We start from the raw sequence: 57671 nt of genomic DNA, 5'->3' as shown, positions 1-57671 counted from the left end.
CAGGGAATGGCTGCCGATCCGGTCATACAGCAGATAGACCGCCACGCCTTCGGCGGCTTTCTTCAAAAGCAACGTCTGCAGGCGTTGGCCAAGTCGGTCGTCATGAATGATGAAAAACTGGATCAGCACGGCTTCCCGGGCGTTTTCGATGGCTTGGAAAATGGCCTTGAACGTGGCGTGACCATTGACGAGCAAACGCACCTCATTGTTCGCCAGGCAGGGCGTTCGGCCCAGTTTGGGCATGGCGCGTAGCGAGGCGTAGGCTTGGGAGGCGCGGGCGGCCAGGGCCTCTTCGACCCATGGGCGCCAGTTCAACTCGGACACGGCCTTGCGCATTTCTTCGTTGGCTTGCCGGCGTGCCTTGATGTAGCCGTCGAAGGTGCTGCGACCGAACACCAGATAGGGAATCAACGTCAGGTAGGGGATAAACAGCAGTGACAGGGCCCAGGCGATCGATCCTTGGGCGGTGCGCACCGTAAGCACCGCATGCACCGCGGCGATGGAACCCAGGGTATGGAGCAACGCAATCAAGTAACCGAAAACATGCGGTCCGAAATAATCCATGAGGCAGCCATGCTCCTGAAATTCCAATGCTTAACAGACCATGTTCTTCGGCGAATGTCGCTATTTAATTCACTGCTGCCCAGCCTGAACCGAAGCCCGTGGGCGGCGTCTAACGGCCACTTGTCCTCTGGAGTTCTTGCAATGAATGTTCGTCTGCTGGGTTTGGCCTTGGCGGTTGGCTTGTCGGTTCCTGTGGCGGCTCAGGCACAGATGCTTCAGCCAGGTCTGTGGGAATTGACTACAAGCAATATGAAAGTCGATAACCAGAACCTGCCAGACCTGCAACTTATTCTCGGCCAGCTGCAGAACCAGATCACCCCGGAGCAAAGGGCGATGTTGGAGAAGCAGGGCATTACCATGGGCGGGAAGGGGATTCGGGTATGCCTGACGCCGGAGCAGGTCCAGACCAATGATATTCCGCTGCAAGATCCGCAATCAGGATGCAAACAACAGATCACCGAGCGCACCGGCAATCAGTGGAAGTTTCGCTTCAGCTGCCCGAAAGCCCAGGGCAACGGTATCGCGACATTCCAGAGCGATCGGGAATTCACCACCAAGGTCAACGGCACCTTCAATGCCACTGGCATCCAGCAGAATGGCAGCCTCGATACCCGTGCCGTGTGGTTGGGGCAGGATTGCGGGACGGTCAAGCCGAGGGCTTGACCGCTGCGCAGATCACACCTGACGGTTACGGTTTGGACAACGCGTCATACAGCGTGTTGAGGTTATATTCGAACAGGCCGGTGAAGGTACTGGCCGGTCCGCTGGCGGCGAGGGCATCGGAGTACAGCGTGCCGCCGATGCGTGCGCCGCTTTCGTCGGCGATCTGCTTGAGCAGGCGTGCATCCTTGATGTTTTCCATGAACACTGCTTTGACGTGCGCCTGACGGATCTGGGTAATCAGCGCTGCGACTTCGGCGGCTGACGGTTCCCGTTCGGTGGACAGTCCCTGAGGCGCCATGAAGTCGATGCCGTAGGCCTGACCCAGATAACCGAATGCATCATGCGATGTCACGATCTTGCGGTTGCCCGGCGGCAGTGAACCGAGCTTGGCCTTGGCTTCGGCAAGCAGCCCGTAGATCTTTTTCAGGTACGCCTGGCTGTTGCGCTCGTAATCGGCTTTGTTGGCCGGATCGGCGGCTTCCAGCGCCTTGGTGATGTTGTGTACATACAGCTCGGCATTTGCCAGGTTGTGCCAGGCGTGTGGGTCGGGGATTGTCTCACCGTCTTCATCCAGGGAACGCGGAATCACGCCACGACTGGCACTGATGACCGGGGCACCGGTTTCCGTGCTGGTGACCAGGCGATCCAGCCACGGCTCGAAACCCAATCCATTCTTGATGATCAATTTTGCACCGAGCAACGCCTTGGCATCGTCCGGCGTTGGTTCGTAGGTGTGCGCGTCGGCATCCGGTCCGACCATGTTGGTGATCTGGATATGCTCGCCCCCGACCTGTCGGGTCATGTCGGCGAGAATGCTGAAGCTGGTGACTACCTGGAGTTTTTCGGCGGCGGACAAGGACATCGACAGCATCAGACTGAACAGCACGAGCAGAGCGCGCATCGGGGAACACCTCATGGGGATGTGAGCAAGGGCGGGCGGCGCAGCAAACCGTGCACCGGACCGAATATCACGGACAACAGATACAACGCCCCGGCGACCAGTACGATGGCCGGGCCGCTGGGCAGCGAGAAGTAGAAGGACAGCAACAGGCCGAACCAGACCGAGAGGCAACCGAGCAGCGCAGCGATGGCCATCAGGGCCGGCAAGCGACGACTCCAGAACCTGGAGGAGGCGGCCGGCAGCATCATCAAGCCGACCACCATGAGGGCGCCAATGGCCTGGAAGCCGATCACCAGGTTCAGCACCACCAGGGTCAGGAACACACCATGGGCCAACGGGCCGAGGCGGCTGACGGTTTGCAGGAACAGCGGATCCAGGGTGTCGAGTAACAGGGGGCGGTAGATCAGCGCCATGGCAATCAGGCTGACCGCTGACACCCAGAGCATGCCGGTGAGTGTCGGGCCGTCCACTGCCAATGCCGAACCGAACAACAGGTGCAGCAGATCCAACCGCTTACCCGCCACGCCGAGGATCAAAACACCGGCCGCCAGGGAGATGGGATAGATCGCCGCGAGGCTCGCATCTTCCCGCAGGCCGGTGCGACGGGTCACCCAGGCCGCGAGCCCGGCCATGCCCAGGCCCGCGCCGAGGCCGCCCAGCGTCAGGGCCGGCAGGCTCAATCCGGCGAACCAGAAGCCCAGTGCGGCGCCGGGTAGGATGCCGTGGGCCACGGCGTCGCCGATCAGGCTCATGCGCCGCAGGATCAGGAATACCCCCAAAGGTGCCGTGCTGCAGGCCAGTACCAGGCCGCCGAGCAAAGCCCGGCGCATGAAGACGAACTCCTGAAAAGGCTGCCAGAGGTGGGTGGCCGCGAGCATCAAGCCACCTTCATATGAGGTTGCTGGGCGATCACTTCAACGCTGCGACCCAACGTGCAGCCTGTGGGGCTGACCAATAAGGTGTGGGGAATATGCTGGCGTACAGCGGCGAGGTCATGACACACCACCACCAGGGTGCGGCCTAGGGTGTGCCAGTCGTGAATGTGCTTCCACAGCAACGCCTGACCTTCTTCATCGAGCGCCGCGTGAGGTTCATCGAGCAATAGCAACGGCGCCTCGGCCAGACTCAGGCGAGCGAGCAGGGCACGCTGCAATTCGCCTCCAGACAACGCCATGAGTGGTCGATTTTCCAGGCCCGTCAAAGCCCAGTTCTCCAGTACCGTGCTGAGTCGCTGGCTTCGCTGGGCCGGTGTTTGTCGGCTACCCCAGGCCCCTGCGGCCACCAGCTCTTGCAAGCTGATGGGAAACTGGCGATCCAGGTGTTGCTGTTGCGGCAGGAACGAAACACCGCCTCGCCGTGGAACCGTCAGCGTGAGCTTTCCGGAAAGCGGTTTTTGCAACCCAGCGAGGACTTTCAGCAGACTGCTTTTGCCCGAACCATTGGCGCCAATGATCGCCGTCAGGCTGCCAGCGGGACGTTCCAGATGCAGCTCGGGAGTAAGAGGGCGCCCCGGCGGCCCCCAGCGCAAAGCCTGACAATTGATCATGCAGCCTCCCGAGCCCAGCGGCTTTGCGCCACGGCGTCATGGGCATGCAGGCTTTCCGCGTGAACGACGCGCACATTGAGTGCGATGACCTCGGGTGATTGCCTCAAGGCCAGGCTCAAGCGTCGAGCGGCGTCCTCGCAGAACATCAGGTTCTGGCCATTGGCGAGGGCGAATGCTTGTTCATCCGCGCGCTTGACGGCGGTTTGTACCGCGGTACCCAAGGCTGCTTCGGCCTGGTTGATGAGCAGTGAAAGTGGCAAGTGGTTGATCTCCGGGTTCAACCGGACGTTCAGGGACGCGGTGCTGCGTTGACTATGAGGCGTGGCAACAATGCCTTTTGATGAGCCCAACCAGGTCAGAACTTCGCCATGTTCCAAAGGTTTATTCGCGAAGTCATCCACGAACTGCTGTTGGATCAGCTATCTGGCGAGTGCCGCCGAGCACGGGCAAGTGGAGGAATAGGGAATCTGGACATTCAGTTCCACGTGGAACACTGCGTGTTTCAGATGAGCTTCGATACTTACCGGATAACTTTTCCAACCGGATAACGGGCTGACCAGCGCGGGGCGTTTGAGCAGCAGTTCGGTGTGGATGGTCAGCGAGGCGGATTGGGACAGTCCGTCATGGCTGTCCAGGAATTGCAGCAGGACGTGTTGCAACAGCGAAGGAGAAAGTGGCGTGTGTTCGAGCATCTCCAGCGCCAGGTACAAGCGGGACATATGAATGCCGCGAGCTTCCCCGTCGTCGAGGCTGACGCCAAGATCTGCGGTGGCGCTCAGTTGTTGACCATCGATCGACACCGGCAAGGCGACGCCACACATGCCCACCCAATCGAGAGGTAAGGCTTGGCGTGAAGCCTGGGCAGCAATGTCCGGAAGCGTAAACGCGTTCATGAGCAAGGTCCGTCGGGAAGTCGAATTTAATGTTATATTATAACTATAAATTCAACCAAACCTTTTTCATGAACAGAGTTTCATGAGCGCGCTTGTTATCGTTCCACGTGAAACATCAGCGTGAATCCTGGCAGCCGTTCACGCGCCCGCAGATAAATTTACCGGCGCTACCGCCCGAACTTGAAAAGCGATTCAGCGTCGTCCAACCGACACGCCGGCTATAGCCGACCCAGGCCTCGCCATCGGAAGCCAAGCCGGTGAAGAACGTCAATTGGCCGTAGCGGCTATTGGTCTGGGCCCAGTGGCGATTGCCCATCACTTCAAAACCGCGCAAATACACCGTGCTACCGGCCGTCATAACGCTATAGGCATTCCCTTGTTCATCAGTACATGCCAATAAATTCGCGCTGCGCGTGCAATTTGCCAGTAACGGCGTCTGGGCCGACGCCATCGTGGCGCACAACGGCAGCAGGCAGGCGAAGACGAATCCCAGGACTTTTCGCATGAATGATTCTCAAAAGAGTGGATCTCAGGCTGGCAGAGATTTGTCGTTATACTATAACATTAAAATAAGCCGCCTAATCGAGCGGCAACCTGACAACGAGCCGCAAAACAGCCTTCAACTGCGGTCGCCCGATGAGGATAGACCTGATGCCCAATCGTCTCCCCGTAACTGTGCTCTCCGGGTTCCTCGGTGCCGGTAAGAGCACGCTGCTCAACCACGTCCTGCGCAATCGGGACAATCTACGTGTCGCAGTCATCGTCAACGATATGAGCGAAATCAACATCGATGGCAGCGAAGTCCAGCGCGATGTCAGCCTGAACCGCGCCGAAGAAAAGCTGGTGGAGATGAGCAACGGTTGCATCTGCTGCACGCTGCGTGAGGATCTGCTCGAAGAAGTCGGGCAACTCGCCAGGGAAGGGCGCTTCGATTACCTGTTGATCGAGTCCACCGGTATTTCCGAACCTTTGCCGGTGGCTGAGACCTTCACGTTCCGCGATGAAGAGGGCCGAAGCCTGGCCGATGTCGCACGGCTCGACACCATGGTCACCGTGGTCGACGGCGTGAACTTCCTGCCGGATTACCAAGCCGCCGAGAACCTGGCATCGCGGGGCGAAACCCTGGGAGAGGAGGATGAACGTTCGATCACGGATCTGCTGATCGAGCAGATCGAGTTCGCCGACGTGATTCTGATCAGCAAGATCGATCTGATCAGCCGTCACGAACGGGAAGAACTGGTGGCTATCCTCAAGCGTCTCAATGCTCACGCTAAGATTATGCCCATGGTCATGGGGCAGGTGCCGCTGGGAGAAATCCTCGACACCGGTCGTTTTGATTTCGAACGTGCGGCTCAAGCGCCCGGCTGGCTGCAGGAATTACGTGGCGAACACTCGCCTGAAACCGAGGAATACGGCATCGCTTCGACAGTCTACCGGGCGCGCGGGCCTTTCCATCCCCAGCGCTTCTTCGACCTGATCGAACGACCCTGGATCAACGGCAAGCTGCTGCGCTCCAAAGGCTTCTTCTGGCTGGCGAGCAAACCCGAGGAGGCGGGCAGTTGGTCCCAGGCAGGTGGGTTGATGCGACATGGTTTTGCCGGGCGTTGGTGGCGGTTCGTGCCCAAGGATCAATGGCCCCAGGATGCGGAAAGCACCGCCGCCATCATGAAAAACTGGCTGCCCGGTACGGGGGATTGCCGCCAGGAGTTGGTATTCATCGGCCAGAACATCGACTTCGAGCAGCTCACCGAGGAACTGGACGGGTGCTTGCTTACGGATACGGAAATGGCCCTGGGTATCGAGGGGTGGCGTTTGTTGCCGGATCCGTTTGGCTCCTGGCATGACGAGGTCGCGGCGTGATGCTGGCGCCCAGTCTGAAACAAGCACCCCAGGTTCGGCAGGTCCAGGGTGATACGCCGCGGACCCTGGCGCAGATTCTGGAGGACGGCACCAGCCTGGCGGTCTGGCAGCGTCAGCTTCCGGCGCACATCAGTGATTTTGCGGCATTGGTGCTTTCGATGGATCAAGCGATGGCCGAGTCGCTGGTGCTCGATATGCCGGAGGACGACACCCAACCTGAACTGAAGGGCCTTGCCGCCGGTTTCAGCGACCTGCACGGCTACGAAGGTTTCGTTGCCGATGTCGCCTGGCTGGTCAGCGCATTCGCCTGCCTGCTGGGCGCCAAGCGGATCGGCCTGCGCCTGCGAACGTTGGACAAGGCCATGTGCCCGCGCTTTCACGTCGACCATGTGCCGGTACGGCTGATCACCACGTATGCCGGCGCTGGCAGCGAATGGTTGGAGGAGGGCGTCATGGATCGTCGACGGCTGGCTCAACCTGACGCCGAGCCCCGCGATCCGCAGTTGATCCAGCAGCTTGGCAGCGGTGATGTGGCGTTGCTCAAGGGCGAGAAATGGCTGGGCAATGAAGGTTTCGGCCTGATTCATCGCTCGCCGGAGCCGGCCCCGGGGGAACGCCGGTTGATCCTCACGCTGGACTGGCTGGCCTGAAACCTAAGGCTTGAGCCAGGTGCCCTGGCTTTTCCCTTCACAAAACGGCCTGAGATAAGCGGCATCGGTGGCTACGCCGTAATAGTGAATATCCTGGCGGTAAGGCATATTGGCGACCTGGGCGTTACTGCAGATACCAAAAGCCCCGCCAGGGCACTGATCGACGTATTGCACCTCGACTTTCTGTCCGGCAAGGTTCGGTTGGCAGAAGCCGTCGGCGAACAGTTTGGACGGGATGTTGCGGTTCTGCTGGCAGACTTGCACATCGAGCCGTTCCGCCTGACTGTGGACCACGCAAGCCTGGGCCAGTGCCTGGTCCGAAATCAGCGCCAACAAGCACCAACCGATCATCCGCATCGTTCACCTCCACCGAAAGTCGCCGACTATGTTGCAGAACATCCCCACCCATGTCATCGCCGGCTCCCTGGGTGCCGGCAAGACCAGCCTGATCAGGCAACTGCTGGCCCAGCGGCCGGCTGACGAGCACTGGGCGGTGCTGATCAACGAGTTCGGCCAGATCGGCCTGGATGCCGCCTTGCTGACCCAGGCGGCCGATGGTATCGCACTGGGGGAGGTGGCTGGGGGCTGTTTGTGTTGCGTCAACGGTGCGCCGTTTCAGATTGGTCTCGGTCGGTTGCTGCGCAAGGCGCGCCCGGACCGTCTGTTTATCGAGCCCTCCGGCCTGGGCCATCCCGCGCAACTGCTGCGGCAGCTAGGACAGGCTCCATGGCTCGGCGTGCTGGCGGTCCAGCCCTGCGTGATGGTCCTGGACGCCGGGGCGCTGGCCCGGGGCAGGCCTTTGCCCGAGGCACAGCAGCAGGCGCTGGTCGATGCCGGGCTGTTGGTGCTGAACAAATCCGAAGGCCTCAGCGAAACCGACCGTGCCCGCATCAGTGCCCAACTACCGCCTCTTGCACAGCACTGGACACAACAGGCGGCATTGCCCCTCGACAGGCTGCCGGGCTTCGGTACGGAGGGGAGTGGGGTTGTGGATAACTTGAACCTGCCCAGGGATGTGGGACAGATGCCGGCGCTCTGGACCGATCCGACGTTGCCGATTTGCCTGTATCAACAGCAGGAAGACGGTTGGAGCATCGGCTGGCGTTGGCATCCGAGCCAGCGTTTCGAGGCGGAGGCCCTGAAGCGATGGCTGCAAGGCGGCAACTGGAGACGGGCGAAACTGGTTATCCATAGCGTCGACGGCTGGGTTTCAGCCAATGCATTGGACGGTACGCCGTTGTCCTGGCAGGCCAGCGAGTGGCGCCAGGATTCGCGGCTCGAACTGATTTTTGGCGAGCCGCAAGACGTTGAAGCGTTGCAAGCCGGCCTGGCGAACTGCCGGCGTCCCTGAGTCAGCTCTGTTTCAAGGCTTCCACTTGTTGTGTTCCTGGCGCCACTGGCTCAACTCGATGACCTCGGCCCGAGGCCGGGTCTGGATCGGTTCAATCGGCGCTTCGGGTGTCTCTTCGAAAGGCATCGGATACGGCGCAAGCTCGATCTGCGCGCTATGGGCGCCGAACTGGGTAATGGTGCCCGCATGACGGGATTCACCAGTGACGGTGAACTCGAAATTGTAGACACGGGCCAGCCGTCGCCGCCCACTGCCATCCTTCACGAACCCGATCTTCTTCAGCGCTACGTTGCCGTCCAGCAGCTCGATCTTGAGGTTGGCGCAATGCTGCACGACCCTCGCCAAGGCCCGTTCGCGCAAGCCATGGTTGTGCCACAACCAGGCGCCGCCGGTGGCCAGCAGCATCAGCACGAAGATGTTTCCAAGAGTCAGCATGAACGAGGTGCTCCAACAAGTTGCTGTCAGCTTAACTGTGTCGCCGGTCTGTCGTACAGGCTGCGTTTAGTCGCATACTGCGCGGCTTGAATTTCAATCGTTTTACGGAAACCGCTCCCCATGAAACGGACGCCTCATCTGCTTGCTATCCAGTCCCACGTGGTATTCGGCCATGCAGGCAACAGCGCTGCGGTATTTCCCATGCAGCGTGTCGGCGTGAATGTCTGGCCGCTCAATACCGTGCAATTCTCCAATCACACCCAGTACGGTCAGTGGGCTGGCGAAGTGCTTGCGCCGCAGCAGATACCGGCATTGGTCGAGGGCATCGCCGCGATTGGTGAGCTGGGCAATTGCGACGGGGTGCTGTCCGGTTATCTGGGCAGTGCCGCTCAGGGGCGGGCGATTCTGACGGGCGTGGCTCGGATCAAGGCCTCTAATCCCAAGGCGTTGTATCTGTGCGATCCGGTCATGGGGCACCCGGAGAAGGGCTGTATCGTGGCGCCCGAGGTCAGTGAGTTCCTGTTGGATGAAGCGGCGGCCGTGGCTGACCTCATGTGCCCGAATCAACTGGAGCTGGACAGTTTCTCGGGGCGCAAGGCGCAGTCGCTGTTCGACTGCCTCGCCATGGCTCGCGCGCTTATGGCGCGCGGACCGAAGGCTGTCCTGGTCAAGCACCTGGCCTACCCCGGCAAGCCCGAAGACCGCTTCGAAATGCTGCTGGTGACCGCCGATGGCAGTTGGCACCTGAGCCGTCCTCTACTGGCTTTCCCTCGCCAGCCCGTGGGCGTGGGTGACCTGACGTCGGGGCTGTTCCTGGCGCGGGTCCTGTTGGGAGACAATCTGGTGGCGGCCTTCGAATTCACCGCGGCTGCGGTGCATGAGGTGCTATTGGAAACCCAGGCGTGCGCCAGCTATGAGTTGGAGCTGGTCCGGGCCCAGGACCGGATCGCTCATCCACGGGTACGGTTCGAGGCGGTGCCGATCAGTCTTTGATCCATGCCAAAACCCTGTGGGAGCGAGCTTGCTCGCGATGGCGGTGTATCAGCCGACATCTATGCCAACTGATCCGACGCTATCGCGAGCAAGCTCGCTCCCACATGTTGTCTGCCTGTTAAGGCCCGTCCGCCTTGATCTCCTGGTAACGCTTCTCCAGTTCCTGACGGATCTGCCGACGCTGCTGCGCTTGCTCGTAGCGGCGTTTTTCTTCGCTGTTCTGCGGTTGCAAGGGCGGGACGGCAGCGGGTTTACGCTGGTCATCCACCGCGACCATGGTGAAGAAGCAACTGTTGGTGTGGCGTACCGAGCGTTCGCGAATGTTCTCGGTCACGACCTTGATCCCCACCTCCATCGAGGTGTTGCCGGTGTAGTTCACCGACGCCAGGAAGGTCACCAATTCGCCGACGTGAATGGGCTCGCGAAAGATCACCTGATCCACCGACAAGGTCACCACGTAGCGTCCCGCATAACGGCTGGCACAGGCATAGGCGACTTCGTCGAGGTATTTGAGCAGGGTGCCGCCATGGACATTGCCAGAGAAGTTGGCCATATCGGGGGTCATCAACACCGTCATCGACAGCTGGGCGTTTCCGGGTTCCATAACGTACTCACGGTTCAAGGCAGCAATTAGGGAGTGCACCTCTGCGGGCGCTGGTCGCTGGCCCATAGGCCATCAGGTTTTTCAAACCACCGATATCGGGACGCTGCGCCTGTGCCCGCCGTCACGCGTCGATGGATCTGTTTCCATATATTGCACCGTCTTTTTGTCGGAAGTCGCGGTGTTAACCTGCAAAAGCCCATCGCGAGGGCATTTCCTACAAAGGAAGCGGACTTATCCAACTCAGCGATGAGTCATTTTGATCAGGGAGCCCGACAGATGCATGCCATCAATTTCATCCAGGACCTGGCAATCATCATGATGGCGGCGGGGTTGGTGACCGTGCTCTTCCATCGTTTCAAGCAACCGGTGGTGCTGGGCTACATCGTTGCCGGCTTCCTCATCGGCCCGCATACACCGCCGTTCGGCTTCATCCATGACGAAGACACCATCAAGACCCTGGCCGAGCTTGGGGTGATCTTCCTCATGTTCTGCCTGGGCCTGGAGTTCAGCCTGCGCAAGTTGTTCAAGGTCGGCGCCACGGCGTTTATCGCGGCGTTCCTCGAAATTGTGCTGATGATCTGGATCGGCTACGAGATCGGTCGCTGGTTCGACTGGAACACCATGGACTCGCTGTTCCTGGGCGCCATCCTGGCGATTTCCTCGACCACCATCATCGTCAAGGCGCTCAACGACCTGAAGATGAAGAACGAGCGCTTCGCGCAACTGATTTTCGGCGTGCTGATCGTCGAAGACATCCTGGGCATCGGTATCATCGCTTTGCTATCGAGCATCGCCGTCAGCGGAACGGTGAGCTCCGGCGAGGTATTCTCCACAGTCGGCAAGCTGTCCTTGTTCATGATCGTCGCGCTGGTCGTCGGCATCCTGCTGGTGCCGCGGCTGCTGGCCTACGTGGCGAAGTTCGACAGCAACGAGATGTTGCTGATCACCGTGCTGGGCCTGTGTTTCGGCTTCTGCCTGCTGGTGGTGAAGCTGGAATACAGTATGGTGCTCGGGGCGTTCCTGATCGGGGCGATCATGGCCGAGTCCCGGCAGTTGCTGAAGATCGAGCGACTGGTAGAGCCGGTACGTGACTTGTTCAGTGCGATTTTTTTCGTGGCCATAGGCCTGATGCTCGACCCGGTCATATTGCTGCAATACGCCTGGCCGATAGCGGTGATCACGGCGGCCGTGGTGCTGGGCAAGATGTTGTCCTGCGGTCTCGGCGCCTTTATCGCCGGCAATGATGGACGCACCTCACTGCGGGTAGGGATGGGTCTTTCGCAGATTGGCGAGTTCTCCTTCATCATCGCTTCATTGGGAATGACCCTGCAGGTCACCAGCGACTTCCTCTACCCGGTAGCGGTTGCCGTCTCGGTATTGACCACACTGCTGACGCCGTATCTGATCCGCGCCGCCGACCCGCTGTCCCTCAAGTTGGCGACGGTGATGCCGCAACGGCTGACGCGGGTGTTGGGCATGTACGGTGAGTGGTTGCGCAGCATCCAGCCTCAGGGCGAAGGGGCAATGGTTGCATCGATGATCAGGCGAATCTTGCTGCAGGTGGGCATCAACCTGGCGCTGGTGATCGCGATTTTTGTCTCGGGCGGGTATTTCGCCGAGCGGATGTCGGCCTACATGCAAGACTGGATCAGCGACCCGAGCTGGCAGAAAGCGTTGATCTGGGGCGGGGCGCTGCTGTTGTCGCTGCCCTTCCTGATCGCTGCCTATCGCAAGCTCAAGGCGTTGTCGATGCTGCTGGCGGAGATGGGCGTGAAGGCCGAGATGGCCGGCCGTCACACCCAGCGGGTGCGTCGGGTAATCGCAGAAGTGATCCCCATCCTCTCGCTGCTGGTGATTTTCCTGCTATTGGCAGCCTTGTCGGCCAGCATCTTGCCGACCAACAAGTTGCTGGTGTTGATTGCCGTGGTGGCGACTGCCGTGGCGGCATTGCTCTGGCGCTGGTTTGTCCGCCTGCACACAAGGATGCAGGTGGCCTTGATGGAAACCCTGGACAACCACAAGGAGTCGTCCGGGCATTGATCACTTGTACTGATCAGCTTTCCAGCCAGACGTCCCGCGCCCAGTGCCAGACGGACTCCCAGGTTTCTTCGGCAACCAGTTCTTCTTCGGCTTGCCAGAGCACCACGGTGCCGTCTTCTTCGACGCAGTAGTAATCGTCGCCGTCCTGGCAGATCGGGATCAGGCTGCGGTCGACACCGGCATCCCAGGCAGTGGCGGCCACTTCCGGCAGGTAGGTATGGGAATTGGGGTCTGTCACGGTGACCGGTTCCAGGCTGCCATAGATGACATCGCTGACGGTCAGCAAAAACTCCCTGAAGACGAACGGGATGTCGATGAACAACTGCTCTTCGATCTCTACCAGCAGGTCTTCGTCGGGCAACTCCAGTGGAACCGGTACCGGTTCGTTGGCTTCACGCAATTGTTCGATGATTTCTTCCACGTCCGGGTGTCCTCTTTCTCGATGGCGCGGTTTTACATGGGGCGGTTTATACAGTAGCGCGCCATAGATGCAACCGCGAAATAGAAAACCCCGGCTTGAGCCGGGGTTCTCTTATTTCAACAGGTGAAACGCGCAAAGGTTCAACCGTTCTGGCGAATACCTGCCACCAGCCAAGGCTGGTTTTCGCCTTGGGCGCGCTCCATGTTCCAGCTTTCGCTGAACGCTTCGCCCTGGTCGAAGCGAGAGTCCTTCGAGACACCGCTGAACGTCAGGGTGGCGATGGTCTTGTCGGCACGGTCATCGACACCGTCCAACTGCACCTGAAGGTTGTCGATGTAGGTGGACTGGTAGCCATCACCCAGGTCGGCACGTTCGCGCTTGAGGAACTCCAGCAGTTGCGGGGTCACGAACTCGGCGATCTTGTCCATCTCGTTCGCGTCCCAATGTTGCTGCAGGGAGTTGAAGTGGGTGCGCGCGGCCTCGACGAAGTTCTTTTCGTTGAACCAGGCAGGCGCATTGATCACCGGACGGGCGGCCACCGGAGCTGCCGAACCGCCGAAAATCGAGCCGCCGGCAGGTTGCTGGTTGAAGGTTTCACGCTGCATCGGCGCATGACCGGCCGGAGCGTACTGCTCCTGCTGCTTGCGACGACGGGCGGCAATGAAGCGGAAAACCAGGAAGGCAATGACCCCCAGGATCAGGATGTCGAAGATCTGCATGCCCTGGAAGCCGTCGCCCATGAACATGGAGGCCAGCAGGCCACCGGCGGCGATGCCGGCCAGGGGGCCGAGCCAGCGCGAAGCACCGCCGGCCTTGGTGGCTGCACCAGCGGCACCGGCTGCGCCTGCGGTGGCGGCGGTCGGGCCGGCGGCAGAGGACGGCGCCATCTGGCTGGTCTGGTGAGTCGGGGCCGCGCCGGCACTTTTACCACCGCCAAAGCGCTTGGCGGCATTGGCGTCGATGGCCATCGTCAGGCCGATGCACAACGCCATGGCGATGCTCAGAAAACGTTTCATATAAAGGCATTCCCATTTGTGAGTAGCACGCGCGCCATGTTGCACAGGTGAACTGTTGCTGGCTAGCGGCAGAGTGTTTCGGGCTTTTGCGTGACAGCTTAGGTTCAGCTTCAGAGGCGCAAGAGGGCCTGTTCGCTTTGGGCTGTAGGAAAGGTGAACAAGTTCTATCGGAAAGCGCTTTGATGTCGAAGATATCTCTGTGGGAGCGAGCCTGCTCGCGATAGCGGAGTGTCAGTCAGCATCAGTATTGTCTGATGTACCGCTATCGCGAGCAGGCTCGCTCCCATATAAAGTGTCGAGAAACCTTCTAGATCGCCTCGAGCTTGGCATACCCCAGCATCAGCCATTTGCTGCCTTCGCTGAAATTCACCTGCACCCGGGCCTGGGCGCCGGCGCCTTCGAAATTGAGGATCACGCCATCGCCGAACACCGAGTGGCGCACGGTCTGGCCGAGGCTGAAGCCGGTGTCCGGGATGTCGCTGCCACCGAACAGGCTGCTGGTGCCGAGCGGTTGGCTGCCTCCGAACGGACGGCTGACACTGTTGGACAGGCGCACTTCCTGAATCAGACCCTTCGGCACTTCACGTACGAAACGTGACACCTTGTTGTAGGTCTCGCTGCCATACAGGCGTCGGGTCTCGGCGTAGGTCAGCACCAGGTTCTGCATCGCGCGGGTAATGCCGACATAGGCCAGGCGGCGCTCCTCCTCCAGGCGTCCCGGCTCTTCCAGGCTCATCTTGTGGGGGAACAGACCTTCTTCCATGCCCACCAGGAACACGTAAGGGAATTCCAGTCCCTTGGCGCTGTGCAAGGTCATCAACTGGATGCTGTCTTCATGTTCCTCGGCCTGGGTGTCGCCGGCCTCCAGGGAGGCATGGCCGAGGAAGGCCGCCAGGGGCGACAGGTCGGCGTCTTCTTCGGTGTTCTCGAAGTTGCGGGCGGCGCTGACCAGTTCCTCGAGGTTTTCTACCCGGGCCTGGCCTTTCTCGCCTTTTTCCGCTTCGTGATAGGCAATCAGCCCGGACTGTTCGATGACGGTCTGGGTCATCAAGTGCAGCGGCATCTCCGCGCACTTGGCGGCCAGGTCTTCGATGAGGTCCATAAAGGCCTTCAGCGCGCCGGCGGCACGCCCGGTCACACCCTTGTTGGTTACCAGCAGGCGCATGGCTTCCCACATGGACACATGGCTGTGACGGGCATGATCGCGGATCGCTTCGACGGTTTTCTCGCCGATACCCCGGGTCGGTACGTTGATCACCCGCTCCAGGGCGGCGTCGTTGCCGCGACCTTCGAGCAGGCGCAGGTAGGCCATGGCGTTCTTGATTTCGGCGCGCTCGAAGAAGCGCTGGCCGCCGTAGATGCGGTAAGGGATCCGCTCGCGCAACAACGCTTCTTCCAATACCCGCGACTGGGCGTTGGAGCGATACAGGATGGCAATGTCGCTGCGGGCCAGGCCGGTTTTCAGCGCGCTCTCGATGGTTTCCACCACATAGCGGGCCTCATCGTGTTCGTTGAAAGCGGCATAGAGGTTGATGGCTTCGCCTTCGCCGCCGTCGGTCCACAACTCCTTGCCCAGGCGCCCGGTGTTGTTGGCGATCAAGGCGTTGGCGGCCTTGAGGATGCCGGCGGTGGAGCGGTAGTTCTGCTCCAGGCGGATCACTTCAGCGTCAGGAAAATCCGCCGAGTACTGGTGGATGTTCTCGATTTTGGCGCCGCGCCAGCCATAGATCGACTGATCGTCGTCACCCACCACCATCAGGCTGTCGCCGCCTTTGGCCAGCAGGCGCAGCCAGGCGTATTGCACGGCGTTGGTGTCCTGGAACTCGTCCACCAGCACATGCCGGAAGCGCTTCTGATAGTGCTCCAGCAGGCCCGGATGATCACGCCAGAGGTCCAGGGCCCGCAACAGCAATTCGGAGAAGTCGATGACCCCGGCACGCTGGCACGCGGCCTCGTAGGCTTCGTAGATGCCGCGCATGGTCGCCAGGAACAGGTCGCCGCTGGCCTGGATGTGCTGCGGACGCAGGCCTTCGTCCTTCTGACCGTTGATGAACCATTGGGCCTGGCGGGCCGGCCAGCGCTGCTCGTCCAGCCCCAGCTCGCGGATCACCCGCTTGACCAGCCGCTGCTGGTCGTCGCTGTCCAGGATCTGGAAGGTCTGGCTCAGGCCGGCCTCCTGCCAATGCGCCCGCAACAGGCGGTGCGCCAGGCCGTGGAACGTACCGACCCACATGCCGGCCGGGTTGATGCCCATCAACTGTTCGATGCGATGGCGCATCTCGGCAGCGGCCTTGTTGGTGAAGGTCACTGACAGGATCGAATGGGGCGAGGCGTTCTCGACCTGGATCAACCAGGCGATACGGTGCACCAGCACCCGGGTTTTACCGGAACCGGCGCCGGCCAGGACCAACTGACGACCCACGGAGGCGGCTACGGCCTGGCGTTGGGCATCGTTGAGGGAGTTCAGCAGAAGAGAGAGATCATCGCGCATCGGCGCATTCTAGGGTGCGGCGCCACCCTGGGCAAACCTGACGTTGCGCCAACTGATAAAAGACCGGTTGGGGACGACCGGCAGGTCATGGGGCGTGAGCGCTGATACGACTCGCTCGAAGAGCCCGTCGTCCAATGAAATAGCGACATTTTTAGATGTTTTTGTGATCGGGAACAGTGTGGTATGGCCTCTGGCTTGTGTATGCTCGGTGCTCGTTTCGGGTTCTCCGTGCCCCTAAGAACAAGAACAGTGCCTATGACCCTTAATACCGATCTGGCGGGCCCGTGTGTGGAACCGCGGGTCATCTGCAAGCAATACGCCACGGAGATGGCTGTAGAGCGTACACGGCTGCTGTACCAGGGTTCGCTGCTGCCCACGTTGTTCATGCTGGTCAACGGCCTGGTCTGCGCGGCCCTGTTGTGGGGGCCGTCGCGCTATTTCCTGGTCAGTGTATGGCTGGTCTGGTTGTTGTCGCTGGTGGCGCTGCGGGTGATACAGGTCGCTGCCTTCGATTCGGCGATACCCAGCCGCCAGGCGCACCCGATCTGGTTGCGCATGTTCCTGCTCGGCTCGGCGATGACGGGCCTGACGCTGGCCGGTGCCGGCATCGCCCTGGTTCCGGCCGACAGCTTCCAGCAACAGGCCTGGGTGTTCGGCCTGATCGGCGCGGCCACCCTGTCGGCCAGTGTGGCCTATGCCGTGAGCCTTCCGGCATTTCTGTCCTTTACCTTGCCGTGCCTGCTGCCGGCCATCGGCTTCCTCTTCTGGGGCGGTGACGAACAGCAGCGCGGATGGGGCTGGCTCGGCCTGGTAGTGCTGGTTTCCCTGAGCGTGGTGGCCTGGCAGGTCAATCGGTTGATGCAAAGCGGCATGCTGCGACGGTTCCAGAATCAGGCGCTGATCGAGCATCTGCAACAGACGCAAATCCGCAGCGCCCAGCTTAACCAGGCCCTGGCCCGGGAGGTCGAACAACGTCGTCTCGCCGAGGAACAACTGCGTGGGGCCCAGGTGAGTCTCGAAGCGCGGGTCGCACAGCGCAGCCTCGAACTGCAGGTGGCCAGCCAGGCCCTGAGCAAGAGCGAGGCGCGCCTGGCCCTGGCCCTCAAGGCCAGTGAGCTGGGACTGTGGGACTGGAACCTGCAGACCGACGAAGTCCATCACACCCAGCTCAAGGAACTGCTGGGCCTGGAGCCGGAATACATCACGGCGATGCTCAGCCACCTCACGCCACGCTTACACCCCCAAGACCTGCCGGCGCTCAAGCGCGCCCTGGTCGAGCACCTCAAGGGCCGTAGCGAGGATTATCAGATCGAATACCGCATCCGGCATGGCGATGGCCACTGGGTCTGGATCGAAGACCGTGGCCGGGCCGTGGAGCGCAGCGCCAGTGGCCGGGTGCTGCGCATGGTCGGCACCCGAAGAAACATCAGTGTCAGTAAGGAGCTGGAACAGCAACGGCAACTGGCGGCCACGGTGTTCGAGGCCGCCAGCGAAGGCATCGTGATCTTCGACCCCCACTATGCGCTGCTCGCCGCCAACCAGGCGTTCACCCGGATTACCGGCTTCAATATCGAGGACATGTTGGGGCGTAACGTCGTCGACTTGCCGTGCAGCCGCGATGCGCGCCGGCACTATCCGGTTATTCGCCAGGCGCTCAAGCTGAACGGCACCTGGCAGGGTGAACTGGTGGAAGCGCGGGCCAATGGCGAGTTGTATCCGCAGTGGCTGCAATTGAGCGTTGTGCGCGACTCCCGGGGGAACGTCAGTCATATCGTGGGCTTCTTCGCCGATCTATCGGCCAGGCGCGAATCCGAAGAGCGGATGCGCTATCTCACCCATTACGATGAGTTGACCGGACTGGCGAACCGCTCGCTGTTCCGCGAGCGCCTCCAGGAAGCGCAGCAGCGGGTACGGCAGGGCGGGCGCCGCAGCCTGGCCTTGCTGCATATCGACCTGGACCGTTTCAAACTGCTCAACGACAGCCTCGGCCATGACATCGCCGACCAACTGTTGCAGAAGATGGCCCGGCGCCTGATCAATGCGCTGCCCGAGGCCAACACCATCGCCCGGTTGTCCGGGGATGAGTTCGCGGTGCTGTTCGATGCCTATGGCAATCTCTCGAGCCTGGCGCGCATGGCAACCCGCTTGTCCGCCAAGTTGCGGTTGCCACAGACCATCGAAGGTCACGAGCTGGTGGTCAGCGCCTCCATCGGTATCAGTCTGTTGCCCGACAACGCCCGGGATATTTCCACCCTGGTGAGCCAGGCGAACATGGCCATGCAACACGCCAAGCACCTGGGTGGCAACAACTTCCAGTTCTACACCGACAGCCTCCAGGCCAGTACGCTGGAGCGCCTGCAATTGGAGAATCAGTTGCGCAAGGCCCTGGAAGAGCAGCAGTTGAAGGTCTTCTATCAGCCCAAGTTGTGTCTGGCGAGCGGTCGTTTGAACGCTGCTGAAGCGCTGGTGCGCTGGGATCATCCGGCCATGGGTAGGGTGCCTCCGGTGCATTTCATCGGCCTCGCCGAGGAAACCGGGTTGATCGGGCCCATTGGCGAATTCGTACTGCGCCAGGCCTGTTGGCAGGCGTGCGAATGGCAGCGCCAGGGGCTGGCTCCGATCCGGGTGTCGGTGAATCTGTCGGTGCATCAACTGCGCCAGGGCAAGCTCGTCAGCCTCGTGCGCCAGGTGCTGGAGGAAACCGGCCTGGCTCCCGAATACCTGGAGTTGGAATTGACCGAGAGCCAACTGCTCGACAGCGTTGAACACATCATCGCCACCTTCCAACAGTTGCGCGACCTTGGGGTCAAGCTGGCGATCGACGATTTCGGCACCGGCTATTCGTCCCTGAGTTACCTCAAGCGTATCCCGGTGGATTACGTGAAGATCGACCAGGCGTTCATCCGTGGACTGGAGGAGGGTGGCGAGGATGCGGCGATCACCCGGGCGATCATCGCCATGGCCCATGGGCTATCGCTCAAGGTGGTAGCCGAAGGTGTCGAACGGGAGGGGCAACTCGAATTCCTCAAAGGCGAGCGTTGCGATGAAGTCCAGGGCTACCTCATCAGCCGTCCCGTTGAGGCCGAGGGCCTGGCCGCCTTGCTGCGGGCCAACGAAGACGGTTTATAGCGCCTGACTGCTACATGGCGTGCATGCGGCATGAAAGCGGGATATCGAGTTACGTATTGGGCGGGCAAAAAGGCAATTCCTGTAGTATAACTACAAACTTGCTACATCCCGGCCACCGCCAATAACAAGAGTCCAGCCCCTTGAACCTGTTGCAACACATCGCCCAGTCACGCCACCTGCTGCGCAAGTCGGAACTGAAAGTCGCCGATCACGTACTGCTTGATCCTGCGGCCGTGATGCACAGTTCCATGGCCGATCTTGCCCACAGCGTCGGCATCAGCGAGCCAACCATTGTGCGTTTCTGCCGCGCCATCGGTTGCTCCGGTTTCCAGGACCTGAAACTCAAGCTGGCGCAAAGCCTGGCGGCCGGTGCGAGCTTCGGCCAGTTTGCGATCCATGAAGACGATTCGGTCGCCGACTACAGCCTGAAGATCTTCGACACCACCCTGCATACCCTCATGGAGGTGCGCGAGAAGCTCGACCCGGTGGCGTTGCAGAAAGCGGTCACGGCCATGTCCCAGGCCCAGCGTGTCGAGTTCTACGGCTTTGGTGCGTCGGGCGCGGTGGCGGCGGATGCGCAGCACAAGTTCTTCCGGCTGCTGCTCACGGCGGCCGCCTATTCCGATCCGCACATGCAGGCCATGTCGGCGGTCACCCTGAAGCCCACCGATGTGGCGATCTGCATTTCCCAATCGGGGCGCTCCAAGGATCTGTTGATCACCGCCAACCTGGTTCGCGAAAGCGGCGCCTCGCTGATTACCCTGTGCCCGAGCCAGACACCATTGGCCGAGCTCTCGACGGTGAACCTGGCCATCGACGTGCACGAAGACACCGAGATCTATACGCCGCTGACCTCGCGCATCGCTCACCTGGTGGTGATCGATGTGCTCGCGATGGGCGTTGCCATGGCTCGTGGGCCGAGCCTGGTCAACCACCTCAAGAGCGTCAAGCGCAGCCTTCGCAGCCTGCGGCTGTCGCCCAAGTCGGTGAAGGCGCTGGATGACTGAAGCTGCAAGCTACGAGCCTCAAGCTGCAAGGGCTTGTAGCTAATAGCAACATTCATCGTTCTGTAACCCTCGCGTTGCCAAACCGTCATCCCGTGCCTGCATCGTAAAGCTCCCGTATACGTCTTGGGAGTCTCGACATGACCCAGTCCTACGAAGAACGCAGCGCCGTCAAAACCCGCCGTCAACAGGAAGACCAGCGCCGCATGGCGTTCCGTCGTGCGATCGAAGACCGTTATGAGCAGCGCCAGCTCCTGGCGGAAATCAGCGAGTATCCCGACATCACAGAATTCAATTACTGGCAGGCAGCGCCGGCGGCTTCCCGTCGAAGCGCTCAACCAGGCCAATGATCTGAGCGCGCTCGCCGCGCACGAACGCCAGGAAGGCGTGGGCCACCGGTGACAATCGTTTCGCCCTGGCCTGTACCAGGCACCAACTGCGGTACAGCGGCAGTTCCTCCACCGGCAACTCGATGAGGGCGCCGGACGACAGCTCCCGGCTCACGGCGTGGCGCGTCAACAACGCCACGCCCAGGCCCGCCACCACGCACTCGCGTTGGGCCTCCGCCGACGCTACCTCCAGTGTCTGGGTGAAATGCACCCGTTTCTCCTTGAAATATTCCTCGCAGGCCAGTCGCGTGCCTGATCCCGGCTCGCGCAGCAGCAAGGTATACGGCTCCAGATCCTGCAGGCGCAGCGAGCCCATGTGGCACAAGGGATGATCCGGTGGCGCTACGGCCACGATTGGATTGTTGAGAAACGGCAGGAACTCCAGCCCCATGTCCTGGGGCACCATGGACATGATCACCAGGTCGTCCCGGTTGTCCGAGAGGCGACGAATCACCTGCCCGCGATTGACCACCGTGAGGCTCAGGTTGACCTCCGGGTGCTGACGCTTGAACGCCGCGAACAGATGCGGAACGAAATATTTGGCGCTGGATTCCACTGCCAGCTTCAGTTGGCCTTGCAGCGAGCCCTGCATGTCCGAAAGCTGCATGTCGAGGTTTTCCAGGCGTCCGAAGATGTCCCGGCTGGCTCGTTGCAGGGCTTCGGCGGCTTCGGTCATGTAGAGCTTTTTGCCAACGTACTCAAACAGCGGTTGGCCAATCAGCTCCTCAAGGGATCGAATCTGTAGGCTGACGGCCGGCTGCGTGAGAGACATTTCATCGGCTGCGCGGCTGTAGGACCTCAGGTCGCACACCTCGTTGAAAATCTGCAGTTGACGCAATGTCATACGCATCAATGACTTACGCATTTTCTAGACACCTTGGCCCGAGACGGATGGGTCAACTATAAGTCTTCGCTTATGCCTGACCCAATAAATATTCATTTTTGTTAATCAACGGCCGGGACTAGTGTGGTGCTGCGACCGATTGTTACATCTGGTCACGCGTCGGCCTGAACCTCAGGCCGTGGTATCACCGGCTCAAGGGAACCTCCAATTGATAACAAAGATCCTGATCGCCAACCGTGGTGAGATTGCCGTCCGCATCGTGCGCGCCTGCGCCGAGATGGGCATTCGCTCGGTCGCGGTCTATTCCGACGCTGATCGACATGCCCTGCATGTCAAACGCGCGGACGAGGCCCACAGCATCGGCGCTGACCCGCTGGCCGGCTACCTCAACCCGCGCAAACTGGTGAACCTGGCGGTGGAAACCGGCTGTGATGCCTTGCATCCCGGCTACGGCTTTCTTTCGGAAAACGCTGAATTGGCGGACATCTGCGCCGAACGCGGGATCAAGTTCATTGGTCCTTCGGCGGAAGTCATTCGCCGCATGGGCGACAAGACTGAAGCGCGCCGCAGCATGATCAAGGCCGGTGTGCCGGTCACGCCGGGTACCGAAGGCAACGTGTCGGGCATCGAAGAGGCCCTGACCGAGGGCGACCGGATCGGTTACCCGGTGATGCTCAAGGCCACGTCCGGTGGCGGCGGTCGCGGTATCCGTCGTTGCAACAGCCGTGAAGAACTTGAACAGGCTTTCCCGCGGGTCATCTCCGAAGCCACCAAGGCGTTCGGTTCGGCGGAAGTGTTCCTGGAAAAATGCATCGTCAACCCCAAGCACATCGAAGCGCAGATCCTGGGTGACAGTTTCGGCAACGTGGTGCACCTGTTCGAACGCGACTGTTCGATCCAGCGACGCAACCAGAAGCTGATCGAAATCGCCCCCAGCCCGCAACTGACGCCCGAGCAGCGCGCCTACATCGGCGACCTGTCGGTGCGCGCCGCCAAGGCCGTGGGCTACGAGAATGCCGGCACCGTGGAGTTCCTGCTCGCCGAGGGCGAGGTGTACTTCATGGAAATGAACACCCGGGTGCAGGTGGAACACACCATCACCGAGGAAATCACTGGTATCGACATCGTTCGTGAGCAGATCCGCATTGCATCCGGGCTGCCGCTGTCGGTCAAGCAGGAAGACATCCTGCACCGTGGCTTTGCCTTGCAGTTCCGGATCAACGCTGAAGACCCGAAGAACAACTTCCTGCCCAGCTTCGGCAAGATCACCCGCTACTACGCCCCTGGCGGCCCTGGCGTGCGCACCGATACGGCGATCTACACCGGCTACACCATTCCACCGTTCTACGATTCGATGTGCCTGAAACTGGTGGTCTGGGCGTTGACCTGGGAAGAAGCCATGGACCGTGGCCTGCGCGCCCTGGATGACATGCGCCTGCAGGGGGTCAAGACCACTGCCGCGTATTACCAGGAAATCCTGCGCAACCCGGAATTCCGGAGCGGCCAGTTCAATACCAGCTTTGTCGAAAGCCACCCTGAACTGACCAACTACTCGATCAAGCGCAAACCCGAAGAGCTGGCCCTGGCCATCGCTGCCGCCATTGCCGCCCACGCAGGCCTGTAAGGAATCATGACAATGTCCAAGAAGATCCACGTTACCGACACAATCCTGCGCGACGCCCACCAATCGCTGCTCGCCACCCGCATGCGCACCGAAGACATGCTGCCCATCTGCGACAAGCTCGACAAAGTCGGCTATTGGTCGCTGGAAGTCTGGGGCGGCGCGACGTTCGACGCCTGCGTGCGCTTCCTGAAAGAAGACCCATGGGAGCGCCTGCGCCAACTGCGTGCTGCGTTGCCCAATACTCGCCTGCAAATGTTGCTGCGCGGCCAGAACCTGTTGGGCTATCGCCATTACAGCGATGACGTGGTCAAGGCGTTCGTGGCCAAGGCCGCGGTCAACGGTATCGATGTGTTCCGTATTTTCGATGCTATGAACGATGTGCGTAACCTGCGCGTCGCCATCGAGGCGGTGAAGGCTGCCGGCAAGCATGCCCAGGGCACCATCGCCTACACCACCAGTCCGGTGCACACCATTGACGCCTTCGTGGCCCAGGCCAAACAGATGGAAGCCATGGGTTGCGACTCGGTGGCGATCAAGGACATGGCCGGTTTGCTGACCCCGTACGCCACTGGCGAGCTGGTGAAAGCCTTGAAGGCCGAGCAATCGTTGCCGGTGTTCATCCACTCCCATGACACCGCCGGCCTGGCCGCGATGTGCCAGCTCAAGGCGGTCGAGAACGGAGCCGACCACATCGACACCGCCATTTCCAGCTTCGCCTGGGGCACCAGCCACCCGGGCACCGAGTCGATGGTCGCGGCCCTCAAGGGCAGCGAGTTCGACACCGGCCTGGATCTGGAACTGCTCCAGGAAATCGGCTTGTACTTCTACGCGGTGCGCAAGAAGTATCACCAGTTCGAAAGCCAGTTCACTGCTGTGGATACCCGGGTCCAGGTCAACCAGGTCCCAGGTGGGATGATTTCCAACCTGGCCAACCAGTTGAAAGAGCAGGGCGCGCTGAACCGCATGAACGAAGTGCTGGCGGAGATCCCACGGGTGCGCGAGGACCTCGGCTTCCCGCCGCTGGTGACCCCGACTTCGCAGATCGTCGGCACCCAGGCCTTCTTCAACGTGCTGGCCGGCGAGCGCTACAAGACCATCACCAACGAAGTGAAGCTCTACCTGCAAGGCGGTTACGGCAAGGCGCCAGGCGAGGTGAACGAGAAGCTGCGTCGCCAGGCCATCGGCAGCGAAGACGTGATCGACGTGCGTCCGGCCGATTTGCTCAAGCCGGAAATGACCAAGCTGCGCGGTGAAATCGGTGCACTGGCCAAATCCGAAGAAGACGTGCTGACCTATGCCATGTTCCCGGATATCGGGCGCAAGTTCCTGGAAGAGCGCGAAGCCGGCACCCTGACCCCGGAAGTGCTGCTGCCGATCCCTGAGGCAGGCGCCGTGAGTTCGGCGGGTGGCGAAGGTGTGCCGACCGAGTTCGTCATCGACGTTCACGGCGAAACCTACCGCGTCGACATCACCGGCGTGGGCGTCAAGGCCGAAGGCAAGCGTCACTTCTACCTGTCCATCGATGGCATGCCGGAAGAAGTGGTGTTCGAACCGCTCAATGAATTCGTCAGCGGCGGCAGCAGCAAGCGCAAGCAAGCCACTGCACCGGGCCACGTCAGCACCACCATGCCGGGCAACATCGTCGATGTACTGGTCAAGGAAGGCGACGTGGTGAAGGCCGGCCAGGCTGTGCTGATCACCGAAGCCATGAAGATGGAGACCGAAGTACAAGCGGCTATCGCCGGCAAGGTCACCGCCATTCATGTGGCCAAGGGCGACCGGGTCAATCCGGGCGAGATCCTGATCGAGATCGAAGGCTGAGCTAACAGCCTCGATACAACGCTTTAACCTCGGGGGGGCATGTGCTCCCCTTTTTTTGTGCGCAAAATGCCTGCCCCACACCAAATCCCTGTGGGAGCGAGCCTGCTCGCGATAGCGTCAGGTCAGCCAATATCGATGGCGGCTGATACACCGCTATCGCGAGCAGGCTCGCTCCCACAGGGTGTCCCACCATGCTTGCCGGCAAGCCTGCTCCCTAAGCGATCAGAACATCACCCGCCAGTGGCCCATCAAGGCCTGGCTACGATTGTCGTTACCCGTCTCACCGCTGTAACCCACCCCCAGCGTATGCCGTGAAGAAACCGCCAGGTCCAGCCCCGCTTCGACGAGCAGGCTGTCGCGGTCCAGCTCGGTGCCCTCCACCCGATAGGTGTTGCCGCCGGTCACCAGGCCCTGGCGAGAATGGCCGGTGACGTCGCCGTAGATATGTTTCCAGCCGACGTTCAGGCGGGGAGTCAATTGCATGCCGCGATCCAGGGCAAAGGGCCGGGCGAGGCGCAGGCCCAGGTTGCTGTTGTAAGCGTCCTGGGTCTGACCATGGACCTTCAACGCCGCGTCCCCGCCTTTTTCCTGATAGCGGTCACGTTGATAACGTTGGTAACCCAGATGGGCATAGGGTTCGACGTCAAAATGAGCGAGGTCGAAGTTGTAGCCAATCTGCCCAAAGACCTGCTGCGTATGGGCATCGTAACGCCCCTTGAGGCGATCACTGAAACCGTTGAAGGCCACGTGACGCTTGGTGCTGCCGTCATGGTCGCCATAGACGGCACCCAGGCGCAGCGCCGTTGGTCCGTCCTGACGTAACGCATATGCGCCCAGGTACCAGCTATCGAGCCCGCCGTCGAACTGATAGCCGTCCAGCCGCGTCTGCGTCTTGCTGCCGATGATGCCCAGGCGCCATTCAGGGCTGAGCGCCCAATCGGTTCCCAGCATCAGGCCCTTTGTCGAATGCTTGAGGGCGTCACTGCTCGATTGCCTGCCGATACTGCCGCTGTTGCCGATGGCCTGGACCCAGACCTGGCCGTCGAGAGGCGCGCTTTGCGGGTTCCGGCCCATGGCCGCGAGCATCCCGGTGCTGATCGGAGCGATGCTGCTCAAGGTCGCGTTGGCGAGGTTTGCGGTGTCATAGCCCGTGAGCTGGTCGATAGCTTCGGCGGCCGTGAATGTGCTGGTGCCGAGCAGGGCGTTGATGGCGGCATTGGGCTTTGCAGCGGGTTTGGTGGCAGGCAACGGAGCTGCGGGGGCTTGCGCAACGCGGACGGTTCCATCCGCCTCGACCGGCTTGGCTGGCGGTACGACGATGTTCGGCTCGGTGGCAGGTGCCCGTGCAACGGTAGGCGCTTGCACAACGGCTGGTGTCACCGAATGAACCGGTTGCGGCTCTTCGATACTGGCTGCGAATTCGCGTCCGTTATCGGACGTTGCCACTGCCTCAAGCGGAATATCGTTGCGCGCATAGGTCAGTTTGACCTGCGTTCCCAGGTAGTGGGGCGTCGCCGTCATGAATGCGAGTTCGCTGGTGACCTGCCCGAACTCACCTTCGACCCTGGACGCATTGATAACCGTATGTTCGCTTGTGCCGACATATTCGCCCGGTGCGGCGTTGATTTTCAGCGCCGCGTTGTTCAGGGTCGCGGTTCCGCCGACTGTGATCGTAGCGCTGCCGCCCTGGGCATTGACGCCGTAGACAAGCTCTGCGCTTTGCGACAGTTTGAAGTCCTTTGCAATGGAAGGGGCGTCCATTTCCGGCCCGACTTCCAGCCGGCCCGCAACGTCGAGGTTCCCCACCGTTCCACTACCGCTGAACCTGCCTGTTTCTGCCACAACAACAGTCCCGACGGTACCCGAGTTCATCATCTGGCCTTTCGGCGCCACAAATACGCTTCTTTCAACAGTGCCCTGGTTATCAAATCCACCGAGAACGTGCACCTCCCCACCGAGATGACCGGTGTTGATCAACCTGGCTTTCGACTCAATCAGGCTTCGACCGTCGAAGCCCAGGGTATTCGACCATTCTCCTCGCTTGGCATGCAGATCCTGGAAGTTACGAATTTCATCCAGCTTGCCGCCTGCCGCGGTGTCCAGTTGCAGGACATTGAGTCCGCCCCCGCCGTCGACGAGCCCGATGAGCTTGCCGCGTCCGCTGACGGTCACCCGATCATCGGCGCTGCCCTTTACCAGGGGGCCGTTAAAGGTTTTGGTGATCTTCTCGTGCTTTGTCTGCGGTGCACTGGCGAACGCCTTGAGGCGGGCTTGCACTTGGGCGGTTGTTTCCGGGGGCGAGGGAAGGGCGTCATCGACAACTGACTGAGCCATTGAAACATTGGCACACCCGAGTACCAAGGCAATCGCCGGGGCGAGGTATTGGGGTGGGTATAAGTGTTGAATTGGCATTGGATGCGTTCTCAGGTAAATGAGTCCGCACTTTAAAAATTCACTCTAGAGCGCGATGCCAGCCATCGCTGTGCCTTCGGCGAGAGATCGCGACGAAGCCTGTAGGCCGGTCGCGACTTGAACAAAGCCCCGGCGCGTCAGCGTTCACGGTACGTGGCGTTGCCCTACATCACTCTCGGAACGGTCCGTTTGACAGCGACGGGGCTGTCAACTCCGCTTCAGATACGCCTTCCCATAATGCCGCTCCATCCGCGCCTGGATCAGCTCCAGTGCGATGGACATCAGCCAGTAGATGATCGCCGCCGTGGTGAGCATTTCGATGTAGCGATAGCTGGAGCGGCCATAGGACTGCGCCAGGAACATCACTTCCCAGACGCCCATCACCGAGATCAGGGAGGAGTCCTTGAGCATGGATATGAACTGGTTGGTGGTCGGCGGGATGATGGTGCGCATGGCCTGGGGCAGGGTGACGCGCCAGAAAATCACGGTTTCGCTCAAGCCCAGTGCCAGTGAGGCTTCGCGTTGGCCGTGGGGGACGCCGAGGATGCCGGCGCGGAAGATTTCGCTCAGGTAGGCGCCGTAGTTCAGCGACAGGGCGATGATCCCGGCGGTGACGGCGCCCGGGACCACGCCCAGTTGCGGCAGGCCCAGGTAGATCAGCAGGATCTGGATCAGCAGCGGTGTGCCACGGAAGAACGACGCATAGAAACTGGCAATGCCGAATGCCACCGCGCTGCTGGACAGTCGTGCCAGGGCGGTGATGAAGCCCAGCAATGACGAGGCGACGATCGAGCACAGGCACAGGAACAGCGTCAGCACCGCGCCTTGCAGAAAACCGTTGGGCGCCAGGTGCAGGCCGATCAGGTTCGGCAACTTGTCGAGGATGATCGAGAACTTCAGGTCGAAGCCCAGGAAAAAACTCGCGAACAGCACCAGCATGGCCGCCCAGGTCAGGTACAAGCGTGTGCGAAAACCGAAGATTTTCTTCAGGCGCGACTCAGCCACCGGTTGCGGTGGCTGAGTAGGGGGCGGAAAAGAGGTCATTGAGTGATGTCGGCGCCGATCCATTTCTGCGACAGTTTGCTCAAGGTGCCATCCTGTTTCAACTGGGCGAAGACATCACGTACCTTGCTGTCCCATTGGGCGTCGCCCTTTTCGATGGCCACCGAGTTCGGTTCGGAATACAGCGGCTCACCGGCCAGTTTGAAGCGCTTGTCTTCGGTCAGGCGCGGCTGCGCGGTCACCAGGTTGGTCAGCACCGCGTCCAGGCGTACCCCGGCGCCCAGGCCCAGGTCCTGGAAGGCGACGTTGTCGGTGTCGTACGGGGCGATCTGCACATTCTCGAACGGATAGCTGAGCTGGGTATCCTCGGCGCCTTCGATCACCAGGTTCTTGTTCAGGTAGCTCTCGTAGCTGGAGGCACTGGTGAGGCCGACTTTCTTGTCGCTCAGGTCCTTGGCGCCGTGGATCCGCTCGTCCTTGGCGTTGACCACGATCACCGCTGGCGAAGCGTAATACTGCACCGGGAAATCAAACACCTCGGCGCGGGCCTTGCTCGGCGTCATGGAGCAGATGCAGATGTCATAGCGCCCGCTCCAGTGCCCCGCGGCGATCACGTCCCAGGACGGTGTTTCCAGGCGCAGCTTCACGCCCAGCTTCTGCGCCACGGCTTTGGCCACGTCCACGTCAAACCCGTCGAGCTGGTTCTGATCGTTGAGGAACGAGAAGGGCGGGTAGCTTTCCATCAGCACGCCGACCAGTTCTTTTTTCTGCTCGATACGGTCCAGCGTGGCGCCAGCAAATGCCTGCGACGAGGCGGCCAACAGGGTCAGGCCCAGGGCCAGTAATGGTTGAAGTTTCATGCAAGGCCCCTGGCTGAAAATACAGGTTGTGGTTAACCGAAGAGTGCGTATTAAATAGTTATAAGAACAACTCCGGTAGTGAGTTATTTTCATAAGCTTATGAGTGAATCATATATGGGCTCAGCAACGACAGTCATTCTCGATGGCGGCATGGGCCGCGAACTGCAACGCCGCGGCGCGCCGTTCAGGCAGCCTGAATGGTCGGCGTTGGCCCTGAGCGAAGCGCCCGACGCGGTAGAAGCCGTGCACGCGGCCTATATTGCCAGTGGCGCCAACGTTATCACCAGCAATAGCTACGCGGTGGTGCCGTTTCACATTGGCGAAGCGCGTTTCGCCGCCGAAGGCCAGGCACTCGCCGCATTGGCCGGCGAGCTGGCCCGGCGGGCGGTGCAGGCATCCGGCAAAGCCGTGCGGGTGGCCGGCTCGTTGCCGCCGCTGTTCGGTTCCTATCGGCCTGACCTGTTCGATGCTTCCCGTGCCAGTGAGCTGTTGACGCCCCTGGTGACCGGCCTGGCGCCCCATGTCGACCTGTGGCTGGCCGAAACCCAAAGTTCGACGGTAGAAGCGAAGGCGATTCACGCCGGGTTGCCGAAGGATGGCAAGCCGTTCTGGCTGTCGTTTACCCTGAAAGACGAAGACACCGACGAAGTGCCGCGCCTGCGTTCCGGCGAACCGGTGGCGGAAGCGGCGGCGGTCGCGGCCGAACTGGGCGTCGAGGCGCTGCTGTTCAACTGCAGCCAGCCGGAAGTGATCGGTGCTGCAATCGATGCCGCACGGCAAACCTTCGAACGCCTGGGAGTGAAGATCCACATCGGCGCCTACGCCAACGCCTTCCCGCCGCAGCCGAAAGAAGCGACCGCCAACGACGGGCTGGACCCGCTGCGCGAAGACCTCGATCCACCGGGTTACCTGCTCTGGGCGGCTGACTGGCAGAAGCGCGGTGCCAGCCATCTGGGCGGCTGCTGTGGGATCGGGCCGGAGCACATTGCGGTGCTGGCGCAGAAGTTGGCGTGAGCCGGTAGCCAATCATCGGCTGATCGATTGTCATCGCGAGCAGGCTCGCTCCCACATTTGGAATGCATTTCCCCTGTGAGAGCGAGCCTGCTCGCGATAGCGGACTTCAATTATTCATAAATATCAGCTTACGTTTCCCTCCCAGTTCCACAGCCCTCTATACATATGTACGCCATCTCGGGGCGAACAGCGCGATAGGGTCCGGACTCTTCAATCAGAACCGGACCATTGAGATGTCGATTTCCCCCAAGGATGAACCGGGTGTTACGTCACCTATACCTCAACCAGAAACGATCGATGCCCAGGCGAAGGAACAGCTCAGGCAACTGGCGTTATTGGATACCCACCAGATACAACTGACCCGTCTGTTCGCAGCCTTGCCCACTTTCGACGGGGTGATTGGAAAGCTGTTGGTCGGCCTGCTCAAGGCCAGGATTCCCGCCAGGAAATTTCGTGCGTCAGTGCTTCCGGACATCGAGCCGGATCAATGCTACGTGAGCCGCTTCACCACGGACCAGGCCGGTGGACGCGTCCTGACCTCCTCGGACAGCTTTACCCACGTCATGCGCAACAGTTTGCTCAGCGACACGGCGCCTGACTTCCAGAGCGGTGGCGTCGGGTTCTTCACCCGGGCGGACTCCCTGGACGAGGCCGATAGCCTGTTTGCCGGCCCGCTGGACGCGCACACGTTGCGGGCCATGGAGGCCGTGTTCTATGTTGCCCAGCCGACCACGAATGAACAGGTGAGGCGTCAGTTCCGTGACGAACTGGCGCTCTTTGGCCAGCGCAAGGGCTGGGAGGCGTTGCCGGGCGTCGCAGCTTCGTCCACGACCGAAGCCGCCCTCGCGCAGTTATTGTCCCGGCGCTTCCTGCATCTTTTCGACCTGCACAAAGCCGATCGGGACCCTGCCGCTCAACTCAGCCAGGGTGAGCGAATCCAGCAAAGCGATGAAGATCGCCTGCTGGATATCATCACCACCCATCCTTCCCAGGCGGATAGAAACCGCCTGTTGCGAGCGCCGGTTCCCCATGTCTATGCGGTCAGGCTCGATAGCGGCGCCGCGCAGCCGCAGAAATGGCCTGCCGCGATGGTGATCAAATTTACCGATCGGCCATCGCTGTTCCTGTATTCCCTGGAGCATGGGCTTCAGCGATTCAATGCGTTCCAGGATTTGGTCAGGCACGTATTTCCCACCCTTGAGGGCCAGGCGTGCAAGATCCAGGACATTGCCGTTGAACTGTCCGGGCATGTTTTCGAAGTGGCGGCGGCGGATCTGCTGAAAATGCAAAGTGCGGCGCTGGACAAAGTCCTGGATGCGCGAGGAAGCGCAACAGTGACGCTGAGTGACTTTGCCCGGCAAACCGAAGATGCCCTTGGCTTGCCTCTGTTGTCACTGGCCGGGCCACTGGCGGCCCGTCAGGAAACCTTGGTGGAAAACCGTCGCCCCGGCTTTTACAAGACCGCTACGTTTGCCGAGCGCGCCCACTATCGCCGTCTCGAAACAAAGGTGTTCGATGCCGTCTATACACTGGGCAGCGATGTTCCGACGCTGGTGCAGTTCGCTCGCCAGAAGATCAAGCAGTACCTCCGGCAAACCATCCACCCGCGCATCGACGTGGATCCGGACCAGACCCAGGTCAGGCTGTTCTACGGTGACCGGGCCAACCCAAGGCAGTCACGTACCAGCAGCCTGACCCAGTTGATGCTCGACAATCTGCGGGCGCCGCGATACCCGAACGCCATGCGCGAAATGCTGGCTGTCTACCTTATCGATCAACACGGTCAACGTATCCGGCATCCGGAGAGCGGTTTCCTGATCACGGTGACTGGGGGCGAATTGGCGAAGATGGCGACGAGCATCGATGTCGGTGGCAATTATGAAATCCTGCTGCGCCGGCAAATGAATGAGCCTCGGTACAAGGCGGCCTGGCAGGCGGCGTACCTCGCCCACCTGAAGTTCAAAACGTATGAGGCTGCACTCAGGGGCGACGCCGTATTCCAGGCCAGAGTGGTCGATCCGGTCGCCAAGCCAGCCCATCCGCGAAAACTGCTGGCGGGCTGGCTGGAGGCTGTCCTGCAATCACCCACGGCTGCGAATCGGCCGTGGGTGGGCGGGCGCAGGGTTCATGTCCATGGTCTGCTGCTGGGCGGCAGCGTCGACGGCCAAGGTGGCACGCCGCGCAATGCGCTCAGCATCGACGGTGCGCTGATCTTTTCAGACCAGCCCGGGCCGGACATCAAGGGCACGGTGGGCGTGTATTTGCCGGACAGCCCCCGGGGCGATGACCTGCATGAGTTTGCCGACCTGAGCGATGGCATTACCGGGCTGCTGCAACAGGAAGAATGGCGAACGTACTTCCGCTCGCGTATTTCCACCCTCGATCAAGAAGAGATAAAGCGCGCCTTGGGGCTGCACCGCGGCCGCCCCCTGATCCGTGGCTTCTCGATCAGCGATGACTGGCTTGAGCGCTTTCACCAGGCCTACGTCAACTTCCACAGCGCCTACGCGGATCATCGCTCCAACAGCAACCGGGACATCGGCCTGCAAACCGCTGCGCGGCTGATGATGATGGTGGTTGAAATCGTCATGGACCTGGCCGGCCTGCTGTTGATACCCGGTTTCCAGATGCTGACCCGTGCCGTCAGGACCGGCCTGTTGGTGGTCAGGACCGGTGCGGTGCCAACGAATACGACGACGCTGGCGTTCGTCCATGCGGTGGCAAACACCCGAAAGGCTATCGGCTTCGGTGGCGTGAGCGTCAACGTGAGAGGGCGCTCCTCTTTCCTGGCGATAACGGCTCGCCAAAGCCAGGCTAAAGCGCCGTTTGGATTGCCCTTGGAAGAAACGCTTTATCGCCGCTATGCCGTGGCGGATAGGTCGGTGCTCCAGGGAGTGTCAGCGGATGCCCAGGGCTTTTACCGCCCCACGATCACGGACAGCGCCACGGGGCGCACCGCTCGCCAAGTGTATGTGCAGCAACCCGATGGCACGGTATTCCGGGTACATGACCACACACCGCTCAAAGCCATAGAGGCCAGCATTGTCGACCCGGCGACGGGGTTGAACATCCGCTCCAGTGGTGTGATGAGAAGCACGGTGGCCCGTGCGCCCGATGGCCAGTGGCATGCCGTGGGCTTTGGCCTGGGCGGAGGGGGTAAACGCCCGCGCGCAGGGACGCCCCAACCGGGCCCTTCGGATCCCAAGCAACCCTCGACATCGCTTCGCGCCGTGGCCGATCTGATTCGCACACCCAACGAGTGGGACGTCGAGATCATGGATCTGGTCCCGTCAGTCATCACCCGTCTTCCAAGTTGGCCACAAAATCGCAGCTTGTTGATCATCGATCAACGGCGTGGACGCCAGGACTGGTCGATACGCTTTACCCCCGGGCAGGTTGAAAGCGGCTATCCGATGGGCACGCATCCGCTGCGGTCCGATACTGACGTGGTGTTGATACGCATGGGTGAAAATCACTACACGCTGCGGCTGGCTGGCGACACCGACGTCACGTTCGCCGCCGACGGCAATTGCTTCTTCAATGCCATTGCCCGGGGATTGAACGAGGGCCAGCCCCGGCAAACGTTTTCGATGCAGGGGCTGCGCAATGAAACAGCCGCTTATATCGATCTGCACCCGGAGATGAGTCATTACCTGGTATCGCCGCCTTCCGGTCTGCAGCAGGCGCTCGCGGATAACGCACGTTCCCTGGAACACATGTTGGGCAAGGCCGCGGTGTACGACGTAAGCCAGATTGTCTACGGCACGCGCAACCCGCATAACCTGTTTCGACCGTTGGTGCATTTCTTGAACCTGTATGCCGACGACATGGTGCGCAGGACCCTGAACCAAGCCCGGAAAGCCGACTTGCCACCCGAGATCCTGCAACACATCGGTAGCTACCTGTCCCCCCGGGCTCCGGGTCGTCCGATACTGAGCAGCATTCCGTACTACATGCAAACCGATCGATCCGTGCGGACCTTCTTCGAGGATACGCTGCTACGCCCCATCGAAAATTCGGAAATTGCCGAACTGCTCAATAACGAACACCTCATGTTCTCCCAGGACGTGATTCATATCATGCTCGAGTACGGGGTCAGGGCTCGAGAGCTGACCGATCACCATCCAAAGAACAGTCTGGCGTATGTCCTCTACGATGAAGCACTGCATGGTCATCTCGACGATACGCAGCTAGAGGAGCTGCTCAATGGTGCCTATCTGGTGGATCGTGATGATTTGAAAAAGGTCAAGAGACGGTACGAGCAAGAGACCGGCAATGTCATGGATGACGACTCGGAGCTGTTGGAGCAGCACATTTATTACGACCGCGCCGAGGACCTGGCCGACCTGCTCACCGTGGCGCTCGAGCGATTTCCTATGTTGCAGGCGCGGGCAAATATTCTTCTCAAGTCCCCGGTGATCGCTTCCAACCTGGGTGGCCTGTTCCCCGTGAATCTGATTTCACAATGGATACGCAACCCGAGCATATCCAATGCGCGACTTCAGCTCATCGGCGAGTATGTCAGTGGGCGTTATGACGAATTGACGAGGTACGCAGGCGTCGATATCAACTGGATGCGGCCGTTCGATGACTGGAACCTGAGCAGTCTGTTCACGCATCGGCAGGCTTTGCTGGACTTCTTCTCCTTTCTCCAGGAGACCCGGTATTTCAAGGACAGTGACTTGGCCGCTGTCGCCAGGCTGTTCATCACGCCAGGGCAGCCGCTTTCCAACAGCCGGGTCGCTATTTTGTTCAACAGGCCGAACCTATGGACGTCCATTCGATCCATACGCGGGATCTCGCGGGAAAGCGCCAAGGCCATCTGGCAGGATTTGATGGGGCCGGCATTCAGCGACGACAACATCCGATTCGCCCTCGGGCGGCCCGGTTCGCTCAACAGCGAGTCGGCTTTCACGGATGCATTGATAGACAGCCTGGTCAATGAAGAGGCCCGGGCGCATCGGTTGATCATGGGGTCCTACACCATGAGCGAAAGACAGGCCCAGTACTTTCTCCACAATTTCGATTTCTCCGGGAGCCCGGCGGGGCACAGTCGGCTGGATTTCGCCAGTTATGTGAGTGCCCATGGATCGATACCGCAATGGGCCTGGCCCTATGCCCGAAGTGCGGTGACGCCCGAGGTGCTCAAGCCCTTCCTGGCCACCCGGAAACCGCCTGAGTCCTGATAGTCCGTCTTGAATGATCGCCATCGCGAACAGGTTCGCGGTGGCGATCTTCATCAGCTATGAACGACATTCCGCCAGGCTGCGCACTTGGCCGCCCTCGCTTTGATTCTCTTCGCTCAACCACTGCTCGAACGCCGCGCCGATGGCCGGCCATTCCGAATCCAGCATCGAGTACCACGCGGTGTCGCGGTTCTGTCCCTTGACCACCATGTGCTGGCGGAACACGCCTTCAAAGGTGAAGCCCAGTCGCTCGGCAGCGTATTTCGAGCGGGCGTTGGCGTTGTTGCATTTCCACTCCAGGCGTCGGTAACCCAAGGCGAAAGACTCCTTCGCCAGCAGATAAACCGCCTCGGTGCTTTTCGGTGAACGCTGCATGGAGGCGCCGAACGTCACATGGCCGATCTCGATGCGACCCTGGGCCGGCACGATGGACATCAGGCTGAGAATGCCTTGTACCTCGCCATTGGCGCGGTCGATCACCGTAAAGAAATACGGGTCGATGTTCGCGGCATGATTCTTCAGCCAGGCATCGAATGCCTTGCGCTCGGAAAAGGGGCCATAAGGCAGATAGTCCCAGAGCTTCGGATCGGCCCCGGGCCCTTCGAGCGCTTGCCACAGGCCGTCGGCATGCCGCGCCGGATCGAGTTTTTCCAGGCGGATGAAGCGCCCTTCGATCAACTGGGTGGACGGCGCCGAAACGCCTTTCCAATCGGCAAGTGAAGTCAACATGCAGCGCTCCTTACAAGGCTTTGCGAAATTGGATGAAACCGGGACGCTCGGCGATGCGCTGGTAGAGCTGGATCGCCGTGGCGTTGGTTTCATGGGTCAGCCAGTGCACTTTGCAGCAGCCGTCGGCCTTGGCGGTGGCGTAGACGAACTCGATGAGTTGACGACCGACGCCGGTGCCACGGCTCTGCTGCGTGACCAGCAGGTCTTGCAGGTAGCAGGAATTTTCGATGCTCCAATTGGACCGATGATAAATGAAGTGCACCAGACCGATGGCCGTGTCGCCGTGCCAGGCCAGGGCGCCGTGGGTCGGCTCGCGCTCATCGAGCAAGCGTTGCCAGGTGCTTTGGCTGACCGCATCCGGCAGTTCAGTGTTGTAGAACGTCAGGTAAGCCTGCCACAACGGTAGCCACGCGGCATGATCGTCAGCGGTAACGGGGCGGATCTCGATCTGGCTCATGTTCACTCCTGGGTTGAAAAGTCGGACATCAGGCGCGCGACGGCCTGGTCCTGGGGATCGTGGCTGGCGGCCAACCCCTGGCGTACGCCCGCGGCGTCGGCGGGGACGCGGTTCTGACTGAGCTTGCGCTTGCCCTCCAGGCGTCGGATGGGCAGGGCGAAGCCGACGATGGCCTTGAGCATGCTGTCGATGTACTCGGCCGGTGCATCGTCGATGCTCCATGGCTGGGCGCGGCCGCTTTCGTGGCGGTCGGTAAGGGCGCTGACCAGGTTGCGCAGCCGATGGGCATCGCTGAACACCTCGGCACTGCCATAGGCGTGTACGGCCTGGTAGTTCCAGGTCGGCACGACTTTGCCGTGCTCGGCCTTGCCGGGGTAGAAACCCGGGCTGACGTAAGCGTCGGCCCCGGCAAAGATCACCAGCGCCTCGGCCCCGGCTTCCAGCTCGCGCCATTGTGGATTGGCCCGGGCCATGTGCCCGTAAAGGCTGCCGTTGGGGCCTTGCCGGGTGTCCAGCAACAGCGGCAAATGGCTGGCCTGCAAGCCTTGCTCGCCGTGAGTAACGAGCACGGCCAGGCGACACGCCTCCATCATCCGGTGTAATTGGGGCAAGTCTTCGACGGCAAAGGCTTTGGGGTTGTACATGATGATTTTCCTTGGCGAATGCGAGCATCCTAGGCAGGCTATTGGTCTGTTGTAAGAGCCACTTAAGACCAATTCGATAGGTCCATTTGCGAGGGTTGTCATGAGCAACGCCGTGCCGCCACTGTCGTTCAACCCCGCGGGAATCGAGCTGGATCGTCGCCAGGGCCTCAGCCGTCAGCTTTACCAGGCGTTACGGGCGCGAGTACTGGATGGACGGCTGGGCAGCGGCACGCGGCTACCGGCCAGCCGTGACCTGGCGGCGGCGTTGGCGATTTCCCGTAACAGCGTGGTGCGGGCCTATGATCAGCTCTACGCCGAGGGTTTCATCGAGGGGCGGGTGGGGGACGGCACCTATGTGGCAGAGCTGTCTTCTCTGGTGCTGGACCGGCCTCATCGCGAGCAGGCTCGCTCCCACAGGGATACCCGTTCCAATGTGGGAGCGAGCCTGCTCGCGATGGGGCCTGCGCAGGAAAACATATCCACAAAAGTGTCCACAGGGTTTTCAACAGGCTTATCCACTGGTTTATCCACAGATTGGCTGGATTTGCCTGTGATTTCATCCAGTAAAGTTATCCACAGTGGCGCACTGGAGCGGGTCGAAAAGCACCATTTGCCAGCACCTCCCAGCGGTCCGCCGCGGGCGTTTCGGGTAGGCGTCCCGGCTTTCGATCTGTTTCCTTTCGACGTCTGGGCCAAGCTGAACGCGGCTTTCTGGCGAAAACCGGACTTGCAGCAGCTGTGCTATGGCGACTCCCAGGGTGATGAGCGTTTGCGCGGGCTGATTGCGGCGTATTTGCGCAGTTCCCGTGGCTTGCACTGCACGGCTGAGCAAATTGTGATCACCAGTGGCGCGCAGCAGGGCATCAGCCTTTGTGCACAGCTGCTGGTAGACCCTGGCGACGTCGTGGCGGTGGAAAACCCAGGTTACCGCGCAGCCGGGCATGCCTTTGCCGTGGCCGGCGCTGACGTGAGAGGCGTGCCGGTGGACGGCGATGGCCTGGATTGCACCGCGCTCGCCTCGTTGGATCATTGTCGACTGGCCTACGTGACACCGTCCCACCAATACCCCACCGGGGTGGTGATGAGCCTCGCGCGGCGGCTGGAGTTGCTGGCCTGGGCCGAGCGCAACGACGGCTGGATCGTCGAGGACGATTATGACGGCGAGTACCGCTACAGCGGCGCGCCACTGGCGCCGTTGGCTGCATTGGATCGCCAGGGGCGCGTGCTCTACGTCGGGACGTTCGGCAAAGTGGCGTTCCCGGCCTTGCGCCTGGGCTACCTGGTTCTGCCTCCCGGGCTGGTAGACGCCTTTGCCCGTCGTCGCGCCGTGGATGTGCGCCACTCCGAAGTCAGCACCCAGGCGGTGATGGCCGAATTCATGGCGGCGGGGCATTTCCAGCGTCACATCAGGCGTATGCGCCGGGCCGCATTGGCGCGGCGTGATGCGCTGCTGGCGGGCTGGCCAGAAAACCTGGCGGGTGTCGGCGCCATGCCGACCGTCGTGGCCGGGCTGCACGTCACGGTGCCGGTGGACAGTGTCGAGCGTGAGCGCGAACTGATCGTCCAGGCGACCGCAGCGGGGATCGAAATCAATGGCTTGAGCAACTATTGGCTGCCCACCACCTCGCCGGTGCGTGGCGGGCTGGTGCTGGGTTTCGCCGCCGTGCCACCCGCGGCGATCGCTGCCGCGCTGGTGAGCCTGGGGAAAGCCTGGAAGTGCTGAGACGTGAGGGCCGGGCATCAGCAGATGCCCGGCTTGCATTCATGAGCGCGATTTTTGAAAGAACACTTCCTTGGCCTGATCCACGGCGATTTCGCTGCGGTAATGGTCGATCAGTTGACGGTGGCTGAGGGGTTGGGAGGCGTCGATGACGGTGGTCTTCTGATTGGCTTGGGCAACGGTTTTCAAGTGGGCAGAAAGGTAGGTGTAGGCGGGTACCCAGTTTGTCGAATAACGGAAGTCTGCAAACCAGAGCGCTTTGCCGGTTCTCACGTCCTTGATCTCATACCGGTCGAGAAAGCCGTAGGGCGGGTTCTTGATGCGTTGCCGGTTCTTCTGTTTGGTGATGGAGATCTGGTTCCGACTTTTAAGCCATATGATGCTGCTCATGGTCGGCGGGCGTCGTTTGATGACATTCAGAACGGTTTCGAAACCCAGGACATACAGGGCGCTTGATTCCTTCTCGAGCTGTGCGCGCAAGGCTTCGGCCGCGCGTCGTTGCGCCTGCGGAAGTTCCCGCGTTTCGTTTGAAGTCACACCTTGTGCCTGGTCGAGGGCCTTTTTGATGGCCGTGCCGACTTTTTCCATCCTGCCAGCGTGGGCATTGAGGATCATCCCTATGCCGGCGGGTGTTTTACCGGGCTGGTCTACGGTTTCCTCTAGCTGCGCCTTGAACGCCTCCAGCCCGTTGATCAGGTCGTTGCCCTTCGTGATGCTGATGTCCAAGGCCGGGACGGCGGGCTGCGTGGCGTCGGGTTTCATATGAGGGATCCATTCGCCGGTTTCCTTGCGATGGAACGTGACGATGATGTCTCCGGAGAACGGGTTTTTCACATCGACCCAATCCGTTTCCTCCATCAATCTGGACAGGCGCGGCTCGCCGCTGACCAGGCCCCAGAAGCGCGCCCGGATAAACTTTTTCCTGGGCCTTGGCCGTTGCTCATAAGGGGTGCCGGCGCTTCGTCGTTCCCGTCTCTCATCGAGGGCAGACGCCAAATGACGCAACGTCCATTGTTCAAGTTCGCCGATCCCCGAGCGCAGTCGAGCGAGCTGTGGCGCACGCACGCTGCCCTTGTATTCGTTACCCAGGTAGTGGAGGTGTTCGTCGATGGCGGCGAACTGTTCGGCCAGGCTGCCGAATGCATCGATCCGCTCATCCAGCCGGATCACGCTGCGCTCATCGATCGCGTCACGCAGGCTCTGGAACGCCACCGTGGCGTTATCGACCACCTGGTTGAGCGCTTCCCAGCCTTCGGGCATCGACTCGACGCTTTCCAGTGACAGGCAGAGATGACGGTACATATCCAGTTTGATCAGGCGAAGGTCGGCGGCCGTGTAGATAGGCATTTTCTTACGATGCCGCCGGATGAATTCGAAGCCTTCATAGCCGTTATCCTTCAGCTCGGTGAAGCGCGTCTCCATGTAGTCCAGACGCTCGATCATATCGTCGCTGACGCTGATCATGCTCTCGGCGGCATCAATGTGCTGTTGCTCCAACACCCTGACCCTGGAAGTGACCATGCCCTTCGCCTTGCTCATGGCCGGAATGAAGCGCTCCTGAAGTGCCTCCATCTCGGCGAAGGTAAAGTTTACCTGGGCATTCAGGTAGCCGAGCCGGGTGCGAGGGTAGTCGGGCCTTGACTGGAAGAGCGGCCATTCCATCAGTGTCTGCAACGCCTGCTGATAGTTTTCCCGCTGTGTCTTCAGCATGGCGACATACACGTTGCGTTTCACCTCCCTTTCGGAGCCCGACGCCTCGTCCATTGCCTTGGCCTGCATCGTCAGCAGTTTCTGATTCTGCGGCTTCTGTTCTTCGAATTGATTCAGTGCGGATAGCAGATCAATCCGGCGCCGTTGCGCTTTAGCGATGACTTTTTGCCTGACGCCTTTGGACCCGCTGCCGCGTACTCGCAGGCGTGTATCGATGTGCCATTTGCCGTGGGCATCGCCCATCAGGGGAGGGCCCTCGCGGGCGGGATTTTTTCCGTCGACGATAGAGACCAGTTCGCCTTCGACCCGCACCTTGAACCACTTGTCCGCTATTTTGGCGTGCCAGTCTCCCGTCTGTTCGTAGAGCCCCTTGAGCGCTCCTTCGGTTTGGAGTTCTCCCGGATCTGCGGGTTCGTCGATGCTGAAGGAGTCGATAAACCGCGCGCTTTCTCTCGATCTGCCCAACAACGCACCACTGGAACGGATGGGCGCGTAGTGTTCGGTTGGCAGCGACGTGCTCGGAAGCGGTTCGAGCAGTTCGATCACCAGTTCATGTTTGGGTTTTGGCAGGCTTTCCAGTTCGCGCACTTCTTTGGGTACCGGTATCCGATGGGGACTTCGGGCTGCCCTGGCGCGGTCGATGGCGTGGGTAATGATCGCCAGTGCGATGTTCAGCAGCAGGTCAGTGAAGGCCTCCCATTTGGTCGGTCGATCGGCCTCCGGTTTGCCCTGCGCCAATGTGTCGACGTCCTCCATGATTTGCCAGAGCCAGGCTGCGGTGCCTACGGCTGTCCCCAGGTAAGGCAGGGCCAGGTTGAACATCAGCCAGCCTGCCCGTTCAAAGCTTTCCCAGCGATTTTCCTGGTTGGATACCGATTGCCGATCGGCCAGCTCGACCAGGGCATCGGCATTGGCCTTGAACAACTGCGGCAGGAAATCTGCCCCCATGTTTTTGTCGGTCAAACTGATGGGGCCGCTATAGGCCAAGGAGGTCAAAGGGTCGGCCACGAACGCCACGATGCTCCAAGGGGAGGGCAGCAGGTCCGGGAATACCAATCGGCCGTAATCGTTACGCACCCCATCGGGCAACCAGGCCAGCACCGATTGGCGTAACGAAGGGATTTGCCTGATCGCATACAGCAGATTGCTGAACGACGGGTACTGGCTCAACTGCGGCTGCAGCATGGGGCGATACAGCAGGCAAGGCCCGGCGCTCGAGTCCTCGGGACCGATGACGAACATGTTGGTCACGACGTCTTCCGAGTCGCCCACTTGCAGCTCGGGTACGAAGGCCAGTTTGCGTACGACGATGTTTTTGCCGTCGACCTTGCGGTCGGCTTCATTGGGCTGCATCAGCGCGGCGACGTAGCGGTACCCCCTGTCGTCCAGGTGCCCCTCGCCACGGATCTTGCATTCCAGCGCCAGCATTGGCAGTTGGATGCGTAGCTGGGAGGTGTACAACTTTTCGCGGCGGCTCGAATCTGCCGGATCGTCGAGCAGTTTGCCCTTGACCAGCTCGGGGTAAGTGCGACCGATATCGACCTGGGTGATGAGGTTTTCGAGGTACGCCACGGTCATCCACTCGGGCAACTCGGTCTCGCCCAGGGACTGGATACTCTTGTCGCCCAGGGGAAGCGCAATCAGGTTCTGCAAGGCGAGCTCGACGAGGCTGAAGCGGGTGGTGTCGATCTTGCCGGGCACCACGAAGCTCCCCCAGATAACGGGGCTGCGCACCTCGAACTCGATTTCTTCCAGGTCGAGCTTCGAGGCGTCGGGGTGGTCCGAGACCATCTGTTTTTTCAGCTCGCTTAACGCATAGTCCTTGATGGAAGGAATCTCATCCAGATAGGTTTTGCCGGCATGGGATTGATTCAATATCGACAGGTTTTTCATGTGCTGGGCAAACAGCGTCTGATCGGACGGCGAGGCCTCCAGCAGCCAATGGGGCATCTGGCGCTGGAACCAGTTCACGAGCTCGTCCTCATCGGTTTCCTCGCCGTTGGCAGGAGGCTCATAGGACGCCCATGTCTGCGGGGAGTTACCGATGACCTTGACCTGTTCGGCGATCATCCCGCAGGCCTTGTGATCGAAAATATTGCCGTCGGGCTCATACAGCCGCCACTGGATTTTTCGGTAGGTGGTCGTACCAAAATGGGTCGGGAGGGATTGTCCCAGGGCTTGCCGTGAATCGAATTTCTCGTAACCGTTGACGATCGAGTACTTGAGAATGACTTCCTTGCCCTCGATCTTGCCGATCAGGACCACGATCGAGTTGTCGCCCAGGCGGGTCACTTCAAGGCCATCCACCTTATCGACGTCGATCAGGTACGCATGGCTGTCATAAGGGTCGTTCTTCTTGCGGTCCTTGCGGTCGGGGTATTGGAACAAGTGCCTGGCCATGGCGCACTCAGTCGTCGTCCAGCCCCTGACGCGCCCGACGTTCCAAGCCTTGCGCAGCTCCCCGGAGAGGTCATGCCAGCGTGGGCCGGATATGCCAAGCGAAGCATTCCAGTACGCCAGTTGCTGCTCCTGGCAAGCCGTCAACATGGCCGGCACCAGCTCATTGATCAGGCGCCCGATCTGGTCGATACGCACCGGCAAATGCACATTGGGGGACGTCAGTGGCAGTTGGGTCAGGTAATGCAGCCCTTCGATCAGCACCATCGGATCGCTTTTATCGTCCACCAGCCCGGCCAGCATTTCGGCAAGGGATTCATAGCGGGTCGGGCGACGCACGATTTCGCCATCGACAATGTCCCAGTCCGGTTCGCCGACCACGGTATTGTGCGGATCAAGGTTGAGTGTGGGGTAGAGTTTCTTGAGACCGTCGCGCAGCAGTATGGACGCGACCTCCGGGTACGTGGGCCCGGCGAGCAACTGGTTCAGTACGGCATCCCGGGGGTTGGCTTCGGCCTTGGGTGTCTGGGTGGTAGAGGTGGTTGTCATCTGAGTCTCCCTGTCTCGCGATGAATGGAATCCCGAAGCCGAACGCTTCGGGATAGCCATGCTAGTGGGGCGGGAAACAGGGAAGGTGGTAACTATGTATTGCTTGTGTCGTCAAGGGCCAGGCGATGCCAATCTCTGTGGGAGCGGGCTTGATCCAACATCGCCGGTAACTGACCCACCGCCATCGCGAGCAGGCTCGCTCCCACAATGGAACTGGCGGTGTACTCGATATTCATGCACGACACAAAACCTGTGGGAGCGAGCCTGCTCGCGATGGCGCCGGCACATCCAACATCATAAGTAACTGCCCACCGCTTTCGCGAGCAAGCCTCCCGGTCATTGCCCCGACTTGATCCGAGTCCAGGCTCGCGTCCGCGCCCGCTCAGCATCCCTTGGCAAAGGCTGCAACGTATACAACGTCGCCATGGCCGCCTCGGTCGGATACAAATTGGGATTGCCACGAATCGCCGGATCCACCATCTGCGTCGCATCCTTGTTCGGATTCGGGTAACCCACAAAATCACTCACCGGCGCAATCACCTGCGGCTGCAGCAAGTAATTGATAAAGGTGTAGGCGTCCTCCGGGTTCTTCGCGCCTTTTGGAATGGCGAGCATGTCGAACCAGATCGGCGCGCCTTCCTTGGGTAGCCGCATGTCCACAATCACACCATTCTTGGCGTCCTTGGCCCGATTGGCGGCCTGGGAGAAGCTCCCGGAATACCCAACCGCCACACAGATGTCCCCATTGGCGATATCCGCCATGTACTTGGACGAATGGAAATAGGTGATATGCGGCCGGATCTTCATCATCAACGCCTCGGCCTTGGCATAGTCCGCCGGCTTCTTGCTGTTGGGGTCCAAGCCCAGATGCTGTAAGGCCAGGGGCAGGGTTTCCGAAGGCGAATCCAGCAGCGCCACGCCACACTGCTTGAGCTTGCTGATGTTTTCTTCCTTGAAGATCAGGTCCCAACTGTTCACCGGCGCGTTGTCACCCAGGGCAGCCTTGACCTTGTCCGGGTTGAAGCCGATCAGAATGGTCCCGTACATGTACGGCACGGCGAACTTGTTGCCCGGATCGTTGGCCTCGATCAACTTCATCAACTTGGGATCGAGGTGATTCCAGTTCGGCAACTTGCTGCGGTCCAGGGGCTGGAACACCCCGGCCTCGATCTGCTTGGCAAGGAACACATTGGAAGGCACCACCACGTCATAGCCGGAATTGCCGGTCAGCAACTTGGCCTCCAGGGCCTCGTTGGTATCAAAGATGTCGTAGACCAACTTGACCTGGCTGTTCTGCGTCTTGAAATCTTCGAGGGCCTTGGGCGTGATGTAGTCGAACCAGTTGTAGACGCGCAAGGTCCGCTCTTCGGCCTGGGCGGCGCTACACAGCAGCGCGGTACAGAGGGCGGGGACCATCAAACGCTTGAGTCTTTTCATGCTTTTTTCCTCATTGGGCGCTTTGAAAACCTTCGAGAACGTTCACGGCATTGATGCCGATCTCCGCCACCGCGTAACCGCCTTCCATCACGAACAGCGTCGGCTTGCCGAGTGCCGCGATGCGTTTGCCCATCGCCAGGTAATCCGGGCTGTCGAGCTTGAATTGCGAGATCGGGTCGTCCTTGAACGTGTCCACGCCCAGCGAGACGACAATGACATCGGCGTCATAGCGTTGCGTTTCAGCGCAGGCCTGCTCCAGCGCAGCACTCCAGGTGTCCCAGCCTGAACCGGCCGGCAAAGGGTAGTTGAAGTTGAACCCTTCACCGGCCCCCTCGCCATGCTCATCCCCATAACCGAGAAAGAACGGAAACTCCGCTTCCGGATGGCCGTGGATCGAGGCGAACAGCACATCGCTGCGCTCGTAGAAGATCGACTGAGTGCCATTGCCGTGGTGGTAATCCACATCAAGGATCGCGACTTTCCCGTGGCCCTGATCAAGAAAAGCCTGGGCGGCGATGGCCGCGTTGTTGAGATAGCAATAACCCCCCATCAAATCAGTGGCCGCGTGATGCCCTGGCGGGCGACACAAGGCAAAGGCACTGCGCGCACCCCGCTGGATTTCGGCCTGGGCAGTGAGGGCCACCTGGGCCGCGCTGTAAGCGGCTTGCCAGGTACCGGCGGTGATCGGTGCACTGCCGTCGAAGCTGTAATAGCCGAGCTGACCATGCAGGCTTTGCGGGATGACCGTGCGCAGGGTGCGCGCCGGCCAGGTGTAGGGCAGCAAGTCGCCGTCGCGGTTGTATTCGGTCCAGCGATCCCAGGCACCTTTGAAGAATTCCAGGTAGGCGGGGGTGTGGATGCGCTGGATGGGCGCCAGGCCGAAGTCCCGTGGCGCTTCCACCGGCCCCAGTGCGCGCGCCTTGACCCGCTCAAGCACGTGATCGGCGCGAGAGGGCATTTCGAAACAGGGCATGAGCTGCCCGTCCATGAGCTCGCAGCGGCCGTGGTGCAGGTGGTGATCGTCTGAGTAGATCGTCAGCATTTGTTGTTCTCCGCAAAGGGGCTGATCGGATGAGGATAGTCTTGCGGCGGGTGGAGCTCAGGAGAACGGTGGGAGAGGCCAAAAGGGGATTGAAATGGCCAAAAGGTTTGACCGGAAATGGCTCTTTGGGGTACGGGTACGTTAAGAGCAGGGAACTTCGGCAGGCTTTCGAATCGCTGCCAGCTGGTTCAGCCAGAGATTTACTTGGGAGCTGAATCGTCGTGAATAGGGCTGACATCCTGCGGTCAGATGGACTGCACGCGTCGATGTATAGCTATTGATAGCTAAAACTAGCTAAAACTAGCTAAAACTAGCGTGAGCTAGCGAATTCAGGTAGACATTGCTATATCCATCGATGAGTTCGATACAAGACGTCGGGTTTTCATCAGCGAGTGTTTTACGAACGCTCCTCGGAGCCTTGCACGATGAGCTTAATCGCCTGCGAGGGCACCAGTTGCGTCGGGCATAGTCTCTCCAGCCTGCTCGGCAGATATCTCAGTAGTCTTCTGATGTTCCAGGCCGCTGCCTGGCATGGTGACTTTGGCGATACGATCTGAAAAGTATTTGTCGAATGGTTCCAACTCTGGATATTCCTCAGGCGCAACCAATAAGGCTATCAGGCGCCCGATAAGGCCACAGATCCAGTCGGCGCACTGGATGGTTTGGAACAGGTGGCTTTCGGCCTGGATGGGCGGCTCTATGAGTGCTCTACATTTCTCCGAGGCGTCCTCAAACATGGCCAGCGTGCAGACCTCCACGTTGGTTTCCCGCCATTCGTTACCGCAGCGTTGTTCATCGAGCATCAACATGAAGGTTGAGCCGCTCTGCACGCAGAATCGGTCTATTTTGCGCACCGACTGCAGGAGCTGCCGTTTGAACGTTTCGGCGGAATCATGGGCACCAGGGTCAGTGGTCTTGTGCTCCCCTGTGTAGAAGACGTGGCCGCCGATTTTCTCAATGTGGCTCAGGAGACGGAACGTAGAGCGGCGGAGTTGCTCGTACCTGATGACGTTCCGGAGGGCATAGAGCTGAGAGCCCTTTTTCTCCCACTGATATGCGGGCAGGTTCTTGGGATTTTCGTTGGCAAGGTCGAACGCTAGAAGCTGACATTTTAGCTTGTAGAAATAGATTGCGAATTCGCGGATTTCGGTAGCCGGAAGGATCAGGCCAGCGAACCCGAAAATGGGATGGGTTTTGTACCTTGGATGATTGCGTGAGACGTACTGGCCGACGTGCCCGAATTCGTCTAGGTACGCCACGTAATGCGTCATAGTGACCGGATTCCTTGTCACAGAAACACGAAAGCCCGCAGAGATTTCTCTCAAGCGGGCCTCGGAAGGTAGGCACGAGAGTCACCCCTCATGCGTTGGGATGATTATTGTTGCGGAGCAATCACTATGTCAATCAAGTTTAATGAAAGCCCATGATCTTCCAGGGGCTTTCCAAACCCGGTCGCTGAGTGTGCCGCGACGGGGGTTACGATAGGGGCCAGGACCTAGGCGCACAAGCGGGCGGGTTCCGGCTTAGTTGTAGGCAAAGGCGCAAGGATGTGTGGCTTGGTAGGAAGGTAGCGGTCAGGCGGTTACCGGAGTGCTAAAGGTTGCTGCAATTTGTGGCGAGCGGATTCATCCGCGCTCGGCTGCGTAGCAGTCGTCGATCGGTCTCGCCGTTTTACCAATGCGTTGCGGTGTCTGGATTGGGGCTGCTGCGCAGCCCAGCGGGGCGGTGCGACGTTTCGCTAAATCCCCTCGCCACAGGGATATGTGGGTATCTACAGAGTGGTGGCTCAGGGCCTGAACTGACTCGGCGCTACGCCGCTCCAGCGGACGAACGCATGGCGGAAGCTGGCGGTTTCGCTGAAGCCGAGGATTTCGGCGATGCGGTGGATGGGGAGTTGGTCTTCGCAGAGCATCTGCTTGGCCCGTTCGAAGCGCAGTTCGTCCAGCAGCTCCTGGTAGCTGCAGCCCGAGTCCTTGAGGTGGCGGCGCAGGGTGCGGGCGGAGCAGTTCATTTGTTCGGCCAGGCCTTCCAGGCCGGGGGCGGCGTCGAGTTGGGCGGCGAGCAGTTGGCGGATGCGGCTGAGCCAGGCCTGGCGGCCGGTGAATTCGATGTTCTGCTTGCGGCAACGTTCGACCATGGCGTGGTGGGTGATGGGGTCGGACAGCGGCAATGGTTGCTCGATCCAGTGGCGGTCGAAGGCAAAGGCGTTGTCGCTGGCGTCGAAACGAAGCGGGCAATCGAAGTGAGCGGCGTAGCGTGCCTGGTAATCCGGTGCTGGGTGTTCGAAGCGCGCCGCGCGCAAGGGCAGCGCGTGGCCAAGCAGGTCGTTGCAGATGACCTTCAGCGAGACCATGCAGAACTCGGCGTTGAACGCGGCCAGGGCCGGGTTCTCTCGATAGTCGCTGGCGCTGAACCAGATGTGCTCGCCGTCGTCTTCCAGGCTCAGGTCGAAGAGTGTTCCCAATAGCGCCGGATAGCGCAGCGCCAGGTGCAAGGCGTCACCTAAGGTGGCACTGGTGAGCAGCGCGTAGCCGAGCATGCCGTAGGACGAAACGTGCATGCTGCGCCCCAATTCCAGGCCGATGTCGCGCTTGAGGGCGACGGCGTTGGCGCAGACCTGCATTTCCTGGTTGGTGGTGATGCGCGTGTCGGCCCGGCTCAGGTCTGCCGCGCTGATGCCGCTGCCGGCCAGCAATGCATCACTGGGCAGGCCTTCGTGTTTGAAGGCCTGGAGCACCAGGGAGACAGCGTTGAGGGTGGTGAGGTGGGAATGAAGCATGTCCGTTTCCAGCCTGGGGAGGCTGGAAACGGAGCAAGTTGTGTGCCGGACACTCTTCCAGCACCCCCCAGGTCAGATCAGCTCGCCACACAAATCCAGCTCAACCAACCGCCGAACCTCTTCCACTGGCAGCCCGGCACCGATCAACGCCTGCAACTTGCCGAACGCCGCCTCGCGGGTCATGCCGCCGCCGGACAGCACGCCGACGCCGCGCAACCGGCTACCGGCCTCGTACACGTCCAGCTCCACACCGCCTTCATGGCATTGCGTCACGGCGACCACCACCACGCCGTTGTCCCGTGCCCGGGCGAGGCTGGCGAGGAAGGCCGGGTTGTCGCTCGGGCCGGTGCCGCTGCCGTAGCACTCCAGCACCAGGCCCCGGATGCCGCTGCCCAGCAGGCCGTCGAGGATATCGGCGCTGATGCCCGGGAACAGCGGCAGTGCCGCGACGTTGGCCAGTTGCCTCGGCTGGTTGTAGTTCAACTGGGTCGGCAGCGAAGTGGCTTTGGCGCCGCCACCCTGACGGTCCAGGCGTTTGAACGGATGGCGACCGAAGCTGCGCACTTTCGCGCAACGGGTCGGCGCCAGCAGCTCGCCGTGGAAGTACAGGTGCACGCCCGGCGCCAGGCCCTGGCCGAGGGCGACCAGCGCGCCGCTGAGGTTTTCCCAGGCGTCGCTGTCGGTCACGCCGGCGGGCAGCATGGAGCCAGTGAAGCAGACCCGGGCATGCAGGCCCAGCAACTGGAAGCTCATGGCCGCCGCGCTGTAGGCCAGGGTGTCGGTGCCGTGCAGGATCAGCACGCTGTCGCAACCCTGCACATCCACGGCGTCGACCACCGCTTCGCGCAGTTGCTGCCAGTAGGTCGGAGTCATGTTGGCGCTGTCGATCAGCGGCGACATCTCCCGGAAGCGCCATTGCGGGATGACGAGTTCGGGTTGGTTGTTCAGGTAGGCCTGCATGCGCGCTTCGAAGCCGGAGGCCGGGGCCAGGCCGTGGGCGCCGATTTGCATGCCGATGGTACCGCCGGTGTAGAGCACCATGACGTGCTGGGCGGCAGGGTAGGTCGAGGAATTCATGGTTGTTCTCCGAGGACGAAAACGGCAGCTTCGTCGAGCTGCCCCAACATAAGGTCGAGCATGACGCCGACCTTACGCTGTGTCACGCCGGGCGCAGGGGATGCACCCGGTTTTTTTGCAGAGGGCTTGCCGATCAGCGTTGCGCTGTGGCCACACCGGTCACCGCGTCGGGCTGGGCAGCCGATGCGGATGGGTTGGCCGGCCAGGCCTTGCGGTCCAGGTCCAGGTCCGGGAACTTGCTGGAATCGAAGACCGGAGTCTTGATGCCGGCCGAACGCTGGGCGTCGTAGTCGCGCAGGATACGCATGCCGACCTTGAACAGCAGGAACAGCGCAATCAGGTTCACGAACGCCAGCAGGGTCATGGTGATGTCGGCGAAGGCGAACACGGTGCTGAGGTTTTCGATGGCGCCCCAGAAAATCAGCACCAGTACCAGTGCGCGATAACCGATCAGCGCCTTGCGGTTTTCACCGAGCATGAAGCGCAGGTTGTTCTCGCCCAGGTAGTAGTTGTAGAGGATCGAGGTGAACACGAACAACGCCAGGGCCACGGAGATGAACATCCGGCCCCAGTCACCGACCACGGCGGCCAGGGAGTTCTGGGTCAGGGCAATGCCGTCGCCTTCGAAGCCTGGGGTGTAGAAGCCCGACAGCAGGATCAGCAGCGCGGTGCAAGTGCAGATCACGAAGGTGTCCAGGAACACGCTGAACGCCTGGACCACGCCTTGGGCGACCGGGTGTTCGACCGAAGCAACAGCGGCCACGTTAGGCGCACTGCCCAGGCCTGCTTCGTTGGCGAAGACGCCGCGCTTGACGCCCATGACGATGGCGCTGCCGATCAGACCGCCGAACGCCTGGTCCAGACCGAAGGCGCTCTTGACGATGGTTGCCAGCATGGCCGGTACGTGGTCGAACTGCAGCACGATCACGTAGATGGTCACGGCGATGTAGGCCAGGGTCTTGACCGGTACCAGCAGGTCGGCAACCTTGGCGATACGCTTGATCCCGCCGATGAACACCAGGCCCAGCAGCACCGCCAGGCCCAGGCCGGTGTAGGTGGTGTCGAGGCCGAAGGCGTTGTTCAGCGAGTGGGTCACGGCGTGGGCTTGCAGGCCGTTGAAGGCGAAGCCGAAAGTGACCAGCAGCAGGAAGGCCATGATCATGCCCAACCAACGCTTCTGCAGGCCGTGCTGGATGTAATAGGACGGGCCGCCACGGTACTGGCCTTCGGAGTCGCAGCGCTTGTAGAGCTGGCCGAGGGAGCACTCGAAGAAGCTGCTGGACATGCCGACCAGCGCGGTTACCCACATCCAGAACACCGCGCCAGGCCCACCGAGGGTCACGGCGATGCCGACACCGGCGATATTACCCGCGCCGACACGACCGGCGAGGCTGAGCATCAGGGCCTGGAAGGAGCTGAGCTGGTCGCTGCTGCTTTTGAGGCTGTCACGGAACACCGTGAACATATGAAAGAAATGACGGAACTGGACGAAACGCGAGCGGATCGTGAAGTAGCCGCCGAGCCCGACGATGAGCGCGATCAGCACTTTCCCTGAGAGGAAGTCGTTGATGACTTCGAGCATGAGTATTCCTCGCTGTTTTTTGTTTAAGCAAATGCTGGCCATTTGGAAACATCACGAAACATCCGTCGGCGCACGGCTTGACAGGTGAGGCGAGGTTTCGTCCCGGTCCAATTCGCGGGTTGTTATTAGTTCGGGTTTCGCATGTTTAAGTCTCGCTGCCGACGACCACACATGGCGAAGAGGGGCGGCACTATACCTATCAGTGTGATGCCCGTCTGCACAGTTGTGGTGCAAGCGACGAAACGACTTGCCGGGATTAACGAAAATCGCAGCCTTCGACAGCCCTTTTGGAGAGCTGCCGAAGGCTGCGATCTTGTTTCGATGTTGTCGTTTTCGGCATAAGGCCTCCTTGGCGATGGCAAAAAAAGGGCTTGGGGAATAATCCCCAAGCCCTCAAAAGGTGAGAGGTGTCTAGTCCCTCGACCTGGTGAGCGGTGGTTGCATCGATCACGCTTTCAGCGGGACCAGACGCGGAGCAATCATGTTTTCCGGGCGCAGGATGTCGTCGAGCATGGCGTCGTCGAGCAAGCCTTCTTCGCGCACCAGTTCCAGCACGCCGCGGCCACTTTCCAGGGCGACACGGGCGATGCGGGTGGCGTTTTCATAACCGATGTACGGGTTCAGGGCGGTGACCAGGCCGATCGAGTGCTCGACCAGTTCGCGGCAGCGCGCTTCGTTGGCGGTGATGCCGACGATGCAGTGTTCGCGCAGCATGTCCATGGCCCGTTGCAGCAGGCGGATCGAGTCGAAGATCTTGAAGGCGATCAGCGGTTCCATCACGTTCAGTTGCAGTTGGCCGCCTTCGGCCGCCATGGTCAGGGCCAGGTCGTTGCCGATGATCTGGAACGCCACCTGGTTGACCGCTTCCGGGATCACCGGGTTGACCTTGCCGGGCATGATCGAGCTGCCTGGCTGGCGGGCCGGCAGGTTGATTTCGTTGATGCCGGTACGTGGGCCGCTGGACAGCAGTCGCAGGTCGTTGCAGATCTTCGACAGCTTGACCGCGGTGCGCTTGAGCATGCCGGAGAACAGCACGAAGGCACCCATGTCGGACGTGGCCTCGATCAGGTCGGCGGCCGCTACCAGCGGCTGGCCGCTGATGGTTGCCAGGCGCTGCACGGCCAGGGCCTGGTAGCGCGGGTCGGCGTTGATGCCGGTGCCGATGGCGGTGCCGCCCAGGTTCACTTCGGTGAGCAGTTCGGGCGCCAGGGTCTTCAGGCGCGCCAGGTCTTCGCTCAGGGTGGTGGCGAAGGCGCGGAATTCCTGGCCGAGGGTCATCGGCACGGCGTCTTGCAGCTGGGTACGGCCCATCTTCAGGACGTGGCTGAATTCTTCACCCTTGGCGGCGAACGACTGGATCAGGCTGTCGAGGCTGGCCAGCAACGCATCGTGGCCCAGCAGCAGACCCAGGCGGATCGCGGTCGGGTAGGCGTCGTTGGTAGACTGCGCCATGTTCACGTCGTTGTTCGGGTGCAGGTACTGGTATTCGCCTTTCTGGTGGCCCATGGCCTCCAGGGCGATGTTGGCGATGACTTCGTTGGCATTCATGTTGGTCGACGTGCCGGCGCCGCCCTGGATCATGTCCACCACGAATTCTTCGTGGAAGTCGCCGCGGATCAGACGGGCACAGGCTTCGCTGATGGCTGCATGCTTGGCTTCGCTGAGTTGGCCCAACTCGCGGTTGGCGTCAGCGGCAGCCTGTTTGACCATTGCCAGACCGACCACCAGCTTGGGGTAATGCGAGATCGGAACGCCCGAGAGGCGGAAGTTGTTCACCGCTCGCAGGGTCTGGATGCCGTAATACGCTTGCGCCGGTACTTCGAGTACGCCAAGCAGGTCTTTTTCTGTGCGGAATGATGCAGCGGAGGACATGATAGAAATCATCTCGATAAGGACCCGGTCTGAGCCGGAACGTTGTGGATCGTAGGCTCTCGTAAACGTAAGGGCCAATGCTGTTAAACACTGCCCTATGCATATTCGGCATAATGCAGATGTGACGTCGGTGGTACGGCGGACGTGTGACCTGTTTTGGTGCGTGTTTCGGGAGAACGTGATGAATCTTGAAAGCAAATGGCTCGAGGACTTCAGTGCCTTGGCGGCTACTCGCAGCTTCTCCCAGGCGGCCGAGCGACGCTTCGTCACGCAACCGGCGTTCAGCCGGCGCATCCGCAGCCTGGAGGCGGCCCTGGGGCTGACGTTGGTCAACCGTTCCCGCACGCCGGTCGAGCTGACGGCGGCCGGGCAGTTGTTCCTGGTGACGGCGCGCACGGTGGTGGAGCAACTGGGTGAAGTGTTGCGCCATTTGCATCACCTGGAGGGCGGCCAGGGTGAAGTGATCCAGGTCGCGGCCGCGCACTCCCTGGCCCTGGGCTTCTTCCCGCGCTGGATCGCGCAACTGCGCAATGAAGGCATGAACATCGCCACGCGCCTGGTGGCGACCAACGTCGGCGAGGCCGTCCATGCCCTACGTGAGGGCGGATGCGACCTGATGCTGGCGTTCTACGACCCGGATTCGGCGATGCAGATGGACCCGGAAATCTTCCCGTCGCTGCACCTGGGCCACACCGAAATGCTCCCGGTGTGTGCCGCCGATGCCAACGGCAAACCGCTGTTCGACCTCGAAGGCGAGGCCAGCGTGCCATTGCTGGCCTACAGCGCCGGGGCGTTCCTCGGTCGTTCGGTGAACCAGTTGCTGCGCCAGCGGGCGCTGCGTTTCACCACGGTCTATGAAACGGCCATGGCCGACAGCCTGAAAAGCATGGCCCTGGAAGGCCTGGGCATTGCCTGGGTGCCGCAACTGAGCGTGCGCGCCGAACTGGCCCGGGGCGAACTGGTGATCTGCGGCGGCGGGCAATGGCATGTCCCACTGGAAATCCGCCTGTACCGCTGCGCCTTGGTGCGCAAGGCCAATGTGCGCTTGCTGTGGCGCAAGCTCGAAGGCGGCGCAGCACAAGGCGCCACAGCCTCCTGATCCCACCATAATCCTCTGTGGGAGCGAGCCTGCTCGCGATGACGGACTGACATTCAACATCAATGTTGCCTGGCCCACCGCTATCGCGAGCAGGCTCGCTCCCACAAGGGGACGGCGTTGACCTCCAAGTCAATAAAACCGACGCGTCACCGTAAACGACAGGTGGTCGGCGAAAGTGCGTTTATCCGAGCATTTTCGGTATACTGCCCGGCCTTCGGTCGGTTCGTCCGGCCATCATTCGTACAACAAGCCACGCCGGTTTCCCGCGTGGCTTGTTGTTTTTTGACGCGCCTGCGGGCGCCCAGAGAGAGGCACGACGATGAGTGCACTGGTTGGCGTGATCATGGGCTCCAAGTCCGATTGGTCCACCCTTAGCCACACCGCCGATATGCTGGAAAAGCTCGGCATCCCCTATGAGGTGAAAGTGGTCTCTGCCCACCGCACCCCGGACCTGCTGTTCCAGTACGCCGAAGAAGCCGAGGCCCGAGGCATCGAGGTGATCATCGCCGGTGCCGGTGGCGCGGCTCACTTGCCAGGCATGTGTGCGGCCAAGACCCACCTGCCGGTGCTGGGCGTGCCGGTGCAGTCGTCGATGCTCTCGGGCGTCGATTCGCTGCTGTCGATCGTGCAGATGCCGGCCGGCATTCCGGTCGCCACCCTGGCCATCGGCAAGGCCGGCGCGATCAACGCGGCCCTGTTGTCAGCGAGCATCCTGGGCGCCAAGCATCCGCAATTCCATACCGTGCTGAAAAAATTCCGCGCTGAGCAGACAGACAGCGTCCTGGACAATCCAGACCCACGCATTGCCTGAGGTGGTTGACGAATGAAGATCGGTGTAATCGGTGGCGGCCAGTTGGGTCGCATGTTGGCCCTGGCGGGTACGCCGCTGGGGATGAACTTCGCTTTCCTGGACCCGGCACCGGACGCCTGTGCCGCCGCGCTGGGTGAACACCTGCGGGCCGACTACGGCGACCAGGATCACCTGCGCCAACTGGCCGATGAAGTCGATCTGGTGACCTTCGAGTTCGAAAGCGTCCCGGCCGAAACCGTTGCCTTCCTGTCCCAGTTCGTCCCGGTCTACCCGAGCGCCGAAGCCTTGCGCATCGCCCGCGACCGCTGGTTCGAGAAGAATATGTTCAAGGACCTGGGCATCCCCACCCCGGCCTTCGCTGACATCCAATCCCAGGCCGACCTGGATGCCGCCGTCGCTGCCATCGGCCTGCCGGCCGTGCTCAAGACCCGCACCCTGGGTTACGACGGCAAGGGCCAGAAAGTCCTGCGCAACCCGCAAGACGTGGCCGGTACGTTCGTCGAGCTGGGCAGCGTGGCCTGCCTGCTGGAAGGCTTCGTGCCGTTCACCGGGGAAGTCTCGCTGATCGCCGTGCGTGCCCGTGACGGTGAAATCCGCTTCTACCCGCTGGTGCACAACACCCACAAGGACGGCATTCTCAAGCTCTCCGTGGCCAGCACCGACCACCCGTTGCAGGCCCTGGCCGAGGATTATTCCAGCCGGGTGCTCAAGCAGCTCGACTATGTCGGCGTGATGGCGTTCGAGTTCTTTGAAGTGGACGGTGGCCTCAAGGCCAATGAAATCGCGCCGCGGGTGCACAACTCCGGGCACTGGACCACCGAAGGCGCCGAGTGCAGCCAGTTCGAGAACCACCTGCGGGCAGTGGCCGGGCTGCCGTTGGGCTCGACCGCCAAGGTCGGTGAAAGCGCGATGCTGAACTTCATCGGCAAAGTGCCGGATACCGAGAAAGTCCTGGCGATTGCCGACTGCCATCTGCATCACTATGGCAAGGCGTTCAAGCTCGGACGCAAGGTCGGTCACGCCAACCTGCGTTGCGCTGACCGCGCTACGCTGGCCCAGCAGATCATCAAGGTCGAAGCGCTGATCGCCGAACAATAATCTGTTGCGGCGTTGGAACCATTCGTCGGCCGGATTCTCTCATGGCAAGGTGCCAAAGTCTGACTAGGCTTTGGCTATCTCAATCAAGAGGGGAATTGCCATGGGAATCATCGGAACCATCATCATCGGCTTGATCGTCGGCCTGCTGGCACGCTTCCTGAAACCGGGCGATGACAGCATGGGCTGGATCATGACCATCCTGCTCGGTATCGGCGGTTCGCTGGCAGCCACCTATGGTGGCCAGGCGCTGGGTATCTACCAGGCCGGACAAGGGGCCGGTTTCATCGGTGCCCTGGTTGGCGCGATTGTGCTGCTGGTGATCTACGGCCTGATCAAAAGAAACTGAGTCAAATGCGACAAAGCCCTCTGCGCACGGCGCGCGCAGGGGGCTAGAATGCCCGGCGTTCCATCCATCACTCATTGCCGAGCCCTTTCATGCGCCGTCTAGTGTTGACCCTTCTTTTGCTGGGCAGTGGCCTGGCCCATGCTGCCGAGCTGCCGGAAACCGATTGGCTCGAACTGATGCCCAAGTCGGACCAGAAAGCCCTCGAGGCCATGCCCGAGATCGACCACAACTCCCCCGAAGCCAATGGCACCTTCACCAACAAGGGTGGCCTGAAGCAAAGCAAAGGCTTGCCGGCGGTGATGTATTCGACCAAGACCGTGGCGTCGATGAACGACAAGCACATCCGCATCGGCGGCTACCCGGTGCCGCTGGAAACCGACGCCAAGGGCCGCAGCACGCTGTTCTTCCTGGTGCCATACCCCGGCGCCTGCATCCATGTCCCGCCACCGCCGCCTAACCAACTGGTGCTGGTGCGCTATCCCAAGGGTCTGAAGCTGGACGACATCTACACACCGCTGTGGGTGACCGGCACGCTGAAGATCGAAAAGGTCGACAACGACCTGGCGAGCGCGGCGTATGCGCTGGATGCGGAGAAGGTGAGGGTGGTGC

At 60.9% G+C, this 57671-nt stretch carries 45 protein-coding genes and 1 pseudogene (2 of these 46 only partly in view); 19 read left to right on the top strand and 27 right to left on the bottom strand.

Annotation, left to right across the window (positions count from 1 at the left end; genetic code table 11):
* Positions 1 to 564, bottom strand: partial view of a cardiolipin synthase gene (gene cls, locus LOY67_RS28110; RefSeq protein WP_265065351.1) — the 5' portion only. 876 nt of this gene lie to the left of the window's left edge; 564 of the gene's 1440 nt are visible here — the first part of the coding sequence; it begins with the start codon at positions 562 to 564; its stop codon lies off the left edge, out of view.
* A 141-nt stretch (positions 565 to 705) separates the two neighbouring features.
* Here cls and LOY67_RS28105 point away from each other — a divergent pair, with 141 nt between their 5' ends.
* A complete protein-coding gene (locus LOY67_RS28105) occupies positions 706 to 1227 on the top strand; it encodes a DUF3617 domain-containing protein (protein ID WP_265067842.1) in 522 nt (173 codons plus the stop codon).
* 25 nt (positions 1228 to 1252) lie between these two features.
* Here the strand turns inward: LOY67_RS28105 and LOY67_RS28100 are convergent, their stop codons facing one another.
* The 5 genes and pseudogenes from LOY67_RS28100 to LOY67_RS28080 form a co-directional block, all read right to left on the bottom strand.
* Complete coding sequence (locus LOY67_RS28100; RefSeq protein ID WP_265065350.1) at positions 1253 to 2128, bottom strand: metal ABC transporter substrate-binding protein; 876 nt, start codon at positions 2126 to 2128, stop codon at positions 1253 to 1255.
* Positions 2129 to 2139: 11 nt separating this feature from the next.
* Positions 2140 to 3006 carry a metal ABC transporter permease gene (locus tag LOY67_RS28095; RefSeq protein ID WP_265065349.1) on the bottom strand — a complete coding sequence of 289 codons (867 nt, stop codon included), beginning with the start codon at positions 3004 to 3006 and terminating at the stop codon, positions 2140 to 2142.
* Positions 3006 to 3674 carry a metal ABC transporter ATP-binding protein gene (locus tag LOY67_RS28090; protein WP_265065348.1) on the bottom strand — a complete coding sequence of 223 codons (669 nt, stop codon included), beginning with the start codon at positions 3672 to 3674 and terminating at the stop codon, positions 3006 to 3008. Before LOY67_RS28090 ends, LOY67_RS28095 begins: the two co-directional genes overlap by 1 nt.
* A pseudogene (folE2, locus tag LOY67_RS28085) lies at positions 3671 to 4567 on the bottom strand (GTP cyclohydrolase FolE2). The gene LOY67_RS28090 and the pseudogene folE2 overlap by 4 nt, the downstream one beginning before the upstream one ends.
* 115 nt (positions 4568 to 4682) lie before the next feature.
* Complete coding sequence (locus LOY67_RS28080) at positions 4683 to 5072, bottom strand: glutamine synthetase (RefSeq protein ID WP_413776157.1); 390 nt, start codon at positions 5070 to 5072, stop codon at positions 4683 to 4685.
* Positions 5073 to 5218: 146 nt separating this feature from the next.
* On the opposite strand from LOY67_RS28080, the gene zigA reads away from it, so the two are divergent.
* Positions 5219 to 6427: a zinc metallochaperone GTPase ZigA gene (zigA, locus tag LOY67_RS28075; RefSeq protein WP_265065347.1), complete on the top strand. Its 1209-nt coding sequence runs from the start codon at positions 5219 to 5221 to the stop codon at positions 6425 to 6427.
* Positions 6427 to 7077: a DUF1826 domain-containing protein gene (locus LOY67_RS28070; protein WP_265065346.1), complete on the top strand. Its 651-nt coding sequence runs from the start codon at positions 6427 to 6429 to the stop codon at positions 7075 to 7077. The genes zigA and LOY67_RS28070 overlap by 1 nt, the downstream gene beginning before the upstream one ends.
* Before the next feature lie 3 nt (positions 7078 to 7080).
* Here the strand turns inward: LOY67_RS28070 and LOY67_RS28065 are convergent, their stop codons facing one another.
* A complete protein-coding gene (locus LOY67_RS28065; protein WP_265065345.1) occupies positions 7081 to 7434 on the bottom strand; it encodes an NADH:ubiquinone oxidoreductase in 354 nt (117 codons plus the stop codon).
* 28 nt (positions 7435 to 7462) lie between these two features.
* Between LOY67_RS28065 and LOY67_RS28060 the strand changes: the two genes are divergently transcribed.
* Positions 7463 to 8428: a CobW family GTP-binding protein gene (locus tag LOY67_RS28060; protein ID WP_265065344.1), complete on the top strand. Its 966-nt coding sequence runs from the start codon at positions 7463 to 7465 to the stop codon at positions 8426 to 8428.
* A 12-nt stretch (positions 8429 to 8440) separates the two neighbouring features.
* On the opposite strand, the gene LOY67_RS28055 is transcribed toward LOY67_RS28060, so the two are convergent.
* Positions 8441 to 8863, bottom strand: coding sequence for a DUF3301 domain-containing protein (locus tag LOY67_RS28055; RefSeq protein WP_265065343.1), 423 nt, complete (start codon positions 8861 to 8863; stop codon positions 8441 to 8443).
* A 120-nt stretch (positions 8864 to 8983) separates the two neighbouring features.
* Here LOY67_RS28055 and pdxY point away from each other — a divergent pair, with 120 nt between their 5' ends.
* Positions 8984 to 9856: a pyridoxal kinase PdxY gene (gene pdxY / locus LOY67_RS28050; protein ID WP_139641325.1), complete on the top strand. Its 873-nt coding sequence runs from the start codon at positions 8984 to 8986 to the stop codon at positions 9854 to 9856.
* A 118-nt stretch (positions 9857 to 9974) separates the two neighbouring features.
* Here pdxY and LOY67_RS28045 read toward each other — a convergent pair whose 3' ends face one another.
* Entirely contained in the window at positions 9975 to 10460 is a 486-nt protein-coding gene (locus LOY67_RS28045; RefSeq protein WP_041023987.1) for an acyl-CoA thioesterase, read from the bottom strand.
* 276 nt (positions 10461 to 10736) lie between these two features.
* On the opposite strand from LOY67_RS28045, the gene LOY67_RS28040 reads away from it, so the two are divergent.
* Positions 10737 to 12500: a cation:proton antiporter gene (locus LOY67_RS28040; protein WP_265065342.1), complete on the top strand. Its 1764-nt coding sequence runs from the start codon at positions 10737 to 10739 to the stop codon at positions 12498 to 12500.
* Positions 12501 to 12513: 13 nt separating this feature from the next.
* On the opposite strand, the gene LOY67_RS28035 is transcribed toward LOY67_RS28040, so the two are convergent.
* The 3 genes from LOY67_RS28035 to uvrD form a co-directional block, all read right to left on the bottom strand.
* On the bottom strand, positions 12514 to 12921 hold the full coding sequence (locus LOY67_RS28035) for an SMI1/KNR4 family protein (protein WP_047703885.1): 408 nt from the start codon (positions 12919 to 12921) through the stop codon (positions 12514 to 12516).
* Between the two features lie 140 nt (positions 12922 to 13061).
* Positions 13062 to 13937: a Tim44 domain-containing protein gene (locus LOY67_RS28030; RefSeq protein ID WP_265065341.1), complete on the bottom strand. Its 876-nt coding sequence runs from the start codon at positions 13935 to 13937 to the stop codon at positions 13062 to 13064.
* A gap of 307 nt (positions 13938 to 14244) precedes the next feature.
* Positions 14245 to 16428 carry a DNA helicase II gene (gene uvrD / locus LOY67_RS28025; RefSeq protein ID WP_265065340.1) on the bottom strand — a complete coding sequence of 728 codons (2184 nt, stop codon included), beginning with the start codon at positions 16426 to 16428 and terminating at the stop codon, positions 14245 to 14247.
* A gap of 255 nt (positions 16429 to 16683) precedes the next feature.
* On the opposite strand from uvrD, the gene LOY67_RS28020 reads away from it, so the two are divergent.
* The 3 genes from LOY67_RS28020 to LOY67_RS28010 all read left to right on the top strand — a co-directional run bounded on the left by LOY67_RS28020 (position 16684) and on the right by LOY67_RS28010 (position 20911).
* On the top strand, positions 16684 to 19557 hold the full coding sequence (locus LOY67_RS28020) for a putative bifunctional diguanylate cyclase/phosphodiesterase (RefSeq protein ID WP_265065339.1): 2874 nt from the start codon (positions 16684 to 16686) through the stop codon (positions 19555 to 19557).
* 140 nt (positions 19558 to 19697) lie between these two features.
* Complete coding sequence (gene hexR, locus LOY67_RS28015; RefSeq protein ID WP_003187110.1) at positions 19698 to 20564, top strand: transcriptional regulator HexR; 867 nt, start codon at positions 19698 to 19700, stop codon at positions 20562 to 20564.
* A gap of 137 nt (positions 20565 to 20701) precedes the next feature.
* A complete protein-coding gene (locus LOY67_RS28010; RefSeq protein WP_265065338.1) occupies positions 20702 to 20911 on the top strand; it encodes a PA3496 family putative envelope integrity protein in 210 nt (69 codons plus the stop codon).
* Here LOY67_RS28010 and LOY67_RS28005 read toward each other — a convergent pair.
* Positions 20853 to 21815 (bottom strand): LysR family transcriptional regulator, encoded by a 963-nt coding sequence (locus tag LOY67_RS28005; protein WP_320110000.1) that lies wholly within the window; start codon positions 21813 to 21815, stop codon positions 20853 to 20855. The genes LOY67_RS28010 and LOY67_RS28005 overlap by 59 nt on opposite strands.
* A 187-nt stretch (positions 21816 to 22002) precedes the next feature.
* Here LOY67_RS28005 and LOY67_RS28000 point away from each other — a divergent pair, with 187 nt between their 5' ends.
* On the top strand, positions 22003 to 23418 hold the full coding sequence (locus tag LOY67_RS28000) for an acetyl-CoA carboxylase biotin carboxylase subunit (RefSeq protein WP_025216234.1): 1416 nt from the start codon (positions 22003 to 22005) through the stop codon (positions 23416 to 23418).
* A 12-nt stretch (positions 23419 to 23430) separates the two neighbouring features.
* On the top strand, positions 23431 to 25239 hold the full coding sequence (gene oadA, locus LOY67_RS27995; protein ID WP_265065337.1) for a sodium-extruding oxaloacetate decarboxylase subunit alpha: 1809 nt from the start codon (positions 23431 to 23433) through the stop codon (positions 25237 to 25239).
* A gap of 222 nt (positions 25240 to 25461) precedes the next feature.
* Here oadA and LOY67_RS27990 read toward each other — a convergent pair whose 3' ends face one another.
* The 3 genes from LOY67_RS27990 to LOY67_RS27980 all read right to left on the bottom strand — a co-directional run bounded on the left by LOY67_RS27990 (position 25462) and on the right by LOY67_RS27980 (position 29513).
* A complete protein-coding gene (locus tag LOY67_RS27990) occupies positions 25462 to 27651 on the bottom strand; it encodes an autotransporter domain-containing protein (protein ID WP_265065336.1) in 2190 nt (729 codons plus the stop codon).
* Positions 27652 to 27858: 207 nt separating this feature from the next.
* Positions 27859 to 28695 (bottom strand): amino acid ABC transporter permease, encoded by an 837-nt coding sequence (locus tag LOY67_RS27985; RefSeq protein WP_265065335.1) that lies wholly within the window; start codon positions 28693 to 28695, stop codon positions 27859 to 27861.
* Positions 28692 to 29513: an ABC transporter substrate-binding protein gene (locus LOY67_RS27980; protein WP_265065334.1), complete on the bottom strand. Its 822-nt coding sequence runs from the start codon at positions 29511 to 29513 to the stop codon at positions 28692 to 28694. Before LOY67_RS27980 ends, LOY67_RS27985 begins: the two co-directional genes overlap by 4 nt.
* 114 nt (positions 29514 to 29627) lie before the next feature.
* Between LOY67_RS27980 and LOY67_RS27975 the strand changes: the two genes are divergently transcribed.
* Together LOY67_RS27975 and LOY67_RS27970 are read left to right on the top strand one after the other, a co-directional pair.
* On the top strand, positions 29628 to 30527 hold the full coding sequence (locus LOY67_RS27975; RefSeq protein WP_265065333.1) for a homocysteine S-methyltransferase family protein: 900 nt from the start codon (positions 29628 to 29630) through the stop codon (positions 30525 to 30527).
* Positions 30528 to 30760: 233 nt separating this feature from the next.
* Positions 30761 to 35713, top strand: a complete 4953-nt coding sequence (locus LOY67_RS27970; RefSeq protein WP_265065332.1) for an OTU domain-containing protein — start codon at positions 30761 to 30763, stop codon at positions 35711 to 35713.
* A gap of 57 nt (positions 35714 to 35770) precedes the next feature.
* Here the strand turns inward: LOY67_RS27970 and LOY67_RS27965 are convergent, their stop codons facing one another.
* The 3 genes from LOY67_RS27965 to LOY67_RS27955 are packed head-to-tail and all read right to left on the bottom strand — an operon-like array spanning position 35771 to position 37543.
* Positions 35771 to 36442 carry a GNAT family N-acetyltransferase gene (locus LOY67_RS27965; RefSeq protein WP_265065331.1) on the bottom strand — a complete coding sequence of 224 codons (672 nt, stop codon included), beginning with the start codon at positions 36440 to 36442 and terminating at the stop codon, positions 35771 to 35773.
* 10 nt (positions 36443 to 36452) lie between these two features.
* Positions 36453 to 36899 carry a GNAT family N-acetyltransferase gene (locus LOY67_RS27960; protein WP_265065330.1) on the bottom strand — a complete coding sequence of 149 codons (447 nt, stop codon included), beginning with the start codon at positions 36897 to 36899 and terminating at the stop codon, positions 36453 to 36455.
* A gap of 2 nt (positions 36900 to 36901) precedes the next feature.
* Positions 36902 to 37543, bottom strand: a complete 642-nt coding sequence (locus tag LOY67_RS27955; RefSeq protein WP_265065329.1) for an FMN-binding negative transcriptional regulator — start codon at positions 37541 to 37543, stop codon at positions 36902 to 36904.
* 100 nt (positions 37544 to 37643) lie between these two features.
* On the opposite strand from LOY67_RS27955, the gene LOY67_RS27950 reads away from it, so the two are divergent.
* Positions 37644 to 39266 carry a PLP-dependent aminotransferase family protein gene (locus tag LOY67_RS27950; RefSeq protein ID WP_265065328.1) on the top strand — a complete coding sequence of 541 codons (1623 nt, stop codon included), beginning with the start codon at positions 37644 to 37646 and terminating at the stop codon, positions 39264 to 39266.
* 39 nt (positions 39267 to 39305) lie between these two features.
* On the opposite strand, the gene LOY67_RS27945 is transcribed toward LOY67_RS27950, so the two are convergent.
* The 8 genes from LOY67_RS27945 to aspA all read right to left on the bottom strand — a co-directional run bounded on the left by LOY67_RS27945 (position 39306) and on the right by aspA (position 53708).
* Complete coding sequence (locus tag LOY67_RS27945) at positions 39306 to 43919, bottom strand: dermonecrotic toxin domain-containing protein (protein WP_265065327.1); 4614 nt, start codon at positions 43917 to 43919, stop codon at positions 39306 to 39308.
* A 336-nt stretch (positions 43920 to 44255) separates the two neighbouring features.
* Positions 44256 to 45356, bottom strand: a complete 1101-nt coding sequence (locus LOY67_RS27940; RefSeq protein ID WP_265065326.1) for a polyamine ABC transporter substrate-binding protein — start codon at positions 45354 to 45356, stop codon at positions 44256 to 44258.
* A 10-nt stretch (positions 45357 to 45366) separates the two neighbouring features.
* Positions 45367 to 46398, bottom strand: coding sequence for a histone deacetylase family protein (locus tag LOY67_RS27935; protein WP_265065325.1), 1032 nt, complete (start codon positions 46396 to 46398; stop codon positions 45367 to 45369).
* Positions 46399 to 46829: 431 nt separating this feature from the next.
* Positions 46830 to 47669: a DUF3800 domain-containing protein gene (locus tag LOY67_RS27930; protein WP_265065324.1), complete on the bottom strand. Its 840-nt coding sequence runs from the start codon at positions 47667 to 47669 to the stop codon at positions 46830 to 46832.
* A gap of 515 nt (positions 47670 to 48184) precedes the next feature.
* The gene (locus LOY67_RS27925; RefSeq protein WP_265065323.1) at positions 48185 to 49177 is read right to left on the bottom strand and encodes an AraC family transcriptional regulator; all 993 of its coding nucleotides are present in this window, start codon (positions 49175 to 49177) and stop codon (positions 48185 to 48187) included.
* Between the two features lie 72 nt (positions 49178 to 49249).
* The gene (locus LOY67_RS27920) at positions 49250 to 50254 is read right to left on the bottom strand and encodes an asparaginase (RefSeq protein WP_265065322.1); all 1005 of its coding nucleotides are present in this window, start codon (positions 50252 to 50254) and stop codon (positions 49250 to 49252) included.
* 133 nt (positions 50255 to 50387) lie between these two features.
* Positions 50388 to 51836, bottom strand: a complete 1449-nt coding sequence (locus LOY67_RS27915; protein WP_265065321.1) for an alanine/glycine:cation symporter family protein — start codon at positions 51834 to 51836, stop codon at positions 50388 to 50390.
* 447 nt (positions 51837 to 52283) lie between these two features.
* Complete coding sequence (gene aspA / locus LOY67_RS27910) at positions 52284 to 53708, bottom strand: aspartate ammonia-lyase (RefSeq protein ID WP_265065320.1); 1425 nt, start codon at positions 53706 to 53708, stop codon at positions 52284 to 52286.
* A gap of 181 nt (positions 53709 to 53889) precedes the next feature.
* Between aspA and LOY67_RS27905 the strand changes: the two genes are divergently transcribed.
* The 5 genes from LOY67_RS27905 to LOY67_RS27885 all read left to right on the top strand — a co-directional run.
* Positions 53890 to 54807: a LysR substrate-binding domain-containing protein gene (locus LOY67_RS27905; RefSeq protein WP_265065319.1), complete on the top strand. Its 918-nt coding sequence runs from the start codon at positions 53890 to 53892 to the stop codon at positions 54805 to 54807.
* A 319-nt stretch (positions 54808 to 55126) separates the two neighbouring features.
* Positions 55127 to 55618, top strand: coding sequence for a 5-(carboxyamino)imidazole ribonucleotide mutase (gene purE, locus LOY67_RS27900; RefSeq protein WP_003196369.1), 492 nt, complete (start codon positions 55127 to 55129; stop codon positions 55616 to 55618).
* A 12-nt stretch (positions 55619 to 55630) separates the two neighbouring features.
* Positions 55631 to 56716, top strand: a complete 1086-nt coding sequence (locus LOY67_RS27895) for a 5-(carboxyamino)imidazole ribonucleotide synthase (RefSeq protein ID WP_265065318.1) — start codon at positions 55631 to 55633, stop codon at positions 56714 to 56716.
* A gap of 100 nt (positions 56717 to 56816) precedes the next feature.
* On the top strand, positions 56817 to 57062 hold the full coding sequence (locus tag LOY67_RS27890; RefSeq protein ID WP_055136418.1) for a GlsB/YeaQ/YmgE family stress response membrane protein: 246 nt from the start codon (positions 56817 to 56819) through the stop codon (positions 57060 to 57062).
* Positions 57063 to 57151: 89 nt separating this feature from the next.
* Positions 57152 to 57671 carry the 5' portion of a DUF3299 domain-containing protein gene (locus tag LOY67_RS27885; protein ID WP_144929008.1) on the top strand. 17 nt of this gene lie beyond the right edge of the window, so only the first 520 of its 537 coding nucleotides appear in the window; it begins with the start codon at positions 57152 to 57154; its stop codon lies beyond the right edge, outside the window.

Origin of the sequence: Pseudomonas sp. B21-056, from assembly GCF_026016325.1 — a bacterium.
In the GTDB taxonomy this organism is placed as follows: Bacteria; Pseudomonadota; Gammaproteobacteria; order Pseudomonadales; family Pseudomonadaceae; genus Aquipseudomonas.
This window is presented reverse-complemented; position numbering and strand designations above follow the sequence as displayed.

Bases quoted from the DNA above. Each gene is read 5' to 3' on its own strand.
- LOY67_RS28105 (WP_265067842.1), top strand. From the start codon at position 706: ATGAATGTTCGTCTGCTGGGTTTGGCCTTGGCGGTTGGCTTGTCGGTT.
- LOY67_RS28100 (WP_265065350.1), bottom strand. From the start codon at position 2,128: ATGCGCGCTCTGCTCGTGCTGTTCAGTCTGATGCTGTCGATGTCCTTG.
- LOY67_RS28095 (WP_265065349.1), bottom strand. From the start codon at position 3,006: ATGCTCGCGGCCACCCACCTCTGGCAGCCTTTTCAGGAGTTCGTCTTC.
- LOY67_RS28090 (WP_265065348.1), bottom strand. From the start codon at position 3,674: ATGATCAATTGTCAGGCTTTGCGCTGGGGGCCGCCGGGGCGCCCTCTT.
- LOY67_RS28080 (WP_413776157.1), bottom strand. From the start codon at position 5,072: ATGCGAAAAGTCCTGGGATTCGTCTTCGCCTGCCTGCTGCCGTTGTGC.
- zigA (WP_265065347.1), top strand. From the start codon at position 5,219: ATGCCCAATCGTCTCCCCGTAACTGTGCTCTCCGGGTTCCTCGGTGCC.
- LOY67_RS28070 (WP_265065346.1), top strand. From the start codon at position 6,427: ATGCTGGCGCCCAGTCTGAAACAAGCACCCCAGGTTCGGCAGGTCCAG.
- LOY67_RS28065 (WP_265065345.1), bottom strand. From the start codon at position 7,434: ATGCGGATGATCGGTTGGTGCTTGTTGGCGCTGATTTCGGACCAGGCA.
- LOY67_RS28060 (WP_265065344.1), top strand. From the start codon at position 7,463: ATGTTGCAGAACATCCCCACCCATGTCATCGCCGGCTCCCTGGGTGCC.
- LOY67_RS28055 (WP_265065343.1), bottom strand. From the start codon at position 8,863: ATGCTGACTCTTGGAAACATCTTCGTGCTGATGCTGCTGGCCACCGGC.
- pdxY (WP_139641325.1), top strand. From the start codon at position 8,984: ATGAAACGGACGCCTCATCTGCTTGCTATCCAGTCCCACGTGGTATTC.
- LOY67_RS28045 (WP_041023987.1), bottom strand. From the start codon at position 10,460: ATGGAACCCGGAAACGCCCAGCTGTCGATGACGGTGTTGATGACCCCC.
- LOY67_RS28040 (WP_265065342.1), top strand. From the start codon at position 10,737: ATGCATGCCATCAATTTCATCCAGGACCTGGCAATCATCATGATGGCG.
- LOY67_RS28030 (WP_265065341.1), bottom strand. From the start codon at position 13,937: ATGAAACGTTTTCTGAGCATCGCCATGGCGTTGTGCATCGGCCTGACG.
- uvrD (WP_265065340.1), bottom strand. From the start codon at position 16,428: ATGCGCGATGATCTCTCTCTTCTGCTGAACTCCCTCAACGATGCCCAA.
- LOY67_RS28020 (WP_265065339.1), top strand. From the start codon at position 16,684: ATGACCCTTAATACCGATCTGGCGGGCCCGTGTGTGGAACCGCGGGTC.
- LOY67_RS28010 (WP_265065338.1), top strand. From the start codon at position 20,702: ATGACCCAGTCCTACGAAGAACGCAGCGCCGTCAAAACCCGCCGTCAA.
- LOY67_RS28005 (WP_320110000.1), bottom strand. From the start codon at position 21,815: ATGCGTAAGTCATTGATGCGTATGACATTGCGTCAACTGCAGATTTTC.
- oadA (WP_265065337.1), top strand. From the start codon at position 23,431: ATGTCCAAGAAGATCCACGTTACCGACACAATCCTGCGCGACGCCCAC.
- LOY67_RS27990 (WP_265065336.1), bottom strand. From the start codon at position 27,651: ATGCCAATTCAACACTTATACCCACCCCAATACCTCGCCCCGGCGATT.
- LOY67_RS27985 (WP_265065335.1), bottom strand. From the start codon at position 28,695: ATGACCTCTTTTCCGCCCCCTACTCAGCCACCGCAACCGGTGGCTGAG.
- LOY67_RS27980 (WP_265065334.1), bottom strand. From the start codon at position 29,513: ATGAAACTTCAACCATTACTGGCCCTGGGCCTGACCCTGTTGGCCGCC.
- LOY67_RS27975 (WP_265065333.1), top strand. From the start codon at position 29,628: ATGGGCTCAGCAACGACAGTCATTCTCGATGGCGGCATGGGCCGCGAA.
- LOY67_RS27970 (WP_265065332.1), top strand. From the start codon at position 30,761: ATGTCGATTTCCCCCAAGGATGAACCGGGTGTTACGTCACCTATACCT.
- LOY67_RS27965 (WP_265065331.1), bottom strand. From the start codon at position 36,442: ATGTTGACTTCACTTGCCGATTGGAAAGGCGTTTCGGCGCCGTCCACC.
- LOY67_RS27960 (WP_265065330.1), bottom strand. From the start codon at position 36,899: ATGAGCCAGATCGAGATCCGCCCCGTTACCGCTGACGATCATGCCGCG.
- LOY67_RS27955 (WP_265065329.1), bottom strand. From the start codon at position 37,543: ATGTACAACCCCAAAGCCTTTGCCGTCGAAGACTTGCCCCAATTACAC.
- LOY67_RS27950 (WP_265065328.1), top strand. From the start codon at position 37,644: ATGAGCAACGCCGTGCCGCCACTGTCGTTCAACCCCGCGGGAATCGAG.
- LOY67_RS27945 (WP_265065327.1), bottom strand. From the start codon at position 43,919: ATGACAACCACCTCTACCACCCAGACACCCAAGGCCGAAGCCAACCCC.
- LOY67_RS27940 (WP_265065326.1), bottom strand. From the start codon at position 45,356: ATGAAAAGACTCAAGCGTTTGATGGTCCCCGCCCTCTGTACCGCGCTG.
- LOY67_RS27935 (WP_265065325.1), bottom strand. From the start codon at position 46,398: ATGCTGACGATCTACTCAGACGATCACCACCTGCACCACGGCCGCTGC.
- LOY67_RS27930 (WP_265065324.1), bottom strand. From the start codon at position 47,669: ATGACGCATTACGTGGCGTACCTAGACGAATTCGGGCACGTCGGCCAG.
- LOY67_RS27925 (WP_265065323.1), bottom strand. From the start codon at position 49,177: ATGCTTCATTCCCACCTCACCACCCTCAACGCTGTCTCCCTGGTGCTC.
- LOY67_RS27920 (WP_265065322.1), bottom strand. From the start codon at position 50,254: ATGAATTCCTCGACCTACCCTGCCGCCCAGCACGTCATGGTGCTCTAC.
- LOY67_RS27915 (WP_265065321.1), bottom strand. From the start codon at position 51,836: ATGCTCGAAGTCATCAACGACTTCCTCTCAGGGAAAGTGCTGATCGCG.
- aspA (WP_265065320.1), bottom strand. From the start codon at position 53,708: ATGTCCTCCGCTGCATCATTCCGCACAGAAAAAGACCTGCTTGGCGTA.
- LOY67_RS27905 (WP_265065319.1), top strand. From the start codon at position 53,890: ATGAATCTTGAAAGCAAATGGCTCGAGGACTTCAGTGCCTTGGCGGCT.
- purE (WP_003196369.1), top strand. From the start codon at position 55,127: ATGAGTGCACTGGTTGGCGTGATCATGGGCTCCAAGTCCGATTGGTCC.
- LOY67_RS27895 (WP_265065318.1), top strand. From the start codon at position 55,631: ATGAAGATCGGTGTAATCGGTGGCGGCCAGTTGGGTCGCATGTTGGCC.
- LOY67_RS27890 (WP_055136418.1), top strand. From the start codon at position 56,817: ATGGGAATCATCGGAACCATCATCATCGGCTTGATCGTCGGCCTGCTG.